The sequence below is a fragment of the Mesorhizobium qingshengii genome (assembly GCF_027563465.1).
In the GTDB taxonomy this organism is placed as follows: Bacteria; Pseudomonadota; Alphaproteobacteria; order Rhizobiales; family Rhizobiaceae; genus Mesorhizobium; species Mesorhizobium qingshengii_A.
Genome location: NZ_JAPFQA010000003.1, coordinates 227,931 through 283,818, shown reverse-complemented (window position 1 = coordinate 283,818; position 55,888 = coordinate 227,931). Strand labels below are relative to the sequence as shown.

52 protein-coding genes, 1 tRNA gene and 1 pseudogene (2 of these 54 only partly in view) are annotated in these 55,888 nt (G+C 63.2%); 32 read left to right on the top strand and 22 right to left on the bottom strand.

All coding sequences use genetic code 11. The features are described from left to right. Positions 1-483, top strand: the 3' portion of a protein-coding gene (locus tag OOJ09_RS10335; RefSeq protein WP_269905118.1) for an NUDIX domain-containing protein. Its footprint begins 15 nt before the window's first position; the window shows 483 of its 498 coding nt (coding positions 16-498); its start codon lies beyond the left edge, outside the window; its stop codon occupies positions 481-483. Position 484: 1 nt separating this feature from the next. On the opposite strand, the gene OOJ09_RS10330 is transcribed toward OOJ09_RS10335, so the two are convergent. Beyond that, positions 485-1,477 (bottom strand): glutathione S-transferase family protein, encoded by a 993-nt coding sequence (locus OOJ09_RS10330; RefSeq protein ID WP_269905117.1) that lies wholly within the window; start codon positions 1,475-1,477, stop codon positions 485-487. Between the two features lie 273 nt (positions 1,478-1,750). Here OOJ09_RS10330 and OOJ09_RS10325 point away from each other — a divergent pair, with 273 nt between their 5' ends. The 6 genes from OOJ09_RS10325 to OOJ09_RS10300 all read left to right on the top strand — a co-directional run bounded on the left by OOJ09_RS10325 (position 1,751) and on the right by OOJ09_RS10300 (position 6,580). Next, positions 1,751-2,287: a GNAT family N-acetyltransferase gene (locus OOJ09_RS10325; protein ID WP_269905116.1), complete on the top strand. Its 537-nt coding sequence runs from the start codon at positions 1,751-1,753 to the stop codon at positions 2,285-2,287. Positions 2,288-2,345: 58 nt separating this feature from the next. After that, complete coding sequence (locus tag OOJ09_RS10320) at positions 2,346-3,107, top strand: 3-hydroxyacyl-CoA dehydrogenase (protein WP_269905115.1); 762 nt, start codon at positions 2,346-2,348, stop codon at positions 3,105-3,107. A gap of 6 nt (positions 3,108-3,113) precedes the next feature. Continuing rightward, positions 3,114-4,292 (top strand): CaiB/BaiF CoA transferase family protein, encoded by a 1,179-nt coding sequence (locus OOJ09_RS10315; protein WP_269905114.1) that lies wholly within the window; start codon positions 3,114-3,116, stop codon positions 4,290-4,292. A 23-nt stretch (positions 4,293-4,315) separates the two neighbouring features. Beyond that, a complete protein-coding gene (locus OOJ09_RS10310) occupies positions 4,316-5,098 on the top strand; it encodes a HugZ family protein (protein ID WP_269905113.1) in 783 nt (260 codons plus the stop codon). A 161-nt stretch (positions 5,099-5,259) separates the two neighbouring features. Continuing rightward, a complete protein-coding gene (locus OOJ09_RS10305; RefSeq protein ID WP_269905112.1) occupies positions 5,260-5,604 on the top strand; it encodes an ArsR/SmtB family transcription factor in 345 nt (114 codons plus the stop codon). A gap of 172 nt (positions 5,605-5,776) precedes the next feature. Further along, the gene (locus tag OOJ09_RS10300; protein ID WP_269905111.1) at positions 5,777-6,580 is read left to right on the top strand and encodes a TrmH family RNA methyltransferase; all 804 of its coding nucleotides are present in this window, start codon (positions 5,777-5,779) and stop codon (positions 6,578-6,580) included. Between the two features lie 2 nt (positions 6,581-6,582). Here the strand turns inward: OOJ09_RS10300 and OOJ09_RS10295 are convergent, their stop codons facing one another. Then, complete coding sequence (locus OOJ09_RS10295) at positions 6,583-7,719, bottom strand: hypothetical protein (RefSeq protein ID WP_269905110.1); 1,137 nt, start codon at positions 7,717-7,719, stop codon at positions 6,583-6,585. A 98-nt stretch (positions 7,720-7,817) separates the two neighbouring features. Continuing rightward, on the bottom strand, positions 7,818-8,354 hold the full coding sequence (locus tag OOJ09_RS10290) for a DUF1134 domain-containing protein (protein WP_269905282.1): 537 nt from the start codon (positions 8,352-8,354) through the stop codon (positions 7,818-7,820). Between the two features lie 408 nt (positions 8,355-8,762). Here OOJ09_RS10290 and chpT point away from each other — a divergent pair, with 408 nt between their 5' ends. Beyond that, complete coding sequence (chpT, locus tag OOJ09_RS10285; protein ID WP_269905109.1) at positions 8,763-9,392, top strand: histidine phosphotransferase ChpT; 630 nt, start codon at positions 8,763-8,765, stop codon at positions 9,390-9,392. 245 nt (positions 9,393-9,637) lie between these two features. Continuing rightward, entirely contained in the window at positions 9,638-10,006 is a 369-nt protein-coding gene (locus tag OOJ09_RS10280) for a response regulator (protein ID WP_269905108.1), read from the top strand. 192 nt (positions 10,007-10,198) lie between these two features. Here the strand turns inward: OOJ09_RS10280 and ctrA are convergent, their stop codons facing one another. Continuing rightward, positions 10,199-10,894, bottom strand: coding sequence for a response regulator transcription factor CtrA (gene ctrA / locus OOJ09_RS10275; RefSeq protein ID WP_006203583.1), 696 nt, complete (start codon positions 10,892-10,894; stop codon positions 10,199-10,201). A gap of 450 nt (positions 10,895-11,344) precedes the next feature. Here ctrA and OOJ09_RS10270 point away from each other — a divergent pair, with 450 nt between their 5' ends. Beyond that, positions 11,345-11,722 (top strand): flagellar export protein FliJ, encoded by a 378-nt coding sequence (locus OOJ09_RS10270; protein ID WP_091578987.1) that lies wholly within the window; start codon positions 11,345-11,347, stop codon positions 11,720-11,722. Positions 11,723-11,834: 112 nt separating this feature from the next. Here the strand turns inward: OOJ09_RS10270 and OOJ09_RS10265 are convergent, their stop codons facing one another. Continuing rightward, complete coding sequence (locus OOJ09_RS10265) at positions 11,835-12,233, bottom strand: winged helix-turn-helix transcriptional regulator (RefSeq protein WP_269905107.1); 399 nt, start codon at positions 12,231-12,233, stop codon at positions 11,835-11,837. Between the two features lie 91 nt (positions 12,234-12,324). On the opposite strand from OOJ09_RS10265, the gene OOJ09_RS10260 reads away from it, so the two are divergent. After that, complete coding sequence (locus OOJ09_RS10260; RefSeq protein WP_269905106.1) at positions 12,325-13,251, top strand: NADP-dependent oxidoreductase; 927 nt, start codon at positions 12,325-12,327, stop codon at positions 13,249-13,251. Positions 13,252-13,320: 69 nt separating this feature from the next. Here the strand turns inward: OOJ09_RS10260 and OOJ09_RS10255 are convergent, their stop codons facing one another. Then, the gene (locus OOJ09_RS10255; protein WP_013529904.1) at positions 13,321-13,596 is read right to left on the bottom strand and encodes a DUF1153 domain-containing protein; all 276 of its coding nucleotides are present in this window, start codon (positions 13,594-13,596) and stop codon (positions 13,321-13,323) included. Between the two features lie 255 nt (positions 13,597-13,851). Here OOJ09_RS10255 and mnmA point away from each other — a divergent pair, with 255 nt between their 5' ends. After that, the gene (gene mnmA, locus OOJ09_RS10250) at positions 13,852-15,042 is read left to right on the top strand and encodes a tRNA 2-thiouridine(34) synthase MnmA (protein WP_269905105.1); all 1,191 of its coding nucleotides are present in this window, start codon (positions 13,852-13,854) and stop codon (positions 15,040-15,042) included. An 84-nt stretch (positions 15,043-15,126) separates the two neighbouring features. Here mnmA and OOJ09_RS10245 read toward each other — a convergent pair whose 3' ends face one another. After that, complete coding sequence (locus tag OOJ09_RS10245; protein ID WP_256753189.1) at positions 15,127-16,086, bottom strand: Gfo/Idh/MocA family protein; 960 nt, start codon at positions 16,084-16,086, stop codon at positions 15,127-15,129. 240 nt (positions 16,087-16,326) lie between these two features. On the opposite strand from OOJ09_RS10245, the gene OOJ09_RS10240 reads away from it, so the two are divergent. From OOJ09_RS10240 to OOJ09_RS10205, 8 genes are all read left to right on the top strand, one after another. Beyond that, positions 16,327-16,403 (top strand) — tRNA-Met (locus tag OOJ09_RS10240). A 544-nt stretch (positions 16,404-16,947) separates the two neighbouring features. Beyond that, positions 16,948-17,952, top strand: coding sequence for an ABC transporter permease (locus OOJ09_RS10235; RefSeq protein WP_269905104.1), 1,005 nt, complete (start codon positions 16,948-16,950; stop codon positions 17,950-17,952). A gap of 36 nt (positions 17,953-17,988) precedes the next feature. Beyond that, positions 17,989-19,005 (top strand): sugar ABC transporter substrate-binding protein, encoded by a 1,017-nt coding sequence (locus OOJ09_RS10230; protein WP_269905103.1) that lies wholly within the window; start codon positions 17,989-17,991, stop codon positions 19,003-19,005. A 12-nt stretch (positions 19,006-19,017) separates the two neighbouring features. Further along, positions 19,018-21,135 carry an ABC transporter permease gene (locus tag OOJ09_RS10225; RefSeq protein ID WP_269905102.1) on the top strand — a complete coding sequence of 706 codons (2,118 nt, stop codon included), beginning with the start codon at positions 19,018-19,020 and terminating at the stop codon, positions 21,133-21,135. Next, on the top strand, positions 21,132-22,226 hold the full coding sequence (locus tag OOJ09_RS10220; RefSeq protein ID WP_269905101.1) for a strictosidine synthase: 1,095 nt from the start codon (positions 21,132-21,134) through the stop codon (positions 22,224-22,226). The genes OOJ09_RS10225 and OOJ09_RS10220 overlap by 4 nt, the downstream gene beginning before the upstream one ends. A 3-nt stretch (positions 22,227-22,229) precedes the next feature. Continuing rightward, positions 22,230-23,729, top strand: a complete 1,500-nt coding sequence (locus OOJ09_RS10215) for a sugar ABC transporter ATP-binding protein (protein ID WP_269905100.1) — start codon at positions 22,230-22,232, stop codon at positions 23,727-23,729. Positions 23,730-23,854: 125 nt separating this feature from the next. Then, complete coding sequence (locus tag OOJ09_RS10210) at positions 23,855-24,751, top strand: LysR family transcriptional regulator (RefSeq protein WP_269905099.1); 897 nt, start codon at positions 23,855-23,857, stop codon at positions 24,749-24,751. Between the two features lie 40 nt (positions 24,752-24,791). After that, complete coding sequence (locus OOJ09_RS10205; protein WP_269905098.1) at positions 24,792-25,703, top strand: arginase family protein; 912 nt, start codon at positions 24,792-24,794, stop codon at positions 25,701-25,703. 15 nt (positions 25,704-25,718) lie between these two features. Here OOJ09_RS10205 and OOJ09_RS10200 read toward each other — a convergent pair. Beyond that, a pseudogene (locus tag OOJ09_RS10200) lies at positions 25,719-27,216 on the bottom strand (aldehyde dehydrogenase family protein). Positions 27,217-27,358: 142 nt separating this feature from the next. Between OOJ09_RS10200 and OOJ09_RS10195 the strand changes: the two are divergent. Genes OOJ09_RS10195 through OOJ09_RS10185 form a run of 3 tightly spaced genes read left to right on the top strand, consistent with a single transcriptional unit; the run spans position 27,359 to position 30,412 of the window. Then, positions 27,359-28,102 carry a glucose 1-dehydrogenase gene (locus OOJ09_RS10195; RefSeq protein ID WP_269905096.1) on the top strand — a complete coding sequence of 248 codons (744 nt, stop codon included), beginning with the start codon at positions 27,359-27,361 and terminating at the stop codon, positions 28,100-28,102. Positions 28,103-28,127: 25 nt separating this feature from the next. Next, positions 28,128-29,276: an isocitrate/isopropylmalate dehydrogenase family protein gene (locus OOJ09_RS10190; protein ID WP_269905095.1), complete on the top strand. Its 1,149-nt coding sequence runs from the start codon at positions 28,128-28,130 to the stop codon at positions 29,274-29,276. Continuing rightward, complete coding sequence (locus tag OOJ09_RS10185) at positions 29,273-30,412, top strand: alpha-hydroxy acid oxidase (RefSeq protein ID WP_269905094.1); 1,140 nt, start codon at positions 29,273-29,275, stop codon at positions 30,410-30,412. The genes OOJ09_RS10190 and OOJ09_RS10185 overlap by 4 nt, the downstream gene beginning before the upstream one ends. 159 nt (positions 30,413-30,571) lie before the next feature. Here OOJ09_RS10185 and OOJ09_RS10180 read toward each other — a convergent pair whose 3' ends face one another. From OOJ09_RS10180 to OOJ09_RS10145, 8 genes are all read right to left on the bottom strand, one after another. Then, complete coding sequence (locus OOJ09_RS10180; protein WP_269905093.1) at positions 30,572-32,185, bottom strand: MBL fold metallo-hydrolase; 1,614 nt, start codon at positions 32,183-32,185, stop codon at positions 30,572-30,574. An 11-nt stretch (positions 32,186-32,196) separates the two neighbouring features. After that, a complete protein-coding gene (locus OOJ09_RS10175) occupies positions 32,197-33,033 on the bottom strand; it encodes a universal stress protein (RefSeq protein WP_269905092.1) in 837 nt (278 codons plus the stop codon). A gap of 225 nt (positions 33,034-33,258) precedes the next feature. Continuing rightward, positions 33,259-34,611, bottom strand: coding sequence for a ferric reductase-like transmembrane domain-containing protein (locus OOJ09_RS10170; protein ID WP_269905281.1), 1,353 nt, complete (start codon positions 34,609-34,611; stop codon positions 33,259-33,261). A 114-nt stretch (positions 34,612-34,725) separates the two neighbouring features. Further along, entirely contained in the window at positions 34,726-35,700 is a 975-nt protein-coding gene (locus OOJ09_RS10165) for an FAD:protein FMN transferase (protein WP_269905091.1), read from the bottom strand. Continuing rightward, the gene (locus OOJ09_RS10160; RefSeq protein ID WP_269905090.1) at positions 35,681-37,891 is read right to left on the bottom strand and encodes a PepSY domain-containing protein; all 2,211 of its coding nucleotides are present in this window, start codon (positions 37,889-37,891) and stop codon (positions 35,681-35,683) included. Before OOJ09_RS10160 ends, OOJ09_RS10165 begins: the two co-directional genes overlap by 20 nt. Positions 37,892-37,917: 26 nt before the next feature. Next, on the bottom strand, positions 37,918-38,388 hold the full coding sequence (locus OOJ09_RS10155; protein WP_269905089.1) for a DUF2271 domain-containing protein: 471 nt from the start codon (positions 38,386-38,388) through the stop codon (positions 37,918-37,920). A gap of 160 nt (positions 38,389-38,548) precedes the next feature. Continuing rightward, positions 38,549-39,079: a cytochrome b/b6 domain-containing protein gene (locus OOJ09_RS10150; RefSeq protein WP_269905280.1), complete on the bottom strand. Its 531-nt coding sequence runs from the start codon at positions 39,077-39,079 to the stop codon at positions 38,549-38,551. Further along, the gene (locus OOJ09_RS10145; protein WP_269905088.1) at positions 39,079-39,465 is read right to left on the bottom strand and encodes a PepSY domain-containing protein; all 387 of its coding nucleotides are present in this window, start codon (positions 39,463-39,465) and stop codon (positions 39,079-39,081) included. The genes OOJ09_RS10150 and OOJ09_RS10145 overlap by 1 nt, the downstream gene beginning before the upstream one ends. A 146-nt stretch (positions 39,466-39,611) precedes the next feature. Between OOJ09_RS10145 and OOJ09_RS10140 the strand changes: the two genes are divergently transcribed. Together OOJ09_RS10140 and OOJ09_RS10135 are read left to right on the top strand one after the other, a co-directional pair. Continuing rightward, positions 39,612-40,274 carry a response regulator transcription factor gene (locus OOJ09_RS10140; protein ID WP_269905087.1) on the top strand — a complete coding sequence of 221 codons (663 nt, stop codon included), beginning with the start codon at positions 39,612-39,614 and terminating at the stop codon, positions 40,272-40,274. After that, entirely contained in the window at positions 40,274-41,611 is a 1,338-nt protein-coding gene (locus tag OOJ09_RS10135; RefSeq protein WP_269905279.1) for an ATP-binding protein, read from the top strand. The genes OOJ09_RS10140 and OOJ09_RS10135 overlap by 1 nt, the downstream gene beginning before the upstream one ends. An 81-nt stretch (positions 41,612-41,692) precedes the next feature. Here the strand turns inward: OOJ09_RS10135 and OOJ09_RS10130 are convergent, their stop codons facing one another. Together OOJ09_RS10130 and OOJ09_RS10125 are read right to left on the bottom strand one after the other, a co-directional pair. Beyond that, entirely contained in the window at positions 41,693-42,787 is a 1,095-nt protein-coding gene (locus OOJ09_RS10130; protein WP_269905086.1) for an AI-2E family transporter, read from the bottom strand. 179 nt (positions 42,788-42,966) lie between these two features. Then, on the bottom strand, positions 42,967-43,632 hold the full coding sequence (locus tag OOJ09_RS10125) for a universal stress protein (protein ID WP_269905085.1): 666 nt from the start codon (positions 43,630-43,632) through the stop codon (positions 42,967-42,969). A gap of 719 nt (positions 43,633-44,351) precedes the next feature. Between OOJ09_RS10125 and OOJ09_RS10120 the strand changes: the two genes are divergently transcribed. From OOJ09_RS10120 to OOJ09_RS10110, 3 genes are read left to right on the top strand one after another with little or no spacing between them, the layout of a single operon-like run. Further along, on the top strand, positions 44,352-45,419 hold the full coding sequence (locus tag OOJ09_RS10120) for an HlyD family secretion protein (RefSeq protein ID WP_269905278.1): 1,068 nt from the start codon (positions 44,352-44,354) through the stop codon (positions 45,417-45,419). Beyond that, positions 45,416-48,208 carry a ribosome-associated ATPase/putative transporter RbbA gene (gene rbbA, locus OOJ09_RS10115; RefSeq protein WP_269905084.1) on the top strand — a complete coding sequence of 931 codons (2,793 nt, stop codon included), beginning with the start codon at positions 45,416-45,418 and terminating at the stop codon, positions 48,206-48,208. The genes OOJ09_RS10120 and rbbA overlap by 4 nt, the downstream gene beginning before the upstream one ends. 1 nt (position 48,209) lies before the next feature. After that, complete coding sequence (locus OOJ09_RS10110) at positions 48,210-49,322, top strand: ABC transporter permease (protein WP_269905083.1); 1,113 nt, start codon at positions 48,210-48,212, stop codon at positions 49,320-49,322. Positions 49,323-49,361: 39 nt separating this feature from the next. On the opposite strand, the gene OOJ09_RS10105 is transcribed toward OOJ09_RS10110, so the two are convergent. After that, the gene (locus tag OOJ09_RS10105) at positions 49,362-49,946 is read right to left on the bottom strand and encodes a UbiX family flavin prenyltransferase (RefSeq protein WP_269905082.1); all 585 of its coding nucleotides are present in this window, start codon (positions 49,944-49,946) and stop codon (positions 49,362-49,364) included. Further along, a complete protein-coding gene (locus OOJ09_RS10100) occupies positions 49,943-51,451 on the bottom strand; it encodes a UbiD family decarboxylase (RefSeq protein ID WP_269905081.1) in 1,509 nt (502 codons plus the stop codon). Before OOJ09_RS10100 ends, OOJ09_RS10105 begins: the two co-directional genes overlap by 4 nt. Positions 51,452-51,647: 196 nt before the next feature. On the opposite strand from OOJ09_RS10100, the gene OOJ09_RS10095 reads away from it, so the two are divergent. From OOJ09_RS10095 to ubiV, 4 genes are read left to right on the top strand one after another with little or no spacing between them, the layout of a single operon-like run. Beyond that, complete coding sequence (locus tag OOJ09_RS10095) at positions 51,648-52,085, top strand: hypothetical protein (protein WP_269905080.1); 438 nt, start codon at positions 51,648-51,650, stop codon at positions 52,083-52,085. A gap of 28 nt (positions 52,086-52,113) precedes the next feature. After that, positions 52,114-52,662, top strand: a complete 549-nt coding sequence (gene ubiT / locus OOJ09_RS10090) for a ubiquinone anaerobic biosynthesis accessory factor UbiT (RefSeq protein ID WP_269905079.1) — start codon at positions 52,114-52,116, stop codon at positions 52,660-52,662. Next, positions 52,659-53,657, top strand: a complete 999-nt coding sequence (gene ubiU / locus OOJ09_RS10085; protein ID WP_269905078.1) for a ubiquinone anaerobic biosynthesis protein UbiU — start codon at positions 52,659-52,661, stop codon at positions 53,655-53,657. The genes ubiT and ubiU overlap by 4 nt, the downstream gene beginning before the upstream one ends. 4 nt (positions 53,658-53,661) lie before the next feature. Then, complete coding sequence (gene ubiV, locus OOJ09_RS10080) at positions 53,662-54,561, top strand: ubiquinone anaerobic biosynthesis protein UbiV (RefSeq protein ID WP_269905077.1); 900 nt, start codon at positions 53,662-53,664, stop codon at positions 54,559-54,561. Between the two features lie 155 nt (positions 54,562-54,716). On the opposite strand, the gene OOJ09_RS10075 is transcribed toward ubiV, so the two are convergent. Both OOJ09_RS10075 and pldH read right to left on the bottom strand, forming a co-directional pair. Continuing rightward, positions 54,717-55,553, bottom strand: coding sequence for a sulfite exporter TauE/SafE family protein (locus tag OOJ09_RS10075; protein WP_269905076.1), 837 nt, complete (start codon positions 55,551-55,553; stop codon positions 54,717-54,719). A gap of 128 nt (positions 55,554-55,681) precedes the next feature. Further along, positions 55,682-55,888, bottom strand: partial view of a pyridoxal 4-dehydrogenase, SDR-type gene (gene pldH, locus OOJ09_RS10070; RefSeq protein WP_269905075.1) — the final stretch only. Its footprint extends 540 nt past the window's final position; the window shows 207 of its 747 coding nt (coding positions 541-747); the start codon falls outside the window, past its right edge; it ends in the stop codon at positions 55,682-55,684.

The following is a 55,888-nucleotide window of genomic DNA, read 5'->3' as shown; positions in this document are numbered from 1 at the left end:
CGAGACGCTTTCCGCCAGACTGGCTGGGCAGGGCTCAGGGCAAGGCTGTTCCATGTCTATTTCGTGCTGCGGCGACCGATGACGCTTGGCGTGCGCGGCCTCGTTCAGGACAAGGCATCCAATTCGGTCTTCCTCATTCGCCATACCTATGTTCCGGGCTGGCAACTTCCCGGTGGCGGGGTCGAGGTCGGCGAGACGCTCGCCGAGGCGCTGACGCGCGAACTTGCCGAGGAAGGCAACATCGCGCTGAACGCCCCGCCGGTACTGAGGTCGATGCATTTCAACCGCCGCTCCAGCCGCCGCGACCATGTCGGCCTCTACCTGATCGAGCACTTCAGCCAGACCGCGCCGAAGCTGCCGGATCACGAGATCGCCGAGGCAGGCTTCTTCCCGCTCGACCGCCTGCCGGAAGACACGACGCCGGCAACGCTACGCCGGATCGCCGAGATTTTTGGCGGCGAGCCCGCATCGCCTTACTGGTAGATCAGGCCGCCTCTTTGCGGAACCGCGCCCGGTCATGCGGTTCGGCATAATCGAGTTCAGGGCCAACCGGCACGATCCGCGTCGGATTGATCGTCTCGTGGCTGCCGTAATAATGCGCCTTGATGTGATGCAGGTTCACCGTCTCGGCGACACCAGGCACCTGATAGAGATCGCGCAGATAGTTCGACAGGTTCGGATAGTCGGCGATGCGGCGCAGATTGCATTTGAAGTGACCGACATAGACCGGGTCGAAGCGCACCAGCGTGGTGAACAGCCGCCAGTCGGCCTCGGTGATACGATCGCCGACCAGATAGCGTTGTCCCGAGAGGCGGTCCTCCAGCGTGTCGAGCGCCGAGAACAGCTCACCGAATGCTTCCTCATAGGCGCCTTGCGTGGTTGCGAAGCCTGCGCGATAGACGCCGTTGTTGACGGAGGGATAGACCAGCGCGTTGATCGCATCGATCTCGCCGCGCAGCGCCTGCGGATAGAAATCGAGGCTGGCGTCCCCCCATTCATCGAAGGCTGAATTCAGCATGCGGATGATCTCGGAGGATTCGTTGGAGACGATGGTCTGCTCCTTTTTGTCCCACAGCACCGGCACCGTTACCCGGCCCGAATAGGCCGGATCGGCCCTGGTATAGATCTGGTGCAGGAAGTCGAGGCCGTAGAGCGTGTCGCCGGTGGCGCCGTCCTCGGCCAGGAACGTCCAGCCGTTGGCACCCATGAAATGATGCACCACCGACACCGATATGATGCCTTCGAGCTTCTTCAGCGCCCGAAAGATCAGCGTCCGGTGCGCCCACGGACAAGCAAGCGAGACATAGAGGTGATAGCGGCCGGGCTCTGCCTTGAAGCCGCGGCTGCGGCCTTCGGCTGGCGCTCCGTCGCGGGTGATCCAGTCGCGCCAATGCGATCGCGCCCGCACGAACTTGCCGCCGCTGTCCTTGGTGTCGTACCAGCGGTCCTGCCATTTGCCGTCGACCAGCAATCCCATCGCATGTTCCTTTCCTGCTTGCCTTCCATGTAGGACACCAGGCGGCTGCGCGGAAATCGCCTGACGCTGAACAGACCGTCAAGCGATGGCGTGGCCCAAGAAGCCTCCGATTGCAGCCGCGGGAAATTGATGCTAGCGGACAATCCGCATGTTCGACTTTGCCTTGATCCGGTTTGACCGACGACGAAAGGGCGCCCGCGCTTGATGAAGCGCTGACTGGCGAATGCTGCCGTTTGCAGCAAACCTTTCCTCCTCTACCGGAACGCAAAGACCATGAGCCTTGCCGACGTGAAATACCTGCCGGAAACCCCGGCGCATGACCTCCAGATCGAAGCCATCAATGACGAGGCCTTCGGGCCCGGCCGTTTCGTGCTGGCCGCCTACAAGATCCGCGAGGCTGGAGGGCACCAGCGGTCGCTGTCCTTTGTCGCCGTCGATGGCGATACCGTCGTCGCTTCGGTGCGCATGACCCGCATTGCCGCCGGCGCCGGCCGCGCCCTGATGCTCGGGCCGCTTGCGGTGCGGCCGGCCTTCAAGAACCTCGGCATCGGCCGCCGGCTGGTAGCGATCTCGCTGGAAGCGGCCGCCAAGGCCGGCGCGCCCGCCGTCATGCTGGTTGGCGACGAGCCCTATTACGGACCGCTCGGCTTCAAGAGGATCCCGCGCGGCCAGATTTCGATGCCACGCCCCGTCGATCTCGACCGGCTGCTGTCGCACGAGATCACGCCGGGCGCGGTCGCCAGGCTCTCGGGCGAAGTCTGCCACGCCGATCAGGCCAGGGTTGCCGATCACATCACAGTGATGGGTTGACCTTGCGAGCCGACCTGGCGCCTGATCAGTCCCTGTTCTCACGTGAAAGGATGACGCCATGAACCCGAACGGCCAGATCGCGATCGTTACCGGCGGCGGTTCCGGTCTTGGCGAGGCAACGGCGCGCGCGCTTGCCGCCAAGGGCGCCCGCGTCGCCATCTTCGACGTCGGCATTGACCGCGCGGCAAAGGTTGCGGCCGAGATCGGCGGCATTGCCGTCCAATGCGATGTCAGCAGCGCCGACGGTGGCACTGCCGCTCTCGCCGAGGTCGCCGCCAAGCTTGGCGAGCCACGTATCCTGGTCAATTGCGCCGGCATCGCCATCGGCGTGAAAACGATCGGCAAGGATGGTCCCCATCCCCTCGATCAGTACCGCAAGGTGATCGAAGTCAATTTGATCGGCACTTTCAACATGATCCGTCTCGTCGCCGACCGCGCCGCAAGGCTCGAGCCGCTGCAAGGCGGCGAGCGTGGTGTCATCGTCAACACCGCCTCTGTCGCCGCCTATGACGGCCAGATCGGCCAGGCCGCCTACTCAGCCTCCAAGGGTGGCGTCGTCGGCATGACGCTGCCGGTGGCGCGCGACCTTGCCCGTTCCGGTATCCGGGTCTGCACCATCGCGCCCGGCATCTTCAAGACACCGATGGTGGCCGGTATGCCGCAGGAGGTGCAGGATTCGCTGGGCGCCGCGGTGCCCTTCCCGTCGCGTCTCGGCGAGCCATCCGAATATGCGGCCCTTGCGTTGCACATCATCGAGAACCAGATGCTGAACGGCGAAACCATCCGCCTCGACGGCGCCATCCGCATGGCACCGAAATAGCTGGTCATGAACACCGGCATATCCACCGCCGGAAAGACCGGCCCGCTTGCCGGGCTGAAGGTGATCGAGATGGCCGGGCTCGGTCCCGTGCCGTTGGCGGGCCTGATGCTTTCGGAAATGGGCGCGCAGGTGCTGCGCATCGAACGGGCTGGTTCGGACCGGCCGCTGCTGTCGCTGCCGGATGAATACAACATCGATCGTCACGGCCGCTCCATCCTTCGGATCGACCTGAAGCGCCAGGAAGGCACCGAACTGGCGCTGCGCCTTGCCGAAAAGGCCGACCTTCTGGTCGAAGGCTTTCGCCCAGGCGTCATGGAGCAGCTTGGCCTCGGTCCGGATATCGTTCTGGCGCGCAACCCGGCTCTGATCTACGGACGCATGACCGGCTTCGGCCAGGATGGACCGCTCGCGGGCCGCGCCGGCCACGATATCACCTACCTTGCCTATTCGGGCCTGCTGCACGCAATTGGACACGCGGACAGCCGCCCAGTCCCGCCGCTCAACCTCGTCGCCGACTATGGCGGCGGCACCATGATGCTGGTTGCCGGCGTGCTGGCCGCCCTGTTCCAACGCGCGCGCACCGGCAAGGGCCAGGTAATCGACGCCGCGATGGTTGAGGGCGTCTCGATGCTGGCGACGCCCCTGCACGCCCTGACGGCGGCTGGCCTTTGGGACGAAAGGCGTGGCGCGAACCTGCTCGATTCCGGCGCTCCCTTCTACGACACCTATGAGACGGCGGATGGCGGGCACATCGCCATAGGCTGCCTGGAGCCGCAATTCTTCGCCGAATTCGCCAGGCTGCTGCCACTCGACGGACGGTTTGTACCCGGCCAGTATGACAAGTCGCAGTGGCCACCGATGCGCGCCGCCATTGCCGACCGGATCAGGCGGAAATCACGCGACGACTGGGACCGGCTGTTTGCCGAAACCGATGCCTGCGTTGCTCCGGTCCTGTCGCTGCGTGAGGCGAAGCATCATCCACACAATCGGTCGCGCGATTCCTTCGTGACAACGGGTGCGTTTGAGCGCCCTGCGCCGGCGCCGCGTTTCTTGGGCTCGCGGCCGGCACCGGCAACGAAGCCTGGCGACGAGGATCTGTCGCCGTCGACAGTGCTGGCGCGTTTCGGCTTTGCGAAAACCGAGATCGACGACCTTGTCAAACTCGGCATGCAGGCCAATAACTAGAGAAGAAAAATCAGCTTATTGCGATGGGCGTTTTGACGGACCAGAAGAAAGCCGTGATCCGCGAGACTGACGCCGAGGCGATCCGCCTGGCGAAGACGCTTCTGCGCCGCGCCCGTTTCGGCGCGCTGGCGGTGATCGAGCCGCAAACCGGCTCGCCGCTGGCCAGCAGGGTCGGTGTGGCCACGGACATCGACGGCGCGCCGCTGATCCTGGTTTCGATGCTCTCGGCGCACACCGGCGCCCTGCTTGCCGATCCGCGCTGTTCCCTGCTGGTCGGCGAGCCCGGCAAGGGCGACCCGCTGGCGCACCCACGCCTGACGCTGGTCTGCCAGGCGGCACGCCTCGAGCGCGGATCGAACGCGCATGCACGCGCCGAGCGCCGTTATCTCAACCGCAATCCCAAGGCGAGCCTCTACGCCGGGCTCGGCGACTTTTCGATTTTTCGACTGGAACCGCGACACGCCAGCCTGAATGGAGGCTTCGGCAAGGCTTATCAGCTCGATCGATCCAACCTGCTCAACAGCGGACCGATCGTCGAGGAGCTGGCCGCGAGCGAACAATCCGCCGTCGACCACATGAACGCCGACCATCTCGACGCGATCGCGGTTTATGCGCGTCATTTCGCCAAGGCTTCCGGCGACGGCTGGACCATTGCCGGATTCGATGCCGATGGTATGGATCTGGTGTCGGGCGACAATGTTTGCCGGGTCTTCTTCCCGCAACCTTTGGCGTCGGCAGGGGAATTGCGGCAGGTTCTGGTCGAGATGGCCAGCATCGCCAGAACCGGCGCCAATGCAAAAAACTGACACTTAATCGTATTGGATCAAAAGCAATGCTTGAGATTTGAACGAAATGTTCTACCTTTGCTATTGGAGCTGACTCGCCAGCGCCTATTCACAAGTGAGTTTATGGAATCAGATGCCATTGCCCCCATGGCGTCGGGATGAGCAAAAGGCACGGGGGATCGATGGTCTCGACAAAGCTAATCGCCAACGCCGAATCGGCAGCAGAATTTCTGATGCTGATGGGCAATGAAAAACGGCTGTTGATCATGAGCTACCTGATCGACGGCGAAATGTCGGTTGGCGCCATCGCCGAGAAGGTAATGCTCAGCCAATCCGCCCTGTCGCAACATCTGGCCAAGTTACGGGCCCTCGACCTCGTGGACACCCGTCGCGATCGTCAGATGATCTACTATTCCTGCAAGTCCGACGCCGTGCGTGAACTGCTCGGCATGCTGGACGGCATTTTCGGCAGCGGCCAGGATGAGTTGTCCCACATGGCGCAACGCTTGCGGCGCGCTGGCACCTGACCTGACAAGCCCGCCTTGTAATCGGTGATAACGCTTTCGCGGCGACGTGCGTCGATCCGGACGCACGGAGGTAGCTGACAGTCCTGAATTGTCGCATCGTGCTTTCCGAACCCAGGGTATGCGCCGGGAGCCGATCGGTTTTTCGGACGCGTGCGATGGCCGCGAGGAACGCATGGACCCCATTCGTATCGACGACCCGCAAGACCCGCGTGTTGCCGCCTATCTCGACATCCGCGAGCGTGACCTCGCCGGTCGGCAAGGCCGCTTCGTTGCCGAAGGCAAGGTGGTGCTCGACCTGCTGCTGTCGACGGGACGCTTTGCAGCCGAATCGGTGCTGGTTCTGGAAAACCGGCTGGCTGGCCTCGAGGCCATCCTGCGCAAGGCGCCGGCAGACCTGCCGGTCTATGTCGCCACCAGCGCGGTGATGGACGCGATCGCCGGGTTTCACATGCATCGCGGCATCCTGGCCATAGGCCGCAAGGGTTCGCCGCGGACGGCGGAGGCCCTGCTCGATGCCTTGCCAGCCCGCGCGCTGCTCGTGGTGCTCGTCGGCATCGCCAACCATGACAATATGGGTTCGATCTTCCGCAACGCCGCCGCCTTTGGCGCCGATGCGGTATTGCTGGATGCGACATGCTGCGACCCGCTCTATCGCAAGGCGATCCGCGTTTCGGTCGGCGCCGCGCTCAAAATCCCCTTCGCGTCATTCACCGACGCCGCCGACTTCACGGCAACGCTTGACCGCCGCTTCTATCGCCAGTTTGCGCTGTCGCCACGCGGGCAGACCGACATACGCGATGCGCGGCCGAGCGAGCGCCTGGCGCTCTATCTCGGCACCGAGGGCGAAGGCCTGCCTGAAAGCCTGCTTGCCCGCCTGCACACGGTGCGCATTGGCATGGCGCAAGGCTTCGACAGCCTGAACGTCGCCGCGGCGTCAGCCATCGCCCTGCATCATTTTTCTGCAAACAGGGACTGATTTCAGTTTGCCGTGGCGGCCTTCTGCAGCGCCCGCACGCGGTCCGCAAGGCTGCGGCCACCGCGGCCGGACCGCGCATCCGAGGGTGCCGCCAGCGCCCTGGCGATCGGCGAATCAGGTCCTTCGAGCTTGGCCGTCAGGTGGACGACCTCGGCCGCCAGTTCGTTCATCTGCTCGCGCAATGCGGAGCTGCCATCCGTGGGGCCGGACGCGGCCATCGCGTCGAGATCCGCTTTCAGCCTCTTGTTCTCGCGCGCCAGCGCCGTCAGCCTGGCCTCGAGCCGCTCACGATCGCTGTCGAGCTTGGCGATTGCCTTGTCGACGTCATCGCCCTTGGCGGCTCCACCGTCCTTGCCGACCAGCCGCAAGGCCGGTGCGCTGTCCTCGGCTTTCGACTTTTCGCGAAGCCGCGCCAGTTCCTTTTCGCGGCGGTCGAGCTTTTCCTCGCGATCGGCGAGCGTGGCAAGCAGCCGTTCGAGCTTCTTGTCGAGCTCAGCGGTCCTTTTCTTCTCGGCTTTCAGGGCATCGCGCGCGGCCTTGCTTTCGGCGGCGATCTCCTGGTTGCGCCTTTCCGCTTCCTTGCGCTGGCCGCGCAGCAGCGAAATGTCGCTGGCGAGTTTCTGCAATTCGGATTCGCGCGCCACGAGCTCGATCTGCCGGCTGCTGGAGGCAAAACTGGCGTCATCATACATGCGCTCCAGCTTTTCGAGCTCGAGCGCGCGCTTTTCCAGCTTGCGTTCGGTTTCCTTGAGCCGGTCCGACAGAAGCTGCAGCTCGCCCTCGCGCTGCCGCAGCATCTCGCCCTTGGCCCCCAGTTCGCTAAGCGCCTGGTTCTTGTCCATGCGCTCGACCGCCAGGCCCTTCAGGGCCTCGCGGCCACGATTGATCTCGACCAGCTGCTCCGCCGTCTTCTCCCGCAACACCTTGACGCTCATTTCGAGACGACGCGCCGACATGGCGAACTCGGCCCGGATACGGTCCTTGTCGGCCTGGATTTCGGTTTGCGTCAACGGTATCGAGGCTTCGATGCGCCTGCGCGTCAAGGCGACGGCCCGCCGCCATATGGCCGGGGCAATCATCAGCGCCAGAAATCCGGCGCAGAGGAAGCCGAGGGCAAAGAACAGGAACGACTGAACCAAGTGACCACCCGTTATGGACGAAAGCTGGACTGTGCCACGTTGGCATGGCGGAAATCCAGCGTTGCGGCAAGCTTTTGCCGCAACGGGACGGGTTCACGTCAGAACGGATTCCAAGTGGCACGCTCGGTAAGCTTCAGATAGCCGAGATTGACACCGAGCCGAGCGCCGACGCCGGTACGGATCGGCACCAGCAGCACGTTGTTGTTCTTCAGCACGTTGAAGCCGACGCCCGCCACCACATAGGCCGAGCCGGCAACGCCGCCATAGCGGTTGTAAAGGCTGCTCACGTCGTCGAGATTGTAGACCAGCATCATCACCCGCGACCCCTCGCCGCCGAAATCCCAGCCGAGCGATGGACCTTGCCAGAACACTTTGTGATCACCGGCGTTCTTGGTGTAGAGTGTGCCTTCGCCATAGGTCAGGCCGCCGATCAGCGCGCCCGAGCCCTCTTCGCCCAGCAGATAACCGTTGGGCAGGCCGTAGGAAGCAAAGATCTTCTCGACGACCGTGGCGAGCCCGCCCGATGTCGCGCCGAAGAACTTGTGACCGGAATCGATAATCTCCTGAGCGGTATATTCCTGGGCCCGCAGGGCTGAAGTCGAGAACACGAGAACGCCCATGAGCGCGATCGTCATTGATACGACACGGACAAATGCCCGGTCTGGGATGACACGGAACAGGGTCCGGTCGTAGAATCGGGAAAACATGCTTCCAATCTCCGTCAGGGAGCACCTTCGCCGACGCCTCGCACCCGTACGGCTCTTTAGCCGGCCGTTAAGGGTAACTGTTACGGGCAAACTATGCCGTAATTCTTTTTCAACCATTAAGCTCACACATGAACATGGCGGTTCAAAGGCTGTTTCGGATCGCTCATCGGCAGCCTGCGTGAACACGCCATTTGCCATGACCACAATTTTGGATTTGTTGCCGCACGCACGGGCGCTGTGTATTCAGAAAGCCCGAGGAGAGCGCGTGATTCGTGTGGGCAGGCGACAATAGATCGCTCGGCCGTGAGTCGTGAAATTTTGCAGGGATTTTCGCCGATGGCCGATCTGTTCACCCTTTCCGCACCCGATCTGGCAGCGCTTCTGTGCAGCCGGGTCTGCCACGACATCATCTCGCCGGTCGGCGCGATCAACAACGGGCTCGAACTGCTCGACGAAGGCGGCGCCGACGAAGACGCCATGAAGCTGATCCGCCAGAGCGCCCGCAACGCTTCGGCCCGCCTGCAATTCGCCCGCATCGCTTTCGGCGCCGCCGGCTCGGCCGGCATGCTGATCGACACCGGCGACGCCGAAGCCGTCGCCATTGCTTTCCTCAAGAACGAGAAGCCGGAACTGAGCTGGAACGGAACCCGCGCGCTGCTGCCCAAGAACAAGGTCAAGCTGCTGCTCAACCTGCTCCTCGTCGCCAACGCCGCCATTCCGCGCGGCGGCAAGCTTTCCGTGACGCTTGAGAACCTCGAAACCGAGCCACGCTTTGCGCTCGCCGCGAGCGGCCCGATGCTGCGCGTGCCGCCAAAATTCCTCGAACTGCATTCCGGTCACAAGCCGGAGGAGCCGATCGACGCGCATTCGGTACAGCCTTATTACACGCTGCTTCTGGCGCGTGAGGCCAACATGACGATTTCGATCCACGCCACGCCGGAAGAAATCGTCCTTTCGGCTGCCTGAAATTCGCGCCTGGCCTCGAAGAAACCGAAGTATTCCAACCCGCAATACCCGCGGCGGCTCTCAACTGAAGTGAGGCCGACTTCGCCAAGATGGCCGTTGCGAAGCATTGCGAAGAACAGCCTGCGAATGGCATCTTTTCAAAAATTTTACCAAATGGCTTTTCGGCTTCTTTACCAGATTGGCCTATGGTGCATTTAGGATGCCACGACGCTACCGGATTGCCAGAAGGCAAAGAGGACCCGGAAATGAAACGCTGCATGTTCGTCGACGATTCAAGCGTCATCAGGAAGGTCGCAAAACGCATACTGGGCGGCTCCGACATGGTGGTCATAGAAGCAGCCAGCGGACTTGACGCGCTGGAGATGTGCGCCGCCGACATGCCCGACATCATCATCGTCGACGGCGCCTTGCCGGATGTAGCCGCTGTCGATCTCATCCGTCGCGTGCGCGCCATGGAGAGCCCGATCAGGCCGCAGATCCTGATTTCGCTGGTCGAACTCGATATCGCTTCGATCATGCGGGCCAAGCGCGCCGGCGCCCAGGGCTATCTGCTGAAGCCGTTCAACCGGCCACAACTGCTCGAGCGTTTTCGCACCTTGAAGATCGCCGCCTGATCCGGCTGGCCAACCGGAGCATTTCCAGGAAGTGCGTGACGGTCTCCCGTCCGGAATTGTGTGAAGACAGAAAGTCAGAGCGGCAGGGTGTCTTATACCGAACCGCTCGGGCTGATTGTCGGCATCAAGCAAAAACCCGGCCAGAGCCGGGTTTTTTGTCGAGAAAGACAGGTTTCGGACGGCGCTCTTCGCTCAGGCGCTGACGCGGATGTCTTCCGGTTCGCGCAACACGTAGCCGCGGCCCCAGACCGTCTCGATGTAGTTCTGGCCGCCGGATGCCGCGTCGAGCTTCTTGCGCAACTTGCAGATGAAGACGTCGATGATCTTCAGCTCAGGCTCATCCATGCCGCCATAGAGGTGGTTGAGGAACATTTCCTTGGTCAGCGTGGTGCCCTTGCGCAGCGAGAGCAGCTCCAGCATCTGATATTCCTTGCCGGTGAGATGCACGCGCTGGCCGCCGACTTCAACAGTCTTGGCATCGAGATTGACCACCAGGTCGCCGGTGGTGATGACCGACTGGGCATGCCCCTTGGAGCGCCGCACTATGGCGTGAATACGGGCGACCAGCTCGTCCTTGTGGAACGGCTTGGTCATGTAGTCGTCGGCGCCGAAGCCGAGGCCGCGTACCTTGTCCTCGATACCGGCCATGCCGGACAGGATAAGGATCGGCGTCTTTACCTTGGAAAGGCGAAGCGTTCTCAAGACCTCATAACCCGACATGTCAGGCAGGTTGAGGTCGAGAAGGATGATGTCGTAGTCGTAGAGCTTGCCCAGATCGACCCCCTCTTCACCGAGGTCCGTCGTATAGACATTGAAACTTTCCGATTTCAGCATCAGCTCGATGCTTTGTGCGGTTGCACTGTCATCTTCTATCAGCAGAACACGCATTTCATTCCCCTTTTCTGCTGCCGGACCATTTCACGACCCGTCCTGGACCGGAGCAGTGGTTGCCTTGTGCAGAGGCTGCCATCGAATGGTTAACAAAACCTAATTTCCCGTCCATGACGGTACCAGATTTTTTAACCCCTTTCTACACCCTCTTGAATCTAATAACGAATCACAGACCAAAATTCCTAATGCGACACATTAATAACCTGGACTAAGTGACTCCAGGGACTCATCGACGCGCTTCCGTATCGGCGACCGGAATTTTTACCCGGCCTTAAGCCCTGACACGTATGATTAACAATGCCCGTAAACGAATGGTTACCGCCGGCAAAAAACTTTAGGGTTTTGTTTCCCATAGTTCCGGGAAAGCCGGTGGAAACGGGCGGCGCCTGAGTCTTTCCAGGTGGATCGACGATATGTGCGAGTGTGCGTTTCCGGGAGTACCGAATCATGAAGTCACGTGAAAACCTCGTTCGGCTGAAGCAGTTTCGGGTGAATGAGAAGCGGCGGCAGCTGCTGCAGCTCGACATGATGATCGCCGAGTTCGAACGCATGGCCGTCGAGCTTGAGCTTCAGATCACCGCCGAAGAAAAGAAAGCCGGCATCACCGACATCAACCATTTCGCCTATCCGACCTTTGCCAAGGCGGCACGTTTGCGCCGCGACAATCTCAGAAATTCGCAAAGCGACCTCGCCCAGCAGCGAAGCGCTGCCGAATCACTACTTGGCGAAGCTGAAGCGGAGCTTTCCAAGGCGGAAATGCTCGAATCACGCGACACCAAGATTCGCGAAGCCGAAATCGGCGGCCGCAGCGCGATGATCGGCTGAAGCCCGGCCTGTCCGTTGCTTCGGCGCTTGCCACTCAGGCAAGCGCGGCATCCCGGGGCCAGTCTTGGCCGAAGGTCACGAAAGCTCGATCGAGCAGACCTGAAGGCTGCCCTCAGGCGGCCCAATTCCCCTCATTTTCGGCGGTTGCCCGTGCCCGTGCATCCTTGATGTCGGGCGCATGCTGCTCCGCCCAGGACCTGATCTGGGTGAGCAGCCCCGCCAGATTCTGGCCGAGCTCGGTCAGTTCATATTCGACGCGCGGCGGGATGACCGGGAAGATCTCACGCCGCACCAGGCCGTCGCGCTCGAGCACGCGCAAGGTCTGCGTCAGCATCTTCGGTGTGATGCCTTCGAGCTTGCGGGCGAGCTCGCCATTGCGCAGCCGGCCTTTGCGCAGCGCGCAAACCACCAGATAGACCCATTTGCTGGCCAGCATCTCCAGCACGGTGTGCGAAGGACACGTTCGCCGGAACGCATCATAGCCGAAGGGGGAGTCGTTATCACTATCCATGAGGTGCCTATATATCAAAAAGGTATATACTGGACAATGTATTACTACTATCCAAATGATAGTGGCACCAACCGAGAAAGGAGACATCCCCATGCGTGCCGTTATCCAGAATTCCGTCGGCGGACCCGACGTCCTTGTCATCGCCGATCAGCCCGACCCCACGCCGAAGGCCGGCGAAGTGCTGGTCCGGGTCAAGGCCGCTGGTGTCAATCCGGTCGATGGCGCCGTCCGCGCCGGCAACTATAAGCTTCTGGGCGAACCGCCCTTCATTCTCGGCTGGGATATCTCGGGAACGGTCGAGGCACTGGGCGCCGGGGTCTCCGGCTTCCAGATCGGCGACGAGGTGTTCGGCATGCCGCGCTTCCCCAGGCAGGCGGCGGCGTACGCCGAGCTGGCCGCGGTTCCCGCTGACGAAATCGCGCCGAAGCCCAGCGGCGCCGACCACATCCAGGCGGGCGCATTGCCGCTGGCCGGCCTGACCGCCTGGCAGGGCCTGGTCCGCCATGGCGGATTGAAATCGGGCCAGCGCGTGCTGATCCACGCGGCAGCCGGCGGCGTCGGCCATCTGGCGGTGCAGATCGCCAAGGCGCACGGCGCTTACGTCATCGCCACCGCCAGCCCGCAGAAGCTCGATTTCGCCCGCTCGCTCGGCGCCGATGAGGTTCTCGACTACACCAAGGGCGATTTCGCGGACAGGCTTCGCGACATCGATCTCGTGCTGGAGACTGTTGGCGGCGACCATGCCGAACATTCGCTGAAGGTGCTCAAGCGTGGCGGCGTGCTGGTATCACTGCTCAATGTCAGCGACGCGACGAAGACGCAGGCCGGCGCGCAGGGCATCCGCGTCGAGCGCATGTCCGTCGTGCCAGACCGTGAAGGTCTTGCGGAACTCGGCAAATTGATCGATGCGAAAGAGCTCGCTGTCCACGTGGCGAGGACATTCCCACTCGAGCAGGCGGGGGCTGCCCACGCCTTTCTTGCCACCAGGCCGATCGGCAAGGTGGTGCTTACGGTCTGACCGTCGGAGGAATCACTTCGAAAGACACAAAGGGCGCGGATACCGCGCCCTTGTCCAAATTCTCGGCTGTCAGTGCCGGTATTGCTGGATGCGCGTCGTGCGCAGCCCGGCAAGGCCATATTCGTCGATCGACGCCTGCCAGGACAGGAATTCCTCGGTGGTCAGCTTGTAGCGCTGGCATGCCTCGTCGAGGCTCAAAAGCCCGCCACGCACCGCCGCAACCACTTCCGCCTTGCGCCGGATAACCCAGCGACGTGTGTTCGTCGGCGGCAGATCGGCAATCGTAAGAGGGCTGCCGTCAGGCCCGATAACATATTTGACTCTCGGTCTAACCAGATCGGTCATCGTACTCTCTACAAAAAACTCAAAGACCCAATCCCCGCCACGTTACCGCCACAGCTTTAAAATTTGCCTAAGCAGACCCTAATGACTAGGTAAGGATCATGAACGCCGCGTTAGTCTTTTGGTCAGCATTTTAAACACCTCGCGGCTGGTTCGGATTCGGACACAAAATCGGCGGGCCCTCGAAGCTGGCGCAGCCGCAGTGCTTGACCTATATTCCAGCCACTGGCATTCAGCGCCGGGCAGAATGAAAGAACCATGAACAGCCTCGATCTTCCCGGACGTCCCGAAAACACCCGTATCGTCGTCGCCATGTCGGGCGGCGTTGATTCGTCGGTCGTCGCCGGCCTGCTGAAGCGCGAGGGCTATGATGTCGTCGGCGTCACCTTGCAGCTCTACGACCATGGCGCGGCGACACACCGGGCCGGCTCATGCTGCGCCGGGCAGGACATCGACGATGCCCGTCGCGTCTCCGAGACGCTCGGCATTCCCCACTATGTGCTCGACTACGAGGAACGCTTCCGCAAGTCGGTCATCGATCCCTTCGCCGAGAGCTACGTCGCGGGCGAGACGCCGATCCCTTGCGTTTCCTGCAACCAGACGGTGAAGTTCGCCGATCTTCTGGCCACCGCCAAGGAGCTTGGTGCCGAAGCGCTGGCCACCGGCCACTATATCCGCTCCGGCGCCAATGGCGCCCACCGGGCGCTCTACCGGCCGGTCGACGCCGACCGCGACCAGAGCTATTTCCTTTTCGCCACCACGCAGGCGCAGATCGACTATCTGCGCTTCCCGCTCGGCGGCCTGTCCAAGCCGCAGGTTCGCGCCATCGCCGAGGAGATGGGACTGACGGTCGCCGCCAAGCAGGACAGCCAGGACATCTGTTTCGTGCCGCAAGGCAAATATTCCGACATCATCGCCAAACTGAAGCCGGCGGCGGCCAATCCAGGCGACATCGTCCATATCGACGGCCGCGTGCTCGGCCGCCACGAGGGCATCCTGCGCTACACGATCGGCCAGCGCCGCGGCATCGGCATCGCTTCCGGCGAACCGCTCTACGTCGTCCATCTCGACGCCGACCGGGCGCGCGTCGTGGTCGGCCCGCGCGAGGCGCTGGAGACGCACAAGATCTATCTGCGCAACATGAACTGGCTGGGAGACGGGCCGCTGGCCGATGTTCCCGCCGGCGGCCTGGAGCTGTTCGCCAAGGTCCGCTCGACGCGCCCGCCGCGCCCGGCCGTGCTGCATCACGGCAATGGCGTGACATGGGTGGAACTGGTCGATGGCGAGTCCGGCATCGCGCCCGGACAGGCCTGCGTGCTCTATTCCGATGACGGCAACGAGGCGCGCGTGTTCGGCGGCGGTTTCATCGAGCGTTCGGAGCGTGGCGCCGAGGCCGAGGCCATGCTGACCCGGCTTGCCGCCAGGCCGGCGCAGATTCCCGCCGAATAAACCATTATTCTCTCGGAGACTGTTTGGAAATTCGCTCTGGCCGCCTTCGCTCTGGCCGCCAGAGCGGGATTTCCAGGCGCTCGCTCAGGACTTGGTGTGCGTGACCGTGCCCGCGGTCAGGATGCGCAGCACCCTAATGGCTTCCTCGCCGCTGGTACGGGGCTCGGCCCGCGTCTCGATGCATTGGATGAAATGCTCCAGCTCGCGCGTCAGCGGCATGCCTTGGGCAACCGCGACATAGGACGGCTCATTGGTGGTGAAGGCCCATTGGCCGCTGTCCTGCCACACCGCGTGGCGATAGACGGCAAGCTTGCGTTCCCATGGCTCGACATCGTCGAACACCGCCATCGCCTTGGTGCCGACGACGGTCAGCCGCCGCTCGCGATAGGGATTGAGCCGCGAGGCGAACAGATGGCTGCGCAGGCCGTTGGGAAAGCGCATGTGCAGATGCGCGAAGTCGCTGAGATTGTCGAGCAGGGCGGCGCCCTCGCCGCGCACCTCGATCGGCTCCGTGCCGGTGATGGCCAGGATCATCGACAAATCGTGCGGCGCCAGGTCCCACAGTGCATCGTTCTCGGTGTGGAACTTGCCAAGACCGAGCCGGTGAGAGTGGATATAGCGGACTTCGCCGAGCTCGCCATTGTCGATCAACCCTTTGAGGGTCTCGAAGGCGGGATGGAAACGCAAGACATGGCCGACCATGAAGACGCGGCCGTTGTCCTTGGCGGCTTGCACCGCGCGCTCGGCGTCCGCCACCGTCAGCGCGATCGGCTTTTCCACCAGCACATCCTTGCCGCCTTCGACGGCGCGCACGGCAAGATCGGCATGGAACTGCGGCGGCAGCGCCATGACGATGGCGTCGATGTCGTCACGGACGAACAGCTGGTCGGGCTCGATCGCCAGACAGTCCTGCTCGCTGGCGAAACCTTCGGCGCGGGCACGGTTGAGGTCGGAGACCGCGTGCAGCGCGCCGAGCGCTTTGAGGGTGCGGATGTGGTTGCTGCCCCAGTATCCGCAACCGAGGACTGCAATGCGCGGTTTCATCTGTTTTCAAACTCTAAGAAGTCGTGGCCGAGACATAGCGACGTGTCCCCTCGAACTCAACCCCGGCAGCCGCGCTCAAATGTCCGCGCGGCAAAGCTTTTCGGCGGCGACAATAAGCCGGCGCGGCGGCTGCTTCGAAGCTTGACAGGCTCACCCTCCCAACCTTATATCCGCGCGACCTTGGCGAGCGCCCGGACATGCCTTTCGATTTGAGGCGGATTTCGGGCCTTTCGCCGCCCTGGCGGGGTAGCTCAGTTGGTTAGAGCACGGGAATCATAATCCTGGGGTCGGGGGTTCAAGTCCCTCTCCCGCTACCAGCCCCTCCCCAAGGGGTTGATATCTCAGCAAGCCGCTGGTTTTGAACGCCTTTCTTCTCGATCTGCTCCCTTTCCCTGGCAGCTTTTCGGGATGGAAGACATGGCGAGGCCTCTTTATCTGGCTGGAAAAACCCGCTGATCTGAAGTTCAAGCGCAACATCCCTGCGAGGTTACAATCCGTCGCGGGAAAGCCGCGATTGTGGAGCGCGTGCGAGGCAAAAGTGCTGCCTGGAACTCGCCGATCGCCGATGCGGTTCGTTGAACCTGGGCACACCGGCTCCTGTTAGCCACGAACTCTTCGTCAATGCCGAGGCTATCTCGCTGCCGGGCGATAGCGGGCTGAAGTTGCGGGCCTTCGGTTTTTTGGCACCCGGGTCTCCACACGAACAAACTGCACAGCGCATCAGAAAATCGAAATTGCCCCTGCCGTCTCGAGCCGCAATGGTCTTCGGGGAGGCAGCCGGCTTGGGGCTGTGGAGGAACCGCCGGAGCGGCAAGGCCGCTCGGGCAAGCTGTCGCCTGAGGCTGGCAGCGCGAGGGAGGAATGGAATTGGCTGGTTCGGGCAAATCCGACGGCGCGCGCATGGGCATCAAAATGTCCCAGGAGCTGGTCGTCGTCGCGATCTCGGTCATCCTCTTCATCGTTTTCTCCGCGACGCTCAACAATTTCCTGAGCCAGGGCAACATCATTGCCATCCTCAAGAACGTCTCGATCCTCGGCACGCTTGCCGTCGGCATGGGCTTCATCGTCGTCGGCCGCGGCATTGATCTCACCATGGTGGCGGTGATGGTGGTCGGCGTCGCCTTCAGCATCTGGATTTCCACCTGGGGCGTCGACTTCACGCTGGCCGTGGTCTGCGGCGCCCTTCTTGCAGCGGCCATCGGCCTGTTCACCGGCATCATGGTGGCGATTGCCGAAATCCCGCCGATCTTCGCCACGCTTGCCATCGCCTCCTCGGTCTACGGCTCGGGCCGCATCGTCTTTGCCTCCGACGTGCTCTATGCGCCATCAAACATCGCCTGGCTGAAATTCATCGGCAGCGGCACCATCCTCGGCATCCCGATGGTCGTGGTAATCTTCGGCGCGGTGGCGGCGCTGATGGGCTTCTTCCTGCGCAAGACCCGCTTTGGACGGCTGGTCTATGCCACCGGCGACAATCCGAACGCGGCCCGCACCACCGGCCTGCCGACGCGCCCGATCATCGTGACGCAATATGTGCTGAGCGCGCTCATCGCCTTTACCGCCGGCATCATCATGCTGGGGCTTGTTACCGGCATCGACACGCGCCTCTATAATTCCAGCCTGATCTACGACGTGCTTTTGGTCGTGGTGCTGGGCGGCATCGGCCTCTCCGGCGGCCAGGGCGGCGTGCGCAACGTCATCGTCGGCACCATCCTGGTCGGCATCCTGACCAACGGCATGACCATCCTGAACTTCAGCTACACCAGCCAGAACCTGATCAAGAGCGTGATCCTGCTGGGTGCGCTGGCGATCGACGCCATCATCAATCCGCGCGACGAGCAGACCTCGCAAAGCGGCGACATCTAAAAACATCAAGCCGAGACATCAATCAGGGAGGAAACCATGAAGTTATTCAAGAACTGCCTGTTCGCGGGCCTGACGGCGCTTTCGCTGCTGGGCGCCGCCAACGTCACCACCGCGCAGGAAACCGACCAGGTCGGGCGGGCGCCCTATCTGGAGGCGCTCAAGGGCAAGAAGGTCATCTTCGTGCCGATCTCGCAGGGCATGGACCTCAACCAGTCCTGGGTCGTGGTGTGGCAGCGGCACGCCGCCCGCTACGGCTTCAGCCTCGAGGTGCGCGATCCCAACGGCGACACCAATGCCGGCATCCGCGCCATGCAGGGCGCCATTGCCGAGAAGCCGGACCTGATCATCGTGCAGAATCCGGACGTGCAAACCTACGCACGCCTGCTGAAGCAGGCGCAGGCCGCCGGCATCAAGGTGCTGCAGGTCAACATGCAGTCGGCGACCCAGACCGACAGCTATGTCGGCAATGACTGGATCGAGATGGGCCGCCTCGAAATGGGCGAACTGGCCAAGCATTGCACCGGGCCGAACGCTGTCTCGCACAAGGTGGTCTGGCTTGCCGGCGTCCAGACGGGTGCTGCCAACATCTACATGCGCACCGGCATCGATGAGGTGCTCAAGGCCAATCCCGAGCTGCAGCTCGTCTCCGACCAGCCGGCCGACTACATGAGCGAAAAAGCCCGCCAGATCACCGAGACGGTCCTCCAGCAGCATCCGGACCTGTGCGGCATCATGGGCATCTGGGACAACGCCGAAGTCGGCGCCGGTGCCGCCGTCGCGGCTGCCGGCAAGCAGGACCAGGTGACCATCGTCACCAATGGCGCGGGCAGCGCCACGGGCTGCGAGAGCATCAAGAACGGCCTGCTCGATGTGATCTTCAACTTCAACTCGCCCATCCAGGCGGAGATCGCCGCGCAGCAGATTTCCGAATTGCTGCAGCATCCCGATCGGCAGGCGGGCAGCGAGAAGACCATATTCTTCGGTCCGATCACCCGCGTCGACAAGACCAATGCCACCGGCAGGAACTGCTGGAAGCTGGACGAGCTCAAGTAACGGACTGTCTCAATGAGCATGGCCGAAAGCCTTGTGCGCTGGCGCTACCGCCTGCTCCCCGACCACGTGGTCGGGGAGATCCTGACCAAGAAGTGGATCGACAGCGTCATCCCCTTCACGGCGCTGGTCATTCTGTGCGCGATCTTCGGCTCGATCGTGCCGGGCTTCTTCAGCGTGGCGACGCTGACCAATCTCAGCGGCCAGACCGCCGAGCTCGGTCTGGTCGTGCTCGGCATGACCATCGTCATGGTCTCGGGCGGCATCGACCTGTCGGTCGGTTCGACCTTCGCGCTGGCCGTGCTGGTGACGCTCTACGGCATGAATGTCGGGCAATGGAGTTTCGGCACCGGCCTGCTCGCCTGCCTCGGGCTCGGCATCGTCTGCGGCGCCATCAATGGCTTCCTGGTCGGCTTCCTGCGCATGCGGGCATTCCTGACCACGCTGGTGACGCTCATCATCTACCGCTCGACCTTCGACGTCATCTTCCCGCAGGTCTCGACGCCGATCGTCACCAGCGGGCCGGATTCCCCGACCTACGATTTTCTCGGCTTCGGCACGATCTGGGGCGTGCCGACCTCCTTCGTCGTCTTCGTGGTCATCGCACTGGTGATCCATCTCATGCTGTCACGCGCCCGCTATGGCTGGCGGCTGTTCGCGGTCGGCGGTGCGCGCCGCTCCGCCTACAATGCCGGTATCAATGTGCGCTTCACCCTGTTCAGCGCCTACGTGCTGTGCTCGGTGCTGGTCGCGCTCTCTGGCTTCTTCTTCTCGGCCCGCATCGGCAGCGCTGCTTCCGATATCGGCACCGGGCTCGAACTGCAGGTCCTGACCGCGACGGTGCTCGGCGGCATCTCGCTTGGCGGCGGGCGCGGCTCGGTGGCCAAGGCCCTGATGGGGACGATCTTCGTGCTCGTCCTGTCGAACAGCCTGCTCGCTCTGGCCGTGTCAGGCCCGGTCAACTATCTGATCCTCGGTCTCGTGCTGCTTTTCTCCGTCCTCCTCGACGTGCGCTGGGTGAAGAACCGCCACAAGATCCTGCGCAGCGTCTACATCTCGCCGACCTTCGCCAAGATGCGCGAGCCGATCTCGACCGCGCCGGGCACGCCGATAGCGGTGAACGACCGGTTGAAGGATGTCGGCGTGATCGGCCTTGGCGTCCTCGACGGCGCCGAAGATGTGATCTTCGACCGCCAGGACCGGCTCTACACCGGCACCCGACAGGGCGACATCCTGCGCTTCCAGCCGCCGCACTACACCGAGAGCGAAGTGTTCGCCCACATTGGCGGCTCGCCGCTCGGCATGGCCTTCGACCGCGACGACAATCTGGTCATCTGCGTCGCCGGCATGGGCCTTTACCGGGTCGCGCCGAACGGGGAGGTGAAGCTGCTTACCGCCGAGACCAATCGCTCGCTGACTTCGGTCGTCGACGACTCGACCATGAAGCTCGCCGACGATTGCGACATCCTGCCCGATGGCCGCATCGTCTTTTCCGAAGCCACCGTGCGCTTCGAGATGCACGACTGGTACGCCGATGCGCTGGAAAGCCGTGGCAACGGACGTATCATCGTCCACGATCCGAAATCCGGTTCGACGCGCACGCTGCTGTCGAACCTGGTCTTCCCCAATGGCATCTGCACGGCCTTCGACGGCCAGTCCGTGCTGTTCGCCGAAAGCTGGGCCTGCCGCATCAGCCGCTACTATTTCGACGGCCCGAAGAAGGGCAAGGTCGAGCGCGTCATCGAGGGATTGCCCGGCTATCCCGACAACATCAACCGCGCCTCGGACGGCACCTACTGGCTCGCCTTGATGGGGATGCGCACGCCAGCGCTTGACCTGTCGCTGGAAATGCCGGGCTTCCGCCGCCGCATGGCGCGGCGCGTCTCGGAAGATGCCTGGCTGATGCCCAACCTGAACACAGGCTGCGTGCTGCGCTTCGACGAAAAGGGCCAGATTCTCGAAAGCCTCTGGGACCGCGCGGGCGAGAAGCATCCGATGATTACCTCGATGCGCGAGCACAAGGGGGTCCTTTATCTCTGCGGCATCTTCAACAACCGCATGGGCACGCTGCCGCTCAAAGGCGTCGATCCCAACTGGTTCAGCTCGGATTCCTACTGGGGCAAAAAGGCATGAGCGCCGTGAGCCAGCTTTTCGATCGTTTTCTCGGCCGTGGCGACTGGGCGGTGACGGTGCCGACGCTTGACGGCCCCTTGCTGCCCAACCAGGGCCTCGAGGAAGCCGAGACCTTCGCCAGCCTCGCCGACGCCGACAATCTCGTGCGCACCGACAAAGGCGTGCTGGCGGGCAGTGCCGCCTCGCTGGTGCGTTTTGGCGCCGACGGCCATGCAGAGGTGCTGCAGGAATTTCCCGGCGAGATCACGGCACTTGCCCATGCCCGCGGCATGACCGCTGTTGCGATCGACGGCAAGGGTGTCGTCATTCGAGGCGGCCTGCATGACGGGCGCGAGGCAACAGGCGACGAAGCGCTGCGGCTCTCCTGCATCACCGCCCTCACCTTTCTCGACAGCAACAGCCTGCTGATCGCCAATGGCTCGGCGTCGGTACCCGCGAGCGGCTGGCGCCGCGATCTGATGCAGAAGAACGCTTCCGGTTCGCTCTGGCGCCTCGATCTGAAAAGCGGCCGTCTGGAATTGATCAGGGACGGACTGGCCTGGCCGGCCGGCATAGCCACCACCGGCTCCAACCGCATCTATGTCACGGAGGCCTGGCGCCACCGTGTGATGGCGATCGACCTTGCCACCAGAACGACGACGGCGGTGCTGGAACATCTGCCGGCCTACCCCGCTCGTATCGCGCCTGCCTTCAACGCCGGCTACTGGCTGACCTTCTATTCCGTCCGCAACCAGCTGGTGGAGTTCATCCTGCGCGAAGAGACCTATCGCAAGCGCATGCTGGCCGAAGTCCCTGAACAGTTCTGGGTGGCGCCGTCGCTGAGCTCATGGCGCGATTACCGCGAGCCGATGCAAGGCAGCCAGTTGAAGCAGATGAATGTGCTGAAGCCTTATGCCGTCACCCGATCCTACGGGCTGGTGGTGCACTGCGACCAGAACATGAAGCCGCTGTCGAGCTTCCATTCGCGCGCCGACGGCACGGTGCACGGCACGGTCAGCGCCTGCGAGTCTGGTGACGATCTGCTGGTCGCCTCGCGCGGCGGCTCGAGGGTCGTGCGCGTGGCCGGCGCCGCCGGCGGCAAGCGAGGTTAAGCGATGTCGGACGCCAACATCATCGAGCTCAGGAACGCGACCAAGGCGTTCTCGCGCATCCCAGCCTTCAAGAACGTCAATTTCGACCTGCGCAAGGGCGAGATCCATGCGCTGCTCGGCGAAAACGGCGCCGGCAAATCCACCCTGACCAAGGTCATGGCGGGCGTGTTCAAGCTGACCGAGGGCAAGATGACCTTCGACGGCAAGGACGTCTCCTTCTCGACGCCCGCCGAGGCACTGCGCGCCGGCATAGCCATGGTGTTCCAGGAAACCAATCTGGTGCCGGCCATGACCGTGGCGCAGAACCTGTATCTCGGCGAAGAGAAGATGTTCAACCGCCTGCGCGGCCTCTACATTCAGGCACGGCAATTCCTGGCCGGCATGGGCTTCCAGGTCGATCCGACCGCGCAGGTCAGCACGCTGGGCGCGGCGCACAAGCAGATGGTCGAGATCGCGCGTGCCGTTCACCACAAGGCCCGCGTCATCATCTTCGACGAGCCGACCGCGACATTGACCCCGGAAGAGAAGAGCCACTTCTTCAACCTGCTGCAGCGGCTGGTCAAGGAAGGCATCGCCATCATCTTCATCAGCCATGCGCTGGAAGAGGCGCTCGCCGTCGCCGACCGCATCACCGTCATGCGCGATGGCGAGATCGTGGCATCGGGCGACGCCAAGGGTTTCACGCGCGCAACCATCGTGCAGGCCATGGTCGGACGGACGTTGACCGAGACGCTGCACGGCGAGGTCAAGCGCACGGCACGGCCCTATGGCGACAAGGTGCTTTCCGTCGAGAACCTGTCCTGCGCCGGGCTGGTGCGCAACTCCTCATTCTCGGTCTTTTCAGGCCAGGTCACCGGCATGTTCGGCCTCGTCGGCGCCGGGCGCACCGAGATGGCCAAGGTCGTTGCCGGCCTGTTGAAGCGCAACATCTTCCATGGCGGCGAAATCCGCCTGCTCGGCAAATCAGTGCGCTACCGCGTGCCGAGGCCCGCGGTGCGCGACGGCATCGTCTACGTCACCGAGGACCGCAAGTTCGACGGCTTCTTCGAAACCATGACGGCGGGCGAGAACCTGCAGATGGGCGAGTTGACCGAGGGAGCCAACCCGGTCTCGATGGTGTCGCTGGCGCGTGCCAGGCAGCTTGCCAGGGAATGGGGCGAGCGCCTGAGTCTGCGGCAGATCAGCGACCGCGCCCGGATGATCGAACTCTCCGGCGGCAATCAGCAAAAGGTCGTGATCGCCAAGTCGCTGATCCAGAAGCCGAAGCTGGTGATCTTCGACGAGCCGACGCGCGGCGTCGACGTCGGCGCCATCGTCGAAATCCACCAGCTCATCGGCGATCTCGCCGACCAGGGCATGGCCGTCGTCGTGATCTCTTCCTATCTGCCCGAAATCCTCGCCGTTTCCGATCGTATCCTGGTCGTGAAGCGCGGCCGCGTGGTCGAGGAGATGATGCTGTCCGAAGCGACCGAAGAACGCGTCATGTTCGCCGCGGTACACTGATCCCGGTTCGAAGAGGGATATCTTTGCTGGCTAAGCCAGGACCAATGCCTGGCCCGGCCCTATTGCCTTGCAATCGGTTCCGCGTCTGAATACGTCAGGAGGTCTGATCACCTGCCCGAGCGGACATGTCCAGCATCAACCTCAAACTTCTGCAGACGTTCCTGCTTGCCGCCGAAAACGGCAGCTTCCGTCGTGCCGCCGAAGAGAGCAACCGCTCGCCATCGGCGGTCTCGATGCAGATCCGCGACCTCGAGGAGCAGATCGGCATCTCGCTCTTCATCCGTACCGCGCAGCGTGCCAGCCTGACGCCGGAAGGCCAGGTGCTGTTCGAAGAGATCGCAAATGCGATGTCGCAGGTGCAGACCAGCCTCGACCGGCTGACCGAGATCGCCGCGCGCCGCAAGGGCAAGGTCCAGATCGCCTGCGCCCCGACGCTTGCCGCGAGCCGGCTGGGCGATATCCTCGCGACGTTCAAGCTGCGCTATCCCCGCTCGATCGTCGAGGTCATCGAGACCCCGCCCCAGGCGGCCCTTGGCCTTTTGCAGCAGCAGGAGGTCGAGTTCTACATCGGCCCCGAACTGCCGAACCTGACGGACTTCCAGTTCGAATCGATCCTCGACGATCCGCTGATGGCCTGCCTTCCCACCGAAATATACGGCGGCGAAAAGAAGCTGCTGCTCTCCGACCTCTTGCGCTATCCCCTCATCCTGCTCAACCGCAAGACCGCGGTGCGCGGCCTTGTCGACCGGCTGACGGCGGCTGAGGGCATCGAGCTGAAGCCGCAATATGAGGTCGAAAGCGCGCAAACGGCGGTGGCGCTCGCCTCCTCGGGGCTGGGCGTCTGCGTGGTGCCGGGCATCGCCATCTCACGCAATGACGAGCGCATGCGCGTCGTGCCGATCGACCATCGCGACGCCCACCGCTCCGTCGGCATCATCACCGCCCGGGGTTATGTGCATCATTCGTTTTCCGAACAGCTGATGAACCTGATCCGCACCAATCTGCGCGAACTGGCAAACTGATTTCACCGCTGCACATCAAAGCTTGCAAAGGATCGCCGATATGTCCCAGCTTCCCGGCTTTCTCGGCTTTCCCGCGCAACTGCCCGGCGGCCAACAACCACGCGTCGTGCTGTTCGGCGCTCCGCATGGCAGCACCTATCCCGGTGCCGATCCATCGGGTTTCGCCAGCGCGCCGGCCGCAATCCGCGCCGCCAGCCAGGACGATGCGCAATTCCCGGACAGCTGGGACTTCGACCTCGGCGGCCCGCTCTTTGCTGGCCATGATCCCTGCTGCGTCGATGCCGGCGACCTGCCGACGTCGGCGCTCGACAATGCCGGCAACCGCAAGCTGATCGAAGAGAAGACGCGCGCCATCCTCGCCGCCGGCGCCACACCGCTGATGATCGGCGGCGATGATTCCGTACCAATCCCGTTCTTCGCCGGTTTTGCCGATCATGGCCCGATCTGGATCCTGCAGATCGATGCCCATATCGACTGGCGTGACGAGCGTTATGGAGAGCCGCTCGGCTATTCGAGCACCATGCGCCGGGCGAGCGAGATGCCGCATGTCGCCGGCATCGTGCAGGCGGGCATGCGCGGCGTCGGCAGTGCCCGGCCGCTGGAGGTCGAGACCGCCAGGAAATGGGGCGCGCATCTCGTCACGGCGCGGGAAATCCATGCAGAGGGCATCGAAGCAGCCCTGAAATACATACCCGAAGGCGCGCGCATCGTCGTGACCCTCGACTGCGACGGCCTCGATCCCAGCGTGATGCCCGGTGTCGCCGGCCGCGCACCGGGCGGACTGACCCATCAGCAGGCGATCCGGCTTATCGAGGGCGTGAGCCGGCGCGGCCGCCTTGTCGGCTTCGACCTCATCGAATTCCATACGCCCGATGACATCGCCGGCATAACCGCGCTGACCGCCGCGCGCCTTCTCGTCAATGCCATCGGGCGGATCGTCAGGCAGGCTTGAGCCGGCATTGTGTGATCAGTCGGTCTGGATCCAGACCGACTTGGGTTTCGAGATATTCGTGCAGGTGCTCGATGCCGCCCTCGCGGCCATAGCCGGACATCTTCATGCCACCGAACGGCACGGCCGGGTCGATGGCATGGTACATGTTGACCCACACCGAGCCGGCCTTGATGCGGCGCGCGAGCTTGTGCGCTGTGCCGAGATGCGTGGTGAAGATGCCGGCCGCCAGCCCATAGGGCGTCGCATTGGCGCGCGCCACAGCCTCGTCCAGCGTGTCGAAGGGCATCGCCGAAATCACCGGGCCGAAGATCTCTTCGCGCGCGATGGTCATCTTGTCCGACACCGCGCCGAACACCGTGGGCGCGATGAAATTGCCGCCATCATAGAGCTCGCCCGTCAGCCGCGATCCGCCGGTGACCAGTTGCGCGCCCTCGTCGCTGCCGGCCTTGATATAGCCCTCCACCTTGCCGGCCTGCCTGGCGTTGATCAACGGCCCGATTTCTGTCTCCGAGTCGATGCCATGGCCGATGCGCAGTCTGCCGGCATACTCGGCGACCCGGCGCACGAATTCGTCATGGATTTCGCGGGCGACGAACAGCCGCGAACCGGCGATGCAGATCTGGCCCGAATGCACGAACACCGCCATCGCCGCGACCGGGACGGCCTTGTCGATGTCGGCGTCGCGGCAGACGATGATCGGCGACTTGCCGCCGAGCTCCAGCGAAACGCGCTTGAGGTTGGTCACGCCCGCCCGCGCGATCGCTTGTCCGGTAAGAGTCGAGCCGGTGAAGACGATCTTGTTGACGTCGGGATGTTCGGCGAGCCGCGCGCCGGCTTCGGCCCCGGTGCCGGTCACTATGTTGACGACGCCATCGGGCACACCTGCTTCCTGCATCAGCCTGGCGATCAAAAGCGGAGTCAGCGAGGCATCCTCGGAAGGCTTCAGCACGATGGTGCAGCCGGTGGCGAGTGCCGGCGCGATCTTCCAGATCGAGGCGGCGGTCGGCGCGTTCCAGGGAATGATGGCGCCGACAACGCCGACCGCCTCGCGCCTTGTGAAGCTGACGATCTCGCCGGGAATCGAATTGTCTATGGATTCGCCATGCAGCGCCGTCGCCATGCCGGCATAGAAGCGCAGCATGCCGATGACGCGGCGCCGGTTGGCCAGCGTGCGCGTAATCGGTAGGCCCATGTCGAGCGTGTCGGAAACGCTGAGTTCTTCCCAATGCGTCTCGAACAGATCGGCGATGCGCAAGAGCACGCATTGCCGCTCATAGGGCGAGAATTTGGACCAGGGCCCTTCGAAGGCCGCGCGCGCGGCCTTGACCGCCGCATCGATGTCGGCGGCCGAGCCGCGCGGCACCGTCGCCAGCACCTCGCCCGTCGCCGGATTGAGCGCCTGCATCTCCTGGCCGGACTGCGCCGCGACCCACTTGCCGCCGATGAACATCGGCCGGAATTCGCCATGGTAAAGCGTCGTGGCCTTCGCCCTCGGGTCGAAGCTCAGCGTCATCTCTTCCTCCTCACGAATTCCGCCGCGACTATTACTCCCGCCGCCGCCGACCTCAAACCAGGAAAGCTAAAAGGGCGTTCAGATAATCGGACTGTGCAACACGAGCGACTTCCCCGATGGTGCCGTCAACGGAGGAACAGATATGAGACTTGCTGGCAAGGTCGCCATCGTCACCGGTGGCGGTTCGGGTTTTGGCGAAGGCATCGTCGGGAAATTCATCACCGAGGGCGCGCTGGTCGTGCTCATGGACCGCGACGGAGAGGCTGCTTCGCGGGTCGCGAGCGAGGTCGGTCAGAATGTGCGGCCGATCGTCGGCGACGTTTCGACACTGGAGAGCTTCGTGGCGGCCGCCGATCTCGCCCGCTCGGCCTTTGGCGGCCTCGACATACTGGTCAACAATGCCGGCGTCGCGCAGCCGCCGCTGCCGCTGGAGACGATGGACGAAGGCCTGTTCGACAGGATCGCCAACGTCAACATGCGCTCGATCTACAACGGCGCCCGCGCGGTCGTCCCGCATTTCAAATCCTTCAGATCGGGCGCCATCCTCAATGTCGCCTCCACCGGCGGCGTCTCACCGCGCCCGAACCTCACCTGGTACAACGCCTCCAAGGGCTGGGCGATCGCCGCCACCCGCGCGATGGCGGTGGAACTCGCCCCCTTCGGCATCCGCGTCAACGCCATCAACCCGGTCGCCGGCGACACGCCGCTCCTGTCCACCTTCATCGGCTCCGGGGAGGAGAACCGCGCCCGCGTCGTCGCCACCATTCCGATCGGCCGGCTGTCGACACCGGCGGATATGGGCAATGCTGCCGCCTTCCTGTGTTCCGACGAGGCCAGCATGATCACCGGCGTCGACCTCAACGTCGATGGCGGCAAGTGCATTTGAGATTCTGGCGCATGGGGGTTCGGCGGTGAAGGAAGTCTACGAGATCGCGGTCGTGCATGGCGACGGCATCGGCCCTGAAGTCTGCGCCGCCACCGTCGAGGTGGTGAAGGCCGCACTCGGCCCCGTCAACCCGCTGCGCTTCACCGAGTATCCGGCCGGTGCGGAGCACTTCCTGAAGACCGGCCAGAGTTTTCCCGAGCCGACTTTCCAGGCCTGCCGGGCGGCCGATGCGATCCTGCATGGCGCGGGCGGCCTGCCCGGCGTGGTCCACCCGGACGGCACCGAAGCAGGGCTGGATTTCACGCTCAGGCTTCGCTTCGAACTCGACCTCTACGCCAACATCCGCCCCATCCGACTCTTCGAAGGTGTGCCGAGCCCGTTGAGCGGGGTGAAGGCAGGCGACATCGACTTCATCATCCTGCGCGAGAACAGCGAAGGGCTTTACGCCGCGCGCGGCTCGGGTGCGCTGTTGCGCGGCGAGGTCGCTGTTGACACGCTGGTGCAGACGCGCCCCGGCATCGAGCGCATCGTGCGCAAGGCCTTCGAACTGGCGCGCAAGTCTAGCGGCGCCCCTCGCGACGGCGTGCGCCGGGTCACCTGCTGCGACAAGGCCAACGTGCTGCGCAGCTACGCCTTCTTCCGCTCCGTCTTCGACGAGGTGGCGAAGGGCTATCCCGACATCGCGACCGAGCACGCGCTGGTCGACGCCATGGCGATGCACCTCGTGCTGAAGCCCGGCCATTTCAACGTCATCGTCAGCGAGAACATGTTCGGCGACATCCTGTCCGACCTTGCCGCCGCGACGGTCGGCGGAATGGGCATGGCGCCCTCTGCCGAGATCGGCGAGACGAACGGCTTCTTCCAGGCCGCGCACGGTTCGGCTCCCGACATCGCCGGCAAGGGTATTGCCAATCCCTATGGGACGATCCTTTCGGCGGCATTGATGCTGGACTGGCTTGGCCACAAACATGGCGACGAGAAGCTCAATCGGGCCGCCGGTCGCATCCGCCGTGTGACGGAAGACTGCCTGGCTGGCGGCCTTCTCAGCGCCGACCTGAAAGGCAGCGCGTCGACCCATAAGATAGCCCATGCCGTCTGTGACCGGCTCGCGACGGTCCCGGGATTAAGCAGTCATGACCAGACCGGCGATGACGGCGGGAGAGACGTGAGGTGACAGCGCTCCATCGCATTGTCTCGGCAGAGGATTTCCGCGCCCTTGCCCACCGCCGCCTGCCGAAGTCGGTCTTCGAATTCGTCGATGGCGGGGCAGGACAGGAGCTCACCCTCAACGCCAACCGCAGCGATTTCGAGAAAATCAGGCTGCTGCCGCGTGTGCTGACCGACGTCTCCCGGCCGGACCTTTCCACATCGCTGTGGTCCGAGACCCTGCCGGCGCCGCTGGTGATCAGCCCGATGGGTTCCTGCGCACTGGTCAGGCCCGAGGCCGACATCGCCATCGCCCGGGCGGCGGCCGCGCGCGGCATCCCCTACACGCTGTCCACCATGGCAACGACGAGCATCGAACGCATGGCGAGAGCTGTCCAGGGACCGCTCTGGTTCCAGCTCTACGTGCTTAAGGATTTCGACTTCAACCGCCAGCTGGTGCGGCGAGCGGAAGAATTCGGCTATTCGACCCTGGTTGTAACCGTCGATCTGCAGGTTGGCGGCAAGCGCGAAAAGGATCTCCGGAACGGCATATCGATCCCGCTGCGCCCCTCGCCCCGGCATCTCTGGGAAGCCATGCTCCATCCTGGCTGGTCGCTACGCATGTTGCGCGGCGGGCTGCCGCGATTCGAGAATGTCCGCGGCCACCTCGGAGACACCAGCACCGGCTTGACGATCGCCGCGCGTGTCGGCAGCAACCTCCATGCCGGCTTCACCTGGGACGATTTCCGCCGGATCCGTGACTGGTGGAAGGGCCGGCTGCTGGTGAAGGGTGTCTTGCACCCGCACGATGCGGCGAACCTGGTGGCGGCCGGCGCCGACGGTATCTGGGTGTCCAACCACGGCGGCCGCCAGCTCGACGGTGCCATATCGAGCATCGATGCGTTGCCCGCCATCCACCAGGCACTCGGTGCCAGGGTGCCGATCATAATCGATTCCGGTATCCGCACCGGCATGGACATCATAAAGGCCAAGGCACGCGGCGCCCGCGCATCGGCCATCGGCAGAGCCGCCCTGTTCGGCGCCGTTGCCGGCGAGGTCGGCGCCGCAAAGGTCCTCGATATCATCCTGGACGAAATAGTAACGGGCCTCAAGCTTTGCGGACTGCCCTGTTTTGAACAAGCGGGGCCGGAACTGATAGTGTAGTGCCAAATGGATGCTCGGCACTTGGTCGAGGGAGGGTCCGCAGAGCAAAACTGCTGATCTCGGACATTTGTACCATGTCGGCTTCGCGCCGCAGGCCCGGTGATATCCGCTTTTTGGGTTTCCGGCCGCGCTACCTTAGCCTGAATATTCGAGCGGCCTCTACTGGCCGTCGGTTTCAAGCGCGCGCCGCATTCGTCTGATGACGGCGGCGCGACCTCGGTCGTCGGCCGCGGCATTGACCACCTCGGTGACGTCGAGGAGAAGTTTTGAAAGATCATTGTGCCAATCAAGGCGGGCAATCTTCTCCGGCTTCAGGCGGCGCGGCTCATTGACGTCGATCGGCAGACAGCCGCCGGGTGTCAATTGGAAAGCATCGTCCAGCCTCGGCATGATGATCCTGTCGTCGGGGATCAACCCTGCGAGCCTTCCGCGCAGGCCGCCAAGTCCAGCTTCCTCGCCATGCGTCAGGAACACCGCCTGCTTCACCGGACCTCGGGCCTTGACCCAAGCGACCAGTTCGCCGGCATCGGCGTGGCCGGAATAAAGGTCGAATAGGCTGATACGTGCCTTGACCTCGACCTCTTCGCCCTGAATGCGCACGCGCCGCGCGCCGTCGAGCAGGATCCTGCCAAGCGACCCCTGGGCCTGGTACCCCGCCATCATCACCGTGGCGTTCCTGCGCCACAGGTTTGCCTTGAGATGATGACGAATGCGCCCAGCGTCGCACATGCCGCTGGCGGCGATCACCACAAAGAAGCCAGTCAGGCGGTTGATCGCCTTGCTTTGTTCCACGGTTTCGGTGAAGCGCAGTTGGGGTGAACCGAGAGCCTGACGCAGCACGTCGCCCTGTTCGATGTCGTCGGCATGCCGCTCGAATATCGCGCTGGCGCGGGTCGCCAGCGGCGAGTCGACGAAGACCGGGGCTGTCGGCACCTCTCCTGACTTCATGAGCTGATAGAGGTCCACCAGCAATTCCTGTGTCCGCTCGACGGCGAAGGAGGGAACGATAAGCGGGCCGCTCGCCTCGGCAGCGCCACGCACCACGTCGCCGAGCATGGATCGCCGCTGTTCCGGCGAGACATCCGGACGGTCCCGGTCGCCATAGGTGGATTCGCAGACGAGATAGTCGACACCGGCCGGACCCTCCGGATCGGTCTGCAGCAGCTTGTGGCCGGGTCCAATGTCGCCTGAAAACAACAGGCGCATCGGCGTGTTCTGATGATCCAGGTCGATCTCGAGCTCGACGGAGGCGGAACCGAGCAAATGGCCAGCGTTCCAGAAGCGGGCACGAAGACCCTCGGCGACGGCGGTCCATTCGCCATATTCCAGGGCCCGGAACAAGGTCATGCATGCGGCGGCATCCTGGAGCCTGTAGATCGGCTCGACCAGCGGCAACCCGCGCTGCGCGTTGCGACGGTTCAGATGTTCCACCTCCGTCTCCTGGATATGCGCGGCATCCGGCAGCATGACCGAGCAAAGATCGATCGTGGCCCTGGTCGTATGGATCGGACCGGAAAAACCCTGCTTGACCAGTTTCGGCAGAAGGCCGCTGTGGTCGATATGCGCATGCGTCAGGATGACGGCGTCAATCGCCTCCGGCGGGAACGGGAACGCGCCATAGTTCAACGCCCGCTCGGACTTCGACCCCTGGAAGAGGCCGCAGTCGACGAGAACCCGTGCGCGCGGCGTTTCGATCTCATAGCAAGAGCCGGTAACGCCGTGGGCAGCGCCGTGGCAGCGTAGAACAGGATCGGCGCCGCGATTGCCGCTCATGCCACCGATCCCTAGTGCGACAGCAGGACAGGCAGGCGCAGGTCGGCGAGGACACCCTCCGTTGCGCCGCCGAGCACGAAGTCCCTGACCCGCGAATGGCCATATCCACCCATGACCAGCAGGTTGCCGCCGATCTTGAGGGCATGCTCCTGGAGAGCGGCGCCGATCGAACGATCTCCAGCCTGGATCGATGCGGCATCGGCCGTCAGTCCGCGCATCCTCAGGCCCTCGGCAAGGCGTTCGCCGATATCCTTTCCAGGCAGCGGCTTTTCGTCGGTCGCGCTGACGATGGTTACCCTCGAGGCCCGCTCCAGGAACGGCCGTGCGTCGGCGACGGCCCGTGCCGCCACGCGGCTGCCGTCCCAGGCGATGACGACATGGTCAAGCGCACCGACATCCATTGCGTCGGGGAGAAGGAGCGTCGGCCGGCCCGCACCGAACAGTATGGCCTCGGCGATCATGCGCGCCGCCGGATTGTCAGGTGCCAGGCCGACGAGACAGAGATCTAAGTAGCGGCACTGGTTTGCGGCGACATCGCCCATCAGGGCCGGCGCCGCCGCGATCTCCTGCGTGGTCAGGACCACCGCGCCTTGTGAGGCCTCCTTGGCCACGGCCTCCAGCAAGGTCTTGCCATGCCTGCGGCTGGTCGCCTCGACCTCCCGGATCTTGCTGGGGAGATCGAGCAGGTAGCGCGACAGCGCGTTCGAAACGTCGGGAATATCGACGTTGATGGCGATTGCATGAAGCGTCGCGTCGAGCTGCTTCACGACGGCAACCGAGTTCGCGGCAATTGCCAGGGAGTTCGCATCTGGATAGGTCGCCAGACAGAGGGTTGCCATAAGCTTCATTGGATCTCGCCTCCGTTGCCGCAGGGCCAAACGGCCACCGTTCGCAACATTCCTAGCCGGCATGGACGAGGCGGGCTTTGATCCACCGCAAATGCGTCCCAGCGGCGGTCAGGTCGCCGAAGGTTGGATGGTTGTGAGTTCATGCGGCATGCGAACAGCCCCCTCCCCGACATACCGTCAAAAAATGCCGTTTCTGCCGGACTGGAGAGAGGCTTGCGAGTACCCTTATCTCATGGCGAACAATTCCTGGTGAAACCGCTCCTCCACGGGCAACCCGTGCGCGGCAAAATCCTTGCGCAGCGCCTCGCCGAAGCCCGCGGGACCGCAGAACCAGATGCTGGCCACGTGCCATTCCGGCACTTCGGCCCGGATGCGGTCGCCAGTCAGGAGCCCATCGCGAGTGTCGACCAGGACATGCAGGCGGATGTTCGCGGCCTCGGCGTCTGCTTTCAGCTTGGCGATGGCTGCCTCGTCGTAGTCGGCGGTCGTATGAAACAGGTCGATCGCCAGTGAGGGCCGATCCGGCTTCGCATGCCGCTCCAGTGCGATGTGCTTCATGCCGGCAATGAACGGCGTGATGCCGATGCCGCCACCGATCCAGATTTGTCGCGGCTGGCCGTTATCGAAGTCGAAACAGCCATATGGCCCTTCGATCTTTACATCTTGCCCGATGCGCAGCTTTTCGCGCAACCGGCCGGTATGGTCTCCCAGTTCCTTGGTAACAAAGGTGATCCTGCGATCCTTGTCGTTCCAGCCCGAGGCGATGGTGTAGGGGTGCGCGCCTTCGGAGCTGTCCGATGTCGCGAAGGCGAACTGACCGGGCTTGTGGCCCGGCCATCCGTGCGGCACCTCGATCTCGGTCTCGAGAGCTCGTACGCCAGGATAGTAGTGAAGCGAGGCGATCCTGCCCTGAACCTTCCGGCCAGCACCGACGCGACGGAGCAGCACGATCGCCGCCGCATAGGTGCCCGCCGCCAGGAGCAGCGCCATCGCCACGCCAATCGGCGAGGTCCAGTAGCGGAACTCGGTCAGCACGACCGCGTGGAAAACCAGCACAAGATAGGCGACCGCGAGAAGGCGGTGTGTCTTGTAGAAGAGCCGGTAGGGAAAATACTTGAGCAGCGCCAAGGCGATCAGCAGCACGGCGGCATAGAATACCCATTCGCCCAGCCCTTCCGCGGAACCGCGCAAGCTCATGAAGAACGCCTCGACCGGGTTTTCGACCGCTGGTCTCTCGCCGCGTGCCGGACGCTCCAGCCAGCCCCACCCGATCGCCCATTTCGGCCCCTGGCTCCAGAGCCAGTGAACCACGGAGACAACCAATGCCGCGATGCCGAGCCACTTGTGCAAGCGGTACATCTTGTCCAACCCGCCGAACCACCGTTCCGGCCAGCGCGGACGCAGCGCCAGGACCATCGCGACGCTCATCACGCCCATGGCGATGACACCGCTGTACTGGACCATTGCACCGCGAAGAGCCATGAAACTCTCCGGTTGGAATACCGAAGGTTCGGCGGCCAGCCATAGAATGCTCAGCAGTACCAGCAGGCCCCAGAATGCAATCTTGATGTGCCGCATGGCGCTCGACGTCTTTCCCGGTAAGTCAAAGTTCACGTCTTGCGCCGCAGAGAGCAGGTGTCATTGACATCGATCAAGCGCCGCCACGACCGGCATGCTTGATTGCCGAGCGATCTATTTCGGCCCTGCGTGGGCAGGCCCGAAGACAGGGCCGACAGCGATCTGGACGAGCTCTTCGCCAGTGCGCTGGATAAACAGCGCGTCGAGGCCTTGCTTCAAAGCGAGGGCCTTTCCTTCCACCGCTCCGAGAACCATGAGCGCCGTAGCCCACGCATCGGCGTCCATGCAGCTTGAGGCGACGACCGACACCGATGCGGTTCCATTGTCAGCCGGACCGCCGCGCGATCGGTCCATCGCATGGGACAAGCGCTTTCCGCCCATATCCACCCAGTGCCGGTAGTCGCCGGAGGTCGCGACAGCGGCGTCCCGCAAGGTGATCACACCCAACGGGCCGCGTGTCTCGTAGTCGGGCTTTTCCACGGCCACCCTCCAAGGCGCGCCGTCCGGTTTGGTGCCGCACGCCTTGAGCTCTCCGTCAAGGCCGACGAGTGCGTTGGCCACTCCGAAAGCCGTGACAACCCGCATCATCTCGTCCACGCCATGACCCTTGGCGATGCCCGATAGATCCAGTTGCAATTGTGCGTGTTTGCGCGCGCGCCCATCCGCCATATCCAGTTCGAGCATCTCGTGACATGGCGGTTGCTCCTTGCGCAGGGCAGCCTGGATAGCCGCGGCGTCTGGCTTCGTCCCCACCGGACCGAAACCCCAGATATTGACCAGGCTTCCCAGGCCGATATCGAAAGCTCCTCCCGAGGCGCGCCCGATCTCCAGCCCCTTGGCCAAAACCCGCATAAGCTCGGCGGGCAGGGGCACCCAGATGCCCGGCGCCGCCGCATTCAGGCGCATCAGGTCGCTGTCCGGCTTCCATGTGGACATCTGGCGGTCGACGCGGTCGACAGCGCGGGCCAGGGCGGCCGAGAGCGCGGCGATGTCGGTCGCGGGTGGCGCATGGAGAAGCGTCGACCACCGTGTTCCCATCGTGGCGCCGCTCAACGCGTGGCGGGCAAGGTCAGTAGACATCTTCAACATACCTCCCTTGGGCCTTGAGCGCGATGGGGGTGAGGCCCGCCGGCGCGAGCACCTCGGCAAGGGCGCCCATGACCCCTGCCGCCATCTCGCGACCCCCGCACACCATGATCTGTGCACCGTCGGCGATCATGGCGCGGAGGTGATCGGCGTCTTTCCGCAGACGGTCCTGCACGTAAGTGCCACCTTTGACGCGCGAGAAGGCGGTGGTGAGGCTGGTGAGCCGCCGATCCTTGAGCCAACCGTCGATCTCGCGCCGATAAAGGAAATCCGAGAACGGATTGCGTCCGCCGAAATAGAGGTGCATCGGGCGGCCTGCGGAATTGGCGCGGATGAAGCCTGCCAACGGCCCGACACCGGTGCCAGCCCCGATCAGGACCACCGGCCTGCTTCCACGGGCGGGGCGGAAACCGGGATTCGCCTTGACGAAGGCTTCGATTGTGTCGCCCGGCTGCAATCCGTGCAGGTGGCTCGAGCACAGTCCGCCGGGATGCTTGCGTACGCATATTTCGATGAAGCCGTCGCGGGTCGAACTCGCGAGCGAATAATATCGGGGCAAGATGGAGTCCGGCGGCAGAATCCCAACCAGATCTCCAGCGGCAAACCGTGGCCATGCGCGGCCCATCAGGCGAGCCGCCAGGCTGCTCTCGGGGACGGCAAACCGGAAGACGCTGGTGGGGGCTTGCACCTCGGAGCCATAGTCGCTGCGCGAGATCAGGGTCAGGGTATGGCTCTGCGGTCGGACGGCCGTATGGACCAGCGCCAGGTCCTCGCCCATGGCTCTGGATAGGGCTTCGCCCCAGCGGGCGAACTCCTGGGCGGACTGGCGGTCGATCGTTTCAAGCGGCATCAGCGACGCCCAACCCTTCCCGGCCAGTGCCTCCTCGACATCTTGGGTGAACTGACAGAACTTCGGGAATTGCCGGTCACCAAAACCGAGGATCGCCACGGGAAAGGCGGGCGACGTCCTGACCGCTTCAAGCCGTTTCAGGAAAGACCCCGCGGTGGCCGGGGCTGCGCCATCGCCGTAAGTGGCGGTCAGCAGGAACATGCGCTCGGCCGCGCTATAGGACGTCAAAAGGCTGTCCATCGGCGCGGTATGGACCTTGTGGCCCGCGGCGGTCAGCGCCTCGTGCAACGTGCGGGCGAATCCCCACGTGCTGCCACCTTCGCTGCCGACAAGGATTACGGTATCGGCCGCCTGCGCGGCGCAGTTCCCAGCGATGCCCGGACGAGCGCGGCGGCGGGTCCACCAGACGACAGCCCCGGTTGCCCCCATGACGGGCACGCTTAATGCTGACAATCCCAGCATCAGGCCGAGCCACCACAGCCCCTGCCCCGTGTGCAGCATGTAGATGAGTTCGTGGACCTGCCGGGCGATTCCGTGGTCCTGCCACGCCAGCATCCGCCCAGTGGCCTGATCGATGACGCCTTCGCCGGTTGCCGCCTTGATGGCGTAGACATCCGTGGCATCGCCTTCATAGGGAAAGGTGAGTTCGCGCAACTGGTCCAGGTCGATCCCCTGCAGCGCGGCGATCTGATCCACGGGGAGCGGCTTCCCGCCGTTCACTTCGGTCGGTGGCGCAAGGGGCTTCGACATCCCGTCGGGGATCAGCTCGAAGGTCGCTAGCGACATGTAGAGCGCGGTGACGGAAGACAACACAAGCCCGGCAAACGCAAGCCGTCCAAACTGGACATGCAACCGCTGCGCGCCGGTGCCGCGAGCGCGGTCGAACAGATGCCGCCAGCCCCCCATGCGGCGCGCCGTCATCTGCAGTCCCGACAGGGCCAGGACAAGCATGGCCAGCGCTCCGCCACCCGCAACAATGCGGCCGCCGTCGCCCAGGAACAACGACCTGTGAAGATTGGTCACCCAACGCTCGAATCCCGATGGCGCATATTCGGAAAGGGGCTGGCCACTGACCGGGTCGACAACGACCGCGGCGGGGCGACCGTTCTCGAAATAGAACGCAATGACCTTGCCCGACGCAGTGCGTCGTATCTGCTCCACCCCCGGATAGTCGACGGCGATCCGCCCCGCCAGATCGGCAACGCTGATCTGGGCGCCGGACGCGGCCACCGCTCCAGCTCTGTCCAGTGCAGGCAGGAGCGAGAGGACCGATCCACTGAGGGCAAGGGCGCTGACCAGAAGAACAGCAAGGAGGCCTGGGAACTTGTGAAGATGCCGCAGCATGGGAAATGTCCTTGGTCCCTTGGGGGCTACATATCGTAGGTGAAGGACTGGATATAACGGCGGCCAGAGATGGCCTGACCTGCTCCACCGGATGTCAGCGGCGCGACCACTTCGGAGGGGCTGTCGCGCATGTCTTCAACCGCGGCATCGATGTGCAGTTCATAGCCCGCATCAAACAGGGCATCGGCAAGGTCGAGGGTAATCTTCAACGACCGGCCCGCTCCCACGCTTGCACCGGTGATGCCGCTGATCTCGCTGAAGTCGCCTGCCGATCCTCGGCTCCAGTCACTGAGATGGCTGTAATATTTCGACTTGCCGCCCGCCATCCACAGTGTGCCCTTGTAGGCCCCCGCAGCGTCGGTGACGTACAGCGCAAGATAGGCACCGTCGCCTCCATAGGCGTTGAGCGTTGTGGTCAACGTGACGGGGCGCGCCATGGCCAGCCCAGGTATCGTTAGCGCCGTGGTCAGGGCGAGTGTCGCAAGGAGCGATTTCATAGGTATCTCCGAAACAGCGTTGTGATGGTTCGAAACTGGACGTGCCAACTGACGCATCCCTGAAGGCCTCGAAGAATCTGCTTCAGGTCGCTGTCAGGTTCGGCGCCGGCCAATTAAAAACGCCCCGCGAGCGGGGCGTTTTGGGGTATCGGACAGGGGCTCAGGCGATGTCGGTCGGCCCCGCTTGACGCTTCCGGCCCGTGATCATGGCGCGGGCCAGATTCTCACCATGACGCCAACTGGCCAGAAGGACTCCGCCGACATGCAGCGCGACAAGAAACAGCATGCCAATCGCCAGGGCTTCGTGCCCCTCCTTCACCCATTCAACGCGGGTATATTGCGGCAAGGTCATCATCCAGCCGGTCCATGCCGTCCCGGCCATCCCCAAAAGCAGCGCCACGACCATTACGGCCCCGGCAGGGTTGTGACCAAGATGTCGGGGCTCGGATCCGGCGACCATTGCCCTGAGATAGCCGATCACTGTACCAGGCCCTTTCAGAAACTGGGCAAAGCGGGCATAGCGAGAGCCGACGAATCCCCAGATCAACCGGAACCCGATCAGGCCAGCGGCAACATAGCCGGCCTGCTCATGCAGCGTATTGCTTTCCTCCGCCGACAGCCAGGCAATGGCGAAGCTGGCAACGAGGCTCCAGTGGAAGATACGGACCAGCGGGTCCCACACGCGAACCATCATTTCACCTCTACTTTCGGAGCCGAGTTATTGTTGAACAGGCCGTTGTTGGGCGGAGTGACAGTGCCGGCGGGCGCCGGATTCTGGCTGGCGCCGCCGCGATCCTCATCCTCGTCATCATCGCGTTGCAAGTCGACGATTGCCAGCGATCCGGGATCGACTTTTACCTCGATCTCGCGGCCGTTCTCGTCCCGCCCCTTGATCTCGTAGCACCCGTCATCCGTCTTGATCCGGCGGACCGTCCAGCCTCGTGCCTCCGCCATCTTCTGGACTGCTTCGCGCGGCTGCCAGTTCGTCATGGGCAGGTTGCAGTCATCGCCGGCGACCGCCAAGCTGGCGCCCATTGGACTTAGAAAAAATGCGGCGATCAGAATGGTGCTTTTCATGTCTCTCGCTCCCGTTCGGGGTTTGGATGCGATCCATGTAAGCTCCCATTCTGACGGGTAGCTGAAGCTGATCCGGTCTTTCTCTTCAGGTGGCTGTCAGCTTTCGGCCGTAATCGGTATGCCAAGGAATTTGATGGAATTCGTAGATGCGGATACTGTTGATTGAAGACGATACGATCCTTGGCGCCGCGGTTCGCGACCAGATCAATGCGGACGGTCACTCGGTGGACTGGGTTACGCGGCTTGACGCGGCAGCCGATCACGTCAACAGCGCGGCCTATGACCTGCTTCTGCTGGATCTGATGCTGCCGGATGGGCGCGGGATCGGCTTTCTGCGCGACCTTCGCAAGAAGGGCGACGTCACGCCGGTGATTATCCTGACCGCGCTCGATCAGATCTCCGACCGTATCGAGGGACTGAATGCGGGCGCTGACGACTACATGGTCAAACCCTTCGATCTTTCAGAACTCTCGGCACGGTTGGGTGCCGTTGCGCGGCGCTATTCTGGCAACCCAAACCCGCTCGTTGAGATTGGCGAACTGCGGATCGATCTGGCTGCAAGGTCAATCACACGCTCAGGCAGGAGCGTTACCTTGACTGCCCGTGAATGGGCCCTGTTCGAAACCTTCGTGCAACGCCCTGGCCTGATCTTGTCCAAGGCGCAACTGGAAGAGCGGCTGTATTCTTTCGGCGCCGAAGTGGAGAGCAACACCATCGAAGTCCATGTCAGTCGGCTGCGCAAGAAGCTTGGCCACACGATCATCGATACAGTTCGCGGCGTGGGCTATCGACTCGGGACCGCGGCATGATGATGGTGCCGCGAAGTCTGCAGGGGCGGCTTGCTCTTTGGCTGGGATTGGTATTTGCGCTGCTATGGGTCGTGGCAACGCTCGTAACGTCGCGAAATCTGCACCACCAGATGGACGAGGTTTTTGACAGCGCCCTGGAGGAAACAGCCCAGCGCATCCTTCCGCTGGCCGTCCTGGACATAATCGGGCGCGACGGCGCGGGAGGCACGCAGAGCGTGGCTACCCTACGCCCGCACGATGAGTATTTCACCTATGTGGTGCGTGACGCCAAAGGCACGGTCCTGCTTCGCTCGCACGAGGCCGACGATGCCGTCTTTCCACCCTTTTCCACGATGGGCTTCGTAAATACGTCAACGCATCGCATCTACTTCGATGCCGCGTTGCAAGGCACGGTCACCATCGCGGTGGCGGAACCCCTGGCCCACCGCCGCGAGGTTACGAATGAGGTACTCGTCGGGCTCGTCTTGCCCCTCGGCCTGCTTGTGCCGCTAAGCCTGCTGGGCATCTGGGGAGTTGTCCGAGCCTCGATGGCGCCGATCCGAGCATTTCGGAAAGGTATCGAGATGCGCGGCGGCGGAGACCTCGCGCCGGTGGCGGCCGATGGAGTGCCTTCCGAGATCAAGCCCATAGCGGAGGCCGTGAACCATCTTCTGGACCGGCTCCGCCGAGCGATCGACGCCGAACGCAGCTTCACCGCCAATTCCGCTCATGAACTGCGCACGCCGGTGGCCGCTGCGCTGGCTCAGACACAAAGGCTGGTCGCCGAGACGACCGACAAAGCGGCCCGTAACCGGGCGCTGGAAATCGAAAGTGCATTGCGGCGGCTCTCTCGCCTGTCGGAAAAGCTGATGCAGCTGGCGAAGGCGGAAGGTGGACGAATTCAGGCGATGAAAGCGACGGATATCGCGCCGGTTCTGGGTATGGTCGTGGATGAAATAGCAAGAGGCACTCATGCGGCCGGACGGATTGACGTGAGCATGCCCGCCTCCCCGGTCCTGTCCGACATTGATCCGGACGCATTTGCCATTCTTGCGCGAAACCTGATCGAAAACGCCCTGAAACATGGGCCGCAGGACGAACGCGTGCACGTTGCCTTGTCCCAGGACGGGGCGCTGACGGTCGCCAACGGAGGGCCGCCTGTCCCACAGGCACTGCTCGTGCGCCTCTCGCGGCCATTCGAGCGTGGTCGCACAACCGCGGACGGCACCGGGCTTGGTCTTGCCATTGCCAAGGCAATTGCGTCTGGTGCGGGCGGAGAACTGACGCTGACTTCCCCCTTGCCTGGACAGTCGAGCGGCTTCGAGGCCCGGTTCTCCACCGGCAAGCGTTCGGGATAGTGGCCTCTCGCCGCTGCCAAAGCCATCGCAGGGTCGCGCGATCCGCCAAGTCCGAATTCCAGTTGGCCCGCCGCGGCGCGCTCAATCGGCTCCAGCCTGATGCGATAGCTCTGTGCCGCCCCCTGGACCAGATCCGGTCTCGGGTTGGTCGCTCAACCGCTTCTTGAGGATGTCAATGAGGCTGATGGCGACGGCTATCGCCGCAGGGCCGAGGACGAGCCCGGATGCTCCGAACAGGACGACGCCGCCGACCGCGCCGATGAAGGCCACCACCGTATGGAGCCGCAACCGGTTCCCGACAAGCATCGGATAGAGCAGATTATCGATGCCCGCGACGATGACGCCGCCCCACAGGGCCAGTGTCACGGCGCTGGCCCAGGCCCCCTCCAGCGCGAGATAGATAGCCGCCGGCACCCAGATCACGAACGCGCCCAGCACGGGCACGATGGCCAGAAGTCCCATCACCAGGCCCCAGAAGACCGGAGTGGGCAAGCCGAGCCACCAGAACATCAGGCCGCCCAGAGCCCCCTGCACGGCGGCGACGAACACGGTGCCGACAAGGGTCGCATGTACGGTCTCGGCAAAGCGGGACAAGATATGGGCCGTCTCCGGCGCGTCTAGGGGTGAGAGGCTCTCGACGCCCCGAAGGGCCTGTTGGCGATCCCGCAGAAAATAGAACAGCAGATAGAATGTCAGGACAAACATCACGACCTGATTGATCGAACCGCGCAACAGCGACGTGCTTTGTCCCGTCAGCCATTGTGCGAACGCGGCGACCGACCCGGCCGGATCGAGCCTGTCCTCGATCCACACGACAATGGCCGAAAGCGTGGGATAGTTCGACACGAAGCCATCCGCGTTCCAGCCACGGATGACCCCCTCGATATAGGTGGCTCCGTTTATCGCCTCGCGAACAATCTGCTGCGCTACGAAGACCAGCGGCAAGCCCACGGCAACCGCCGCAACGCTGACCGATATCAGTGCGGCCAAGGTTCGATTTCCGAGCCTGCCTTCGACCCACCGATGGGCCGGATAAAGGACGATTGCCAGCACCAACGCCCAGGTCAGTGCGGGCAAGAACGGCAGAGCCAGCAGGTAGCAGACATACAGGCAGATCGCCGTCGCGACCAGGACACCGAGCAATCTCAATTGTTTCCTGTCGGGTATCTGTTTCATGTCGGACATCTGTCTCGGCTTGGGCATCTCTGGCTGTCTCACAGGCAAGCGAGCCTATCGGGTTTCCCAACAAAGGGGCAGCGTCCATGCCTCACGGCGGAGCCGCCGTCGGCGGGCAAGCCAATGTATCGACCACGGAACCGACAAATGACCATGAACAACGCGTCCGCACACTCGGTTCAGTGTGAGAAGAGCACCGGCAGCCTGAGATCATCGAGCACATCCTCGGTTGCCCCACCCAACACGAAGTCGCGAATGACAGAATGGCCATAGCCGCCCATCACCAACAGATTGGCCCCGCGCTCAAGCGCATGCACCTGCAGGCCGATCCCGACCGGGTAGTCTCCGATGTCGATGGAGGCGGCTTCGGCGGCCAGCCCTCTGCTCCTGAGACCCCCGGCCAGGCCCTCGGCGCCATCTTCTTTCGCAAGCGGCTTTTCGTTGACGACGGTGAACACCGTGATCTTCGACGCCCTTTCAAGGAAGGGCTTCGCGTCCGCGACCGCGCGCGCCGCAACGCGGCTCCCATCCCAGGCGATGGCAACATGACCGATCGTCCCGATGGTCAGGGCCTCCGGCAAGAGAATGGCGGGACGGCCGGAACCGAACATGACGGCTTCCGCCGTCGCCCGTGAAGTTGAGTTGCCGGTTTCCCATCCGTGCAGCGAGATATCGAAATACCGTGCCTCTATCGCCGCGGCCTCGCCAGTCAGCAACAGCGCGGCCGACGATATGCCGGTGGTCAGCTTCACCGGTTTCTTCGCGGCTTCTTCGCGAATCTTCTCGAGCAGGTGCTCGCCGCGCTGGCGGCTCGCCGCTTCGGCTTCGCGGATGATCTCGGGCAATTTGGGCAATAGCCGCGACATGACGGTCGAGGCGTTTGAAATATGGGCGCCGATAACTTCGGCGTGAAGGTCAGCGCCCAAATATGCCGCAATCGCCGTCGCGTTGGATGCGATCGCATCCGAGTTGCTGTCCGGGTATGTGACAAGAGGGAGAAACGCCTGCAACTTCACGGGTCAAAACCTCGATTGGATCGACGGCAACGAGTGCGTGGCGCCGTCAAAGACCCACAGTTAGGCCTTATCGGCCACGAACCTTTGATATGGCTCAAATCGGCCAGCCTGAAGCAACACTGGCGTCGGCGCCGGGCTTGTTGCGTCACGGAGGTTTGGTCGTGTCCACGCAAACCGGCGGATTCCGCCGCAGACTCCCACGCCACGCACTCCGACGACATCGGGCACGCAGGCGGGCCTGTACGGGGTCGACCGAAGCGCCGCGGCGAACGATGTCGGCGTCCAGACAGTTCAGGCGCCCGCCAACGATTGACGCGGATCAAGGCCGTCGCGGCTGCTCTCTGGTTTGGCTTCGTGTAATCAGCCCCCCAAGCGGAGTCCTCGCCATGGTCGACATCACATCAAGCCCTGAACAAATCAGATCCGCTTCGCCCGAACTGCGGCGATGGCAGGGGCATGAGATTCGCGCGCGCCCTTGTGGAGGAAAACGCCCCGAATCCGGGGAGAGCTTTTCCGAAGCCGGCCGGTGCCGCGGGAGTCCTTCGGTGATGAACTCTCGGCGGATATGGCTGATCGCTGGCCTTCTGATCGCTCTTGGCGCGGGTGGTTACTACGCATGGCAGAAATCCAGGGCCGGCAATCTGCCGGAAGGCATAGCGAGCGGGAATGGCCGCATAGAAGCGGTCGAGATCGACGTGTCGACGAAAGCGCCGGGCCGGATCAAGGAAATCCTTGTCGATGAAGGCGATTTCGTCAAAGCTGGCCAAGTGCTTGCCCGCATGGACACCGTGCAGCTGGAGGCCCAGCGCCGTCAGGCCGGAGCGCAGTTGCAACGCGCTGCAATCGGCGTGGAGACCGCCAACAGCCTGGTGACGCAGCGCGAAGCCGAAAGAACGGCCGCGGCCGCGGTCGTCGCACAGCGCGAAGCCCAATTGGACGCCGCGGAACGCACGCTGGTGCGCACTGAGCAGCTTGCCACCAACAATACCATTTCCCAGCAGGTTCTCGACAACGACCGCGCAACCGCGCAGGGGGCAAAGGCTGCGGTGGCTGCGGCGCAAGCGCAGCAAGCGGCAAGCGATGCCGCCATCAACGCCGCAAAGGCTCAGGTCATCGACGCCAAGGCGGCGGTCGACGCGGCCCAGGCCGCGATCGAGAGCATCGATGCCGACATCGACGACTCCACGCTCAGGTCTCCGCGCGACGGACGAGTGCAGTACCGGGTGGCGGAGCCTGGAGAAGTCCTGTCCGCCGGTGGGCGCGTGCTCAATCTCGTCGATCTCGGCGACGTCTACATGACGTTCTTCCTGCCGACGGCCCAGGCAGGCCGTGTGGCGATCGGCACGGAGGTCCGCCTCGTGCTCGACGCAGTCCCGCAATATGTGATCCCTGCCAAGGCCACCTACGTCGCTGACGTCGCCCAATTCACGCCAAAAACGGTCGAGACCGAGGAAGAGCGCCTGAAGCTGATGTTCCGGATTAAGGCGCAGATTTCACCGGACCTGCTGCGCAAGTACATCCAGCAGGTGAAGACCGGCTTGCCGGGCATGGCCTATATCCGGCTGGATCCGCAGGTTGCGTGGCCGGCCAAACTCCAGGGAAAGCTCGCTCAATGAGCGCGTGGCCGAGCGCCACCGCAAGCCTTCCTTCACAGCCGGTCGCACGGCTGGAGGGGGTCGGCCATTCCTATGGCAGGGCCCGGGCGCTGGACGGCATCACATTGGACATACCTGCCGGCTGCATGGTTGGCCTGATCGGGCCCGACGGCGTCGGCAAGTCCAGTCTGCTTTCCTTGATCGCGGGAGCGCGGGCAATACAGCAAGGACGAATCGAGGTGCTTGGCGGCAACATGGCCGACGTCCGCCATCGACAGATCACGTACCCCAGGATTGCGTATATGCCGCAAGGCCTGGGCAAGAATCTCTATCCGACGCTGTCCGTCTTCGACAACATCGACTTCTTCGGACGCTTGTTCGGGCATAGCCGGGATGAGCGGGAGCGCCGCATCGGCGAGCTTCTGCAGAGCACGGGGCTGGCGCCCTTCACTGCCCGACAGGCAGGCAAGCTTTCCGGTGGCATGAAGCAGAAGCTCGGCCTCTGCTGCGCCCTTATCCATGATCCCGACCTCCTCATCCTTGACGAGCCAACGACCGGTGTCGATCCTTTGTCGCGTCGTCAGTTCTGGGAGCTGATTGACCAGATCCGCCGCGGTCGCCCTGGAATGAGCGTCATTGTTGCAACCGCCTACATGGAGGAAGCCGCCCGATTCGACTGGCTGATCGCAATGGACGGGGGCCGCGTGCTGGCTTCCGGATCGCCGTCGGAGCTGCTTGAGCGGACAGGCGCGCCTGACCTCGACGAGGCCTTTATCGCACTCCTTCCGCAGGAAAGGCGGGACGGCTATCAACAGGTGGTCATCCCGCCCCGGCCCGTGGGCACCGACGGCGAAGCTGCCATCGAGGCGGAACATCTCACCATGCGGTTCGGCGATTTCACCGCCGTCGACGACGTGAGTTTCCGTATCGAGCGGGGCGAGATCTTCGGCTTCCTGGGCTCGAATGGCTGCGGCAAGACGACCACCATGAAGATGCTGACCGGTCTGCTTCAGGCAAGCGAAGGCAAGGCCCGGCTCTTCGGACGCGAGATAGACCCGAATGACATCGAAGTTCGGCGGCGCGTCGGCTACATGTCGCAGGGATTCTCGCTTTATTCCGAGCTGACGGTCCGTCAGAACCTCGAACTTCATGCCCGCCTCTTCGGCATGGCTCCAGACGCCATCCCACAAAGGATCGCGGAGATGGCGCAGCGCTTCGATCTCGCCGGCCATATGGACGCGCTTCCCGATGCCCTGCCGCTCGGAATCCGGCAGCGGCTGTCGCTTGCCGTGGCGATGATCCACTCCCCCGATATCCTGATCCTCGACGAACCGACATCCGGTGTGGACCCGGTCGCCCGCGACGGGTTCTGGCAAATCCTCTCCGAACTATCGCGCAAGCAGAACGTGACGATCTTCGTCTCGACGCACTTCATGAACGAGGCGGAACGTTGCGACCGTGTTTCGTTGATGCATGCAGGCAGGGTTCTCGTCACCGATACGCCGGCGATGATCGTCCAGAACCGCGCGGCGCCGACGCTTGAAGAGGCTTTCATCCGCTATCTGGAGAGCGCGGCCGGCGCGAAGGAGACCGCATCGCCAGATGCCGGGACTGAACCGGGACGCCCCGCCGGCACGCCGGAAGGGTGGACGAAGCATCCGCGGGAAAAGCGTGGCAATCGCTTCTTCGATCCCCGCCGCATGTTCGCCTACACGCGGCGCGAGGCGCTCGAACTCCTGCACGATCCGATCCGCGCCACGCTCGCCATCGTCGGCACGCTCGTCCTGATGCTCGTCGTGGGCTACGGCATCAACATGGACGTGGAGAACATGACGTTCGCCGTCCTCGACCACGACGATACGGCAATCAGCCGCGACTACGTGCAGCAAATCGCCGGCTCGCGATATTTCACCGAAAAGGCGCCTATCTCGGACTACGCCGATCTTGACCGGCGCATGGAAGACGGCGAACTCAGCCTGGCGATCGAGATTCCGCCCGGCTTCGGCCGCGACCTGGCGCGCGGCCGCAACGTTACCATCGGCGCGTGGATCGACGGCGCCATGCCGACGCGCGCCGAGACCGTGCGCGGGTACGTCCAAGGCATGCACGCGGGCTGGCTTGCGCAGAAGGCACGCGAAATCTATGGCGACGCGGCCACGGTCGGCAATTTTCAGCTGGCGATCCGCTACCGCTACAACCCAGATGTCCGGAGCCTCGATGCCATTGTTCCGGCAGTGATCCCGATGCTTCTCCTGTTGATACCGTCGATGCTGGCCGTGCTGAGCGTCGTGCGCGAAAAGGAACTCGGCTCGATCATCAATTTCTACGTCACGCCGGTCACAAGGTTCGAGTTCCTGCTCGGCAAGCAGATTCCCTATGTCGTGCTCGCGATGCTGAACTTCCTGCTGCTGACGGCCTTTGCCATCTTCATCTTTGGCGTGCCATTCACCGGCAGTTTTGCAACCTTCGCCGCCGCCGCGTTTCTTTATGTCATCGTCACGACGGGGATGGGGCTGCTGCTCTCGACCTTCATGAGCAGCCAGATCGCGGCGATCTTCGGAACCGCGCTGGCCACGATGATCCCGGCCTCGCAATATTCGGGCATGATCGATCCCGTCTCGTCGCTCCAGGGCGTGGGTGCCTTCATTGGCCAGATCTATCCGACGACCTATTTTGTCATCATCTCGCGTGGCGCCTTCTCGAAGGCACTCGGCTTTGACGACCTTTCCAGCGCGTTCTTGCCACTCCTCATCGCCATCCCCGTGTTGCTCGGCCTCGGAGCGGCACTTCTCAGGAAACAGGCCCGCTGAAATGCGTTTTGCCAACATCTTACACCTCGGCATCAAGGAACTGCGCGGCCTTGCGCGGGATCCGATGCTGCTCGTGCTGATCGCCTATGCTTTCACCTTGGCGATCTACACAGCGTCCAAGGCGATGCCGGAAACCCTCAATCGCGCGCCGATCGCGATCGTCGACGAAGATCAGTCGCCGCTGTCCTCGCGCATCGTAACCGCGTTCTACCCTCCCTTTTTCACGGTGCCGCAGCTCATCTCCCAGCCCGAAATGGACAGGCGCATGGACTCCGGCATGGACACATTCGCGCTCGATATCCCTCCGAACTTCCAGCGCGATCTCCTGGCCGGCAGATCGCCCACGATCCAGCTCAATATCGATGCGACCCGCATGTCGCAGGCCTTCACCGGCGGGGGATATGTCCAGTCGATCGTATCGGGGGAAGTGAGCGAATTCCTGGATCGCTATCGCGCCGAGACCGTGCTGCCTGTCAATCTTGACTTGCGCGCGCGTTTCAATCCCGAACTCAACAAGGGATGGTTTGGCGCCATCACCGATGTGATTTCCTCGATCACCATGCTCTCGATCATCCTCACCGGCGCGGCACTCATCCGCGAGCGCGAGCATGGAACGATCGAACACCTGCTGGTCATGCCGGTAAAGCCGTTCGAAATCATGATGAGCAAGGTCTGGTCGATGGGTCTCGTCGTGCTGGTGGCTTCCGGCCTGTCGCTGGTCCTAGTCGTGCAGGGCCTGCTCTCCGTACCCACGCACGGATCCGCGCTGCTGTTCATGACCGGAGCGGCCCTGGACATATTCGCCATGACCTGTCTGGGGATCTTCCTTGCGACCATCGCGGGCTCGATGCCGCAATTCGGTTTGCTGCTGATGATGGTGCTTCTGCCGCTTCAGTTGCTGTCCGGCGGTGTCACGCCGCGTGAGAGCATGCCCTGGATCATCCAGGCCATCATGTTTGCCGCGCCCAACACGCACTTTGTCATACTGGCCCAAGCCGTCCTGTTCCGGGGTGCCGGCCTGGACGTCGTCTGGCCGCAGCTCGCGGCATTGCTGGCCATTGGCACCGGGCTATTCGCCTTTTCGCTTCGCCGGTTTCGCCAATTCCTGAAATAGGCTCGGATGAGGGGCGTTCAAAGTGCGCGTCGATAAAGCTCATCCGACGCTGACGCTGTTTTCGCCCCACCGTGTCAGCTTGTTGCCAGGATCCACGCCCGCCCAGCTAACCAGCCGGGCAGCCATCTCGACCACCATTTCCTCAATCGAGGCGAGCTTGACGTAGAATGGCGGCACTGGCGGCGCGATGATCGCCCCCATCCGGGCCAGCCTGAGCATCGCGTCGAGGTGCCCTTCATGGAGCGGCGCCTCGCGCGGCACGATGACGAGCCGGCGCTTTTCCTTCAGCACGACATCGGCGGCCCTTGTAAGGAGGTTGTCGCCCAACCCATGCGCCATCGCCGCCAGGGTCCGCATCGAACAGGGAACGACGATCATGCCATCCGTTCTGAAAGAGCCGCTGGCAATGGGTGCGGCCAGGTCCTGAAAGGAATAAGCGTGGTTGGCGACGGACGTCAGTTGGGCAAGGCCGTCGACGCCGAGCTCATGGGCGACGGTCAATCGCGCGCCCTTGGAAACGACGAGATGCGTCTCCACCCCGGCCCTGACCAGTTGACGAATGGTTTCCAGCGCGAGCACGGAGCCGGATGCACCGGTGACACCGATTATCAGCCGTTTGGTCATTCTTGCCCCTGAGCGGTCGTTCGCGAAAAAAACTCGTTCCATCGTTGGGATACCTGCTCCTCGATATCGGCTGACATCGTCAGCGCCTTTCCCCATTCGCGAGAGGTCTCCGATCCAATCTTGCGCGTCGCATCGAGCCCGATCTTTCCTCCAAGCCCCTCGAGCGGTGACGCGAAGTCGAGCTGGTCGATGGGGGTCCGATCCACCTGCATCAGATCGCGCGAGGGATCCATGCGGGTGGCGACCGCCCACATCACGTCCGGCCATGATCTGATGTCGATGTCGTCATCCACCACGACGATCATCTTGGTCATCGAGAACTGCGGCAGCAGGGACCAGAACCCCATCATCACGCGCCTGGCCTGTCCGGCATATTTCTTGGCGATCGAGATAACGGCAATCCTGTAGGAGCAGGCTTCCGGCGGAAGCCACACGTCGACGATTTCCGGTATTTGCTGGCGCAGGAGCGGCTTGTAGACATCGAGCAGCGCCTCGCCGAGGACCGAGGGCTCGTCGGGCGCGCGCCCGGTGAACGTGGTCAGGTAATTTGCCCCGTCACGGACGCGAACGCGCTTGAGGTTGAATACGGGGTATCGTTCTGGCGCGTTGTAATATCCGGTGTGGTCGCCGAAGGGTCCCTCGAGCGCGGTCTCCGTTGGAGAGACGACACCTTCAAGCACGATTTCCGCACTGGTTGGCGCGTGAAGCATGATGCTCTTGCAGGGCGCCAATCCGACTCGGCGATTGTTGATCATCCCGGACAGTGCCAGTTCCGACACGCCTTCGGGCGCCGGCATCACCGAGGCGATCAACGTGGCGGGGTCCGCCCCGATGACAACCGCCACCGGCATCTCGAGGCCCCGCGCCTGCCACATGCGATAGTGGGCGGCGCCGCCTCGCATGGGCAGCCATCGTACGATGGCGCGATCACCAGCAAGAACCTGCATGCGATATACGCCCAGATTGTATGTGCTCGGATCGTCCTCGCCAGGTGGGCGAGTGATAACCACGGGCCATGTTATCAGGGGGCCGGCGTCTCCTGGCCAACAAGTCTGGACGGGAAGAATCGAAAAATCCGGATCGGCGTCCCGCCACTCTCCTGGCGGGGAAACGATCTTCGGCCGCGCCGCGAAGGCTCCACGCGCCACCGGCAGCATCTGTCGGGCCTGGCGAAGGTTCCGCGGGGCCCGAGGCGATCTCATCCACGCAAGAAGCGCGCCGAGGGTCTCCAGTCCGTGAAGGTCGGTGCCAAGGCCCCAGGCGACGCGTTCCCGGGTACCGAAAAGATTCGCGACGACTGGAAAGGCCGACCTGACGCCGCGATCGTCGATGGGCGTGGTCAGGCGCAGCGCCGGGCCTTTCGCGGCGATCACCCGCCTGTGGATCTCGGTCAGTTCGAGCCGTGTCGAAACAGGCACCCCGACGTCCTGTAGTTGTCCATTCCCATCCAGGTACGAAAGAAATGAGCCGAGGTCCGAAAACGACGGGAGGCAGCGGTGATGCATGGCGAATTCCGGCTCGACCGGATCGTCGGGCGGACAATTTTGCCATGAGCGCCAACGAGAAACTTTGCGCTAGCGCAAAGAGCGATCGATCCGTCCACGCTAATTTTCGAAGTCGGTACCGTACGGCAGCGGTCGCCCAACAATAGCGGGCGGGCGGACCATCGTTGGCGGCGCCGGGCAATAATGAGGGATTCACATGGCCGGCAATCTCATCAGCGAAACCCTCGAAGCTTGGCGGTCCGTAATTTCCCTTCTCGCGGACCGCCGGCGGAGCAGGGCAGCGACAAGAGAATTTTGGGCAATGGGTATGGATGAGTGCACGGGCATTCTGAATGACATCGGTCTGTCGCGAAGTGAATTCGATGATGCCATGCGGTTGCCGTACGCCTCGGAAGACCTGCTTTCTTCGGCGATGCGTTCAGTCGGCATCGATCCGGACAGTTTTCAATCGCTGCAAGCGCACTGTTTCATGTCACGCACTTGCATCACCTGCCCGCATCGCCGCCAGTGTCATGGTCACTTGGCCGCCTTCGATTTCGAAAGCCACTATCAGGATTTCTGTCCGAACAGCCAGAATTTCGCAGATTTGCTCAGGAACGGACCCAGCACGCAATCCGCCGCGAAATCCGCTTGAGCGACCTCATTAGGACAGGATGCACTGAATGGTGACGGGAAACACGGAACCGAGATTGCCGGCGGTCGTTCGCCATCTTTTCCCGGCCTTCGCCGGCTTGCCTCTTGGGCCGCTGCTCACGCTGTCCCTGCGCTCTTTGGCCGGGCGGCAGCCTCGATTGTTCGACCGCCTGGGCGAACATCGAACAGCTTGCTATTTCATCGACCCGATCGACCTCGCCTTCGCCTTTACCGTCGTACCGGATGCAGAGCGCTCGATCGTTCGTGTCGTCAGGAAAAGTGAGGCCGCGACATCAAGCGTCCAGATCAGGGGACCTATTTTGACACTGTTGAGCCTGCTCGACGGCACGCTCGACGGCGACGCGCTTTTCTTCAGCCGGATCATCTCGATCAGCGGCCGCACCGAGGCGGTGCTCGCGCTAAGGAACACGATCGAGGATGCCGAGCTTCGCCCGGCGGATTTGCTCGGCTTGCGCGGCGCACTGGCTCGTCTTGTCGATACGGGAATTCTCGGTGCGCTGGGTGTCGTGCGCCAGATGGCCGATCGCAACTCCAGAGACAAGGCACCAGAGGCATGACAAGCGGACGCATGGAACTTGTCTGCCCGGCCGGAACCCCCGCTACGCTGAGGGCAGCCGTCCAGGCAGGCGCGGACGCAGTCTATTGCGGATTTCGCGACGAAACGAATGCCCGGAATTTCCCGGGACTCAACTTCTCCGCGGAAGAACTGGCCGAGGGCGTCCGCTTCGCGCATGACCACGGCAGCAAGGTTCTGGTCGCCATCAACACCTTCGCGCGGGTCAATGATGTCGGCCTGTGGAAGAAGGCCGCGGACACGGCGGCCGAATGCGGCGCGAATGCGATCATCGCGGCGGACATCGCCGTCCTCGACCACGTCGCGAAAAACCACAAGCAGGTTCGTCTTCATCTCTCCGTACAGGCGGCGGCCGCGACGCCGGAGGCAATCGGATTCTACGCGACCAGTTTCGGCATCCGTCGCGTCGTCCTGCCGCGGGTGCTTTCGGTTCAGGAGATCGCGGCGCTCAACCGTGCGATCGAGGTGGAAACGGAAGCATTCGTGTTCGGCGGCCTTTGCGTGATGATCGAAGGCCGATGCTATCTCTCTTCATACGCGACAGGAAAATCGCCAAACCTGAATGGCGTCTGTTCGCCACCCGAAATGGTGAGTTACGACGACGAGCCGAACAGCACGGCGGCGCGGCTTTCAGGGTTCACGATCGACCGCTACGAGCCTGGCGAGCCGGTGGGCTACCCCACCTTGTGCAAGGGCAAATTCAAGGCCGGCGGCAAGACCTCCTATTTGTTCGAGGATCCCGTCAGCCTGAACGCCGGCGGGATGATTGCCGGGCTGAAAGCCGCCGGCGTAACCGCCTTGAAGATCGAAGGACGCCAGCGTGGCAAAGGTTACGTCACGGAAGTGGTCCGTGCCTTCCGGAAGGCCGTTGACGCCGTCGAGCAAGGTGGCGACGCGATCGAGATCGATCGGATTCTTGCTGGTCAGTCGGAAGGTTCCCGGCAGACGGCGGGAGCGTACAGCAAGAAGTGGAGATAGCATCTTGTCCGCAATTGCGTTGACGCTTGGGCCGGTGTTCTTCCACTGGTCGCCCGACCGCCTCTCGGACTTCTACCGCAGGATAGCAGACGAGGCTCCGATCGACCGCGTCCATGTCGGCGAAGTCGTCTGCGGCAAGCGGATGCCGTTTTCCGACCCGGCATGGCCCGAGATCATCGAACGCCTCGAGCGTGCGGGAAAGGAAGTGGTGCTCTCCACGCTGGCGGCGCCGGCAACCGTTCGGGAGCGCAGAAGCATCGAGGATCTCTGCACCGACGAACGGCTGGTGGAGATCAACGATGTCACCGCCCTGCCGTCACGCTCCGGCAAGCCCTTCGTGACCGGTCCGTTCCTGAACGTCTACAATGAGGCTTCCGCGCGGTTCCTGATCCAGCGCGGTGCCACAACGATATGCCCGCCCGTGGAATTGTCGCTCGCCGCCGTCGGCGCCATGGCCGGCGCATGTCCCGAGACGGAATTCGAGATTTTCGCCTTCGGCCGGCTGCCGCTGGCGCTTTCCGGCCGATGCTATCACGCGCGCATCCACGGCCTTCACAAGGATTCCTGCCAGTTTACCTGCGAAAGAGACCCGGATGGCCTTGCCGTCGACACGCTCGACGACCAGCAGTTCCTCGCGATCAATGGCGTGCAGACGCTCTCCAACCAGGTGCAGGCTTTCTGCCCGGCACCCGCGGATCTCACCTCCAGAGGCGTCCGGCGTATCCGCCTGTCTCCGCACACATGCGACATGGTCGAGGTGGCAAAGACCTATAGAGCGCTTGCCGACGGGAGAGAGGATCCCAAGGCTGCCCGCTTCATCCTCTCGTGCCTCGATCTGCCCAGCACGCTCGTCGATGGATACGCCCATGGCAAGCCCGGCTGGCAAGCAGCCACTTCGATCTGAAGATGGATTTCGAGCGGATTCCGACCAGTGGCGGAGTCGATCTGATCCTTGCGACAGGCGGAACCGTATTCGCCTTCAGGCCGGACGGCGTCACGTTCGGGCTCCGTTGTGCGATCGATTGAGACCAGCTTGCGCTCCCCAACCAAGGCCAGGATTCAGGAAAGCAACATCCGCCCGGCCGTGATCGCCAGGAAGAACGCAAAGGCAAGCTTCAGGTAGCGCGGGTTGAGCGCGTGGGCGAGCCTCGCGCCCAGGGGTGCGAACAGAAAGCTCACGGGCGCTATGATGGCTACTGCTGGCAGGCTGACGTAGCCCAGACTGAGCGGAGGCCGGCCGGCAACCTCGAGGCCCGACCAGATGAAGCCGGCCACGGCTGGAAGCGCGATAAGGAGGCCAAGCGCCGACGACGTGCCGATGGCTCGATGGACCGGAAAGGAAAAGCTGGAAAGCGTCGGCACCGAGAGCGTGCCGCCGCCAATTCCCATGAGCGAAGAGACAAAGCCGATGACAGAGGCAACCGCACGGTTGATCCAGCCGCTTTGCGGCAAGTGATCGGAGATCACAAGTGTCTTCGGCATCGCCATGTTGACGGCCACCAGCACGCCAACGAAGCCGAAAACCAGCCGCAAGCCGGCACCCGGGATGAATTTCGACATGATGCCGCCGATGAGGGCACTGACGAAAATAGCCGGTCCCCACAGATTGAGCAGAGGCCGATCGACATTGCCGCGCTTGTTGTGCGACCGCGTCGATGAGATCGAGGTAGGGATAATGACCGCAAGCGACGTCGCGACCGCCAGGTGACTGATCACGGTCGGCGAAAAGTGAAACAGCGTAAGCACCCAGAACAGCACGGGGACGATGACGATGCCACCGCCGACCCCCAGCAGGCCGGCGAGCACGCCTGACGCCACACCGGTTGCAGCCATGCCGGCGACCAGCATGGCAATCGTCAGCCCGTCGAACATCGACGTGTCGAACCCGAAATTCACGATGATCTTCCCCTTGATTGGCCGTCTATGTCAGGCCTTGCGGACAGGCTTTTGGCCATGCCCGTCCGCCGTTGCGACCCGATGCAAGTCGCCCCGAAGTGTGCAGCGGTATTGGGACGCGGCGCGCTCTAGTGGCGCACCATCCCGGCGTCGACATTGAGCGTCTGGCCGGTGATCCAGCGCGCATCGTCGGAGGCCAGGAACGAAACCACATCGGCGATATGTTCCGGCTGGCCCTTGCCTTTCATCGCCTGAAGCATCTCGACGAAGCCGAACGCTTCATTGTGCGGGCTCGCCTTGACGCCATCGCTCTCGATCAGGCCAGGCGTTACCGC

Bases quoted from the DNA above. Each gene is read 5' to 3' on its own strand.
- ctrA (WP_006203583.1), bottom strand. From the start codon at position 10,894: ATGCGTGTTCTGCTGATAGAAGATGACAGTGCAACCGCACAAAGCATC.
- OOJ09_RS10330 (WP_269905117.1), bottom strand. From the start codon at position 1,477: ATGGGATTGCTGGTCGACGGCAAATGGCAGGACCGCTGGTACGACACC.
- OOJ09_RS10310 (WP_269905113.1), top strand. From the start codon at position 4,316: ATGGGCGTTTTGACGGACCAGAAGAAAGCCGTGATCCGCGAGACTGAC.
- OOJ09_RS10220 (WP_269905101.1), top strand. From the start codon at position 21,132: ATGAGCGCCGTGAGCCAGCTTTTCGATCGTTTTCTCGGCCGTGGCGAC.
- OOJ09_RS10280 (WP_269905108.1), top strand. From the start codon at position 9,638: ATGAAACGCTGCATGTTCGTCGACGATTCAAGCGTCATCAGGAAGGTC.
- OOJ09_RS10160 (WP_269905090.1), bottom strand. From the start codon at position 37,891: ATGCTGCGGCATCTTCACAAGTTCCCAGGCCTCCTTGCTGTTCTTCTG.
- ubiU (WP_269905078.1), top strand. From the start codon at position 52,659: ATGACAAGCGGACGCATGGAACTTGTCTGCCCGGCCGGAACCCCCGCT.
- OOJ09_RS10130 (WP_269905086.1), bottom strand. From the start codon at position 42,787: ATGAAACAGATACCCGACAGGAAACAATTGAGATTGCTCGGTGTCCTG.
- OOJ09_RS10170 (WP_269905281.1), bottom strand. From the start codon at position 34,611: ATGCGGCACATCAAGATTGCATTCTGGGGCCTGCTGGTACTGCTGAGC.
- OOJ09_RS10265 (WP_269905107.1), bottom strand. From the start codon at position 12,233: ATGGATAGTGATAACGACTCCCCCTTCGGCTATGATGCGTTCCGGCGA.
- OOJ09_RS10315 (WP_269905114.1), top strand. From the start codon at position 3,114: ATGAACACCGGCATATCCACCGCCGGAAAGACCGGCCCGCTTGCCGGG.
- OOJ09_RS10150 (WP_269905280.1), bottom strand. From the start codon at position 39,079: ATGGTTCGCGTGTGGGACCCGCTGGTCCGTATCTTCCACTGGAGCCTC.
- OOJ09_RS10300 (WP_269905111.1), top strand. From the start codon at position 5,777: ATGGACCCCATTCGTATCGACGACCCGCAAGACCCGCGTGTTGCCGCC.
- ubiT (WP_269905079.1), top strand. From the start codon at position 52,114: ATGGTGACGGGAAACACGGAACCGAGATTGCCGGCGGTCGTTCGCCAT.
- OOJ09_RS10225 (WP_269905102.1), top strand. From the start codon at position 19,018: ATGAGCATGGCCGAAAGCCTTGTGCGCTGGCGCTACCGCCTGCTCCCC.
- OOJ09_RS10120 (WP_269905278.1), top strand. From the start codon at position 44,352: ATGAACTCTCGGCGGATATGGCTGATCGCTGGCCTTCTGATCGCTCTT.
- OOJ09_RS10245 (WP_256753189.1), bottom strand. From the start codon at position 16,086: ATGAAACCGCGCATTGCAGTCCTCGGTTGCGGATACTGGGGCAGCAAC.
- OOJ09_RS10305 (WP_269905112.1), top strand. From the start codon at position 5,260: ATGGTCTCGACAAAGCTAATCGCCAACGCCGAATCGGCAGCAGAATTT.
- OOJ09_RS10145 (WP_269905088.1), bottom strand. From the start codon at position 39,465: ATGAAAAGCACCATTCTGATCGCCGCATTTTTTCTAAGTCCAATGGGC.
- OOJ09_RS10140 (WP_269905087.1), top strand. From the start codon at position 39,612: ATGCGGATACTGTTGATTGAAGACGATACGATCCTTGGCGCCGCGGTT.
- OOJ09_RS10105 (WP_269905082.1), bottom strand. From the start codon at position 49,946: ATGACCAAACGGCTGATAATCGGTGTCACCGGTGCATCCGGCTCCGTG.
- chpT (WP_269905109.1), top strand. From the start codon at position 8,763: ATGGCCGATCTGTTCACCCTTTCCGCACCCGATCTGGCAGCGCTTCTG.
- OOJ09_RS10155 (WP_269905089.1), bottom strand. From the start codon at position 38,388: ATGAAATCGCTCCTTGCGACACTCGCCCTGACCACGGCGCTAACGATA.
- OOJ09_RS10095 (WP_269905080.1), top strand. From the start codon at position 51,648: ATGGCCGGCAATCTCATCAGCGAAACCCTCGAAGCTTGGCGGTCCGTA.
- mnmA (WP_269905105.1), top strand. From the start codon at position 13,852: ATGAACAGCCTCGATCTTCCCGGACGTCCCGAAAACACCCGTATCGTC.
- OOJ09_RS10165 (WP_269905091.1), bottom strand. From the start codon at position 35,700: ATGTTGAAGATGTCTACTGACCTTGCCCGCCACGCGTTGAGCGGCGCC.
- OOJ09_RS10290 (WP_269905282.1), bottom strand. From the start codon at position 8,354: ATGACGATCGCGCTCATGGGCGTTCTCGTGTTCTCGACTTCAGCCCTG.
- OOJ09_RS10235 (WP_269905104.1), top strand. From the start codon at position 16,948: ATGGAATTGGCTGGTTCGGGCAAATCCGACGGCGCGCGCATGGGCATC.
- OOJ09_RS10230 (WP_269905103.1), top strand. From the start codon at position 17,989: ATGAAGTTATTCAAGAACTGCCTGTTCGCGGGCCTGACGGCGCTTTCG.
- OOJ09_RS10210 (WP_269905099.1), top strand. From the start codon at position 23,855: ATGTCCAGCATCAACCTCAAACTTCTGCAGACGTTCCTGCTTGCCGCC.
- OOJ09_RS10320 (WP_269905115.1), top strand. From the start codon at position 2,346: ATGAACCCGAACGGCCAGATCGCGATCGTTACCGGCGGCGGTTCCGGT.
- OOJ09_RS10175 (WP_269905092.1), bottom strand. From the start codon at position 33,033: ATGAAGCTTATGGCAACCCTCTGTCTGGCGACCTATCCAGATGCGAAC.
- OOJ09_RS10135 (WP_269905279.1), top strand. From the start codon at position 40,274: ATGATGGTGCCGCGAAGTCTGCAGGGGCGGCTTGCTCTTTGGCTGGGA.
- OOJ09_RS10215 (WP_269905100.1), top strand. From the start codon at position 22,230: ATGTCGGACGCCAACATCATCGAGCTCAGGAACGCGACCAAGGCGTTC.
- rbbA (WP_269905084.1), top strand. From the start codon at position 45,416: ATGAGCGCGTGGCCGAGCGCCACCGCAAGCCTTCCTTCACAGCCGGTC.
- OOJ09_RS10205 (WP_269905098.1), top strand. From the start codon at position 24,792: ATGTCCCAGCTTCCCGGCTTTCTCGGCTTTCCCGCGCAACTGCCCGGC.
- OOJ09_RS10180 (WP_269905093.1), bottom strand. From the start codon at position 32,185: ATGAGCGGCAATCGCGGCGCCGATCCTGTTCTACGCTGCCACGGCGCT.
- OOJ09_RS10195 (WP_269905096.1), top strand. From the start codon at position 27,359: ATGAGACTTGCTGGCAAGGTCGCCATCGTCACCGGTGGCGGTTCGGGT.
- OOJ09_RS10270 (WP_091578987.1), top strand. From the start codon at position 11,345: ATGAAGTCACGTGAAAACCTCGTTCGGCTGAAGCAGTTTCGGGTGAAT.
- OOJ09_RS10255 (WP_013529904.1), bottom strand. From the start codon at position 13,596: ATGACCGATCTGGTTAGACCGAGAGTCAAATATGTTATCGGGCCTGAC.
- OOJ09_RS10260 (WP_269905106.1), top strand. From the start codon at position 12,325: ATGCGTGCCGTTATCCAGAATTCCGTCGGCGGACCCGACGTCCTTGTC.
- OOJ09_RS10100 (WP_269905081.1), bottom strand. From the start codon at position 51,451: ATGCATCACCGCTGCCTCCCGTCGTTTTCGGACCTCGGCTCATTTCTT.
- OOJ09_RS10110 (WP_269905083.1), top strand. From the start codon at position 48,210: ATGCGTTTTGCCAACATCTTACACCTCGGCATCAAGGAACTGCGCGGC.
- OOJ09_RS10325 (WP_269905116.1), top strand. From the start codon at position 1,751: ATGAGCCTTGCCGACGTGAAATACCTGCCGGAAACCCCGGCGCATGAC.